Annotated in this window: 45 protein-coding genes and 1 tRNA gene (2 of these 46 cut by a window edge); 20 read left to right on the top strand and 26 right to left on the bottom strand. The window is 62.6% G+C overall.

Annotated features, from left to right (window positions below; all coding sequences use genetic code 11):
- Positions 1 to 1,268, bottom strand: partial view of an NAD(P)H-dependent oxidoreductase gene (locus KUG85_RS08110; RefSeq protein WP_223004813.1) — the 5' portion only. The gene continues 52 nt to the left of window position 1, outside the view; only the first 1,268 of its 1,320 coding nucleotides appear in the window; it begins with the start codon at positions 1,266 to 1,268; the stop codon falls past the left edge of the window.
- A gap of 52 nt (positions 1,269 to 1,320) precedes the next feature.
- Complete coding sequence (locus tag KUG85_RS08105) at positions 1,321 to 1,800, bottom strand: Lrp/AsnC family transcriptional regulator (RefSeq protein WP_065816429.1); 480 nt, start codon at positions 1,798 to 1,800, stop codon at positions 1,321 to 1,323.
- A 142-nt stretch (positions 1,801 to 1,942) separates the two neighbouring features.
- Here KUG85_RS08105 and KUG85_RS08100 point away from each other — a divergent pair, with 142 nt between their 5' ends.
- The 6 genes from KUG85_RS08100 (at position 1,943) to KUG85_RS08075 (ending at position 9,288) form a co-directional block, all read left to right on the top strand.
- Positions 1,943 to 5,362 carry an indolepyruvate ferredoxin oxidoreductase family protein gene (locus KUG85_RS08100; protein WP_223004812.1) on the top strand — a complete coding sequence of 1,140 codons (3,420 nt, stop codon included), beginning with the start codon at positions 1,943 to 1,945 and terminating at the stop codon, positions 5,360 to 5,362.
- Between the two features lie 403 nt (positions 5,363 to 5,765).
- On the top strand, positions 5,766 to 6,785 hold the full coding sequence (locus KUG85_RS08095; RefSeq protein ID WP_223004811.1) for an ABC transporter substrate-binding protein: 1,020 nt from the start codon (positions 5,766 to 5,768) through the stop codon (positions 6,783 to 6,785).
- 87 nt (positions 6,786 to 6,872) lie between these two features.
- Positions 6,873 to 7,643: an ABC transporter ATP-binding protein gene (locus KUG85_RS08090; RefSeq protein WP_223004810.1), complete on the top strand. Its 771-nt coding sequence runs from the start codon at positions 6,873 to 6,875 to the stop codon at positions 7,641 to 7,643.
- On the top strand, positions 7,633 to 8,478 hold the full coding sequence (locus KUG85_RS08085; RefSeq protein ID WP_223004809.1) for an ABC transporter permease: 846 nt from the start codon (positions 7,633 to 7,635) through the stop codon (positions 8,476 to 8,478). Before KUG85_RS08090 ends, KUG85_RS08085 begins: the two co-directional genes overlap by 11 nt.
- Before the next feature lie 154 nt (positions 8,479 to 8,632).
- Positions 8,633 to 8,708 (top strand) — tRNA-Phe (locus KUG85_RS08080).
- A 28-nt stretch (positions 8,709 to 8,736) separates the two neighbouring features.
- Complete coding sequence (locus tag KUG85_RS08075; protein WP_223004808.1) at positions 8,737 to 9,288, top strand: GNAT family N-acetyltransferase; 552 nt, start codon at positions 8,737 to 8,739, stop codon at positions 9,286 to 9,288.
- Between the two features lie 87 nt (positions 9,289 to 9,375).
- Here KUG85_RS08075 and KUG85_RS08070 read toward each other — a convergent pair whose 3' ends face one another.
- The 10 genes from KUG85_RS08070 to KUG85_RS08025 all read right to left on the bottom strand — a co-directional run bounded on the left by KUG85_RS08070 (position 9,376) and on the right by KUG85_RS08025 (position 18,650).
- The gene (locus KUG85_RS08070; protein ID WP_223004807.1) at positions 9,376 to 10,023 is read right to left on the bottom strand and encodes a flavin reductase family protein; all 648 of its coding nucleotides are present in this window, start codon (positions 10,021 to 10,023) and stop codon (positions 9,376 to 9,378) included.
- Positions 10,024 to 10,032: 9 nt separating this feature from the next.
- Entirely contained in the window at positions 10,033 to 10,980 is a 948-nt protein-coding gene (locus KUG85_RS08065; RefSeq protein WP_223004806.1) for a carbon-nitrogen hydrolase family protein, read from the bottom strand.
- Positions 10,977 to 11,873 carry an alpha/beta hydrolase gene (locus KUG85_RS08060; RefSeq protein WP_255606304.1) on the bottom strand — a complete coding sequence of 299 codons (897 nt, stop codon included), beginning with the start codon at positions 11,871 to 11,873 and terminating at the stop codon, positions 10,977 to 10,979. Before KUG85_RS08060 ends, KUG85_RS08065 begins: the two co-directional genes overlap by 4 nt.
- Positions 11,870 to 12,565, bottom strand: a complete 696-nt coding sequence (locus tag KUG85_RS08055; RefSeq protein ID WP_223004805.1) for an ABC transporter ATP-binding protein — start codon at positions 12,563 to 12,565, stop codon at positions 11,870 to 11,872. Before KUG85_RS08055 ends, KUG85_RS08060 begins: the two co-directional genes overlap by 4 nt.
- Entirely contained in the window at positions 12,559 to 13,335 is a 777-nt protein-coding gene (locus tag KUG85_RS08050) for an ABC transporter ATP-binding protein (protein WP_065816437.1), read from the bottom strand. The genes KUG85_RS08055 and KUG85_RS08050 overlap by 7 nt, the downstream gene beginning before the upstream one ends.
- Positions 13,328 to 14,305, bottom strand: coding sequence for a branched-chain amino acid ABC transporter permease (locus tag KUG85_RS08045; RefSeq protein ID WP_065816438.1), 978 nt, complete (start codon positions 14,303 to 14,305; stop codon positions 13,328 to 13,330). Before KUG85_RS08045 ends, KUG85_RS08050 begins: the two co-directional genes overlap by 8 nt.
- A 4-nt stretch (positions 14,306 to 14,309) precedes the next feature.
- Complete coding sequence (locus tag KUG85_RS08040; RefSeq protein ID WP_223005227.1) at positions 14,310 to 15,224, bottom strand: branched-chain amino acid ABC transporter permease; 915 nt, start codon at positions 15,222 to 15,224, stop codon at positions 14,310 to 14,312.
- A 123-nt stretch (positions 15,225 to 15,347) separates the two neighbouring features.
- Positions 15,348 to 16,532, bottom strand: coding sequence for an ABC transporter substrate-binding protein (locus KUG85_RS08035; RefSeq protein WP_322098560.1), 1,185 nt, complete (start codon positions 16,530 to 16,532; stop codon positions 15,348 to 15,350).
- Between the two features lie 35 nt (positions 16,533 to 16,567).
- A complete protein-coding gene (locus KUG85_RS08030; RefSeq protein ID WP_223004804.1) occupies positions 16,568 to 17,512 on the bottom strand; it encodes a fumarylacetoacetate hydrolase family protein in 945 nt (314 codons plus the stop codon).
- Positions 17,513 to 17,528: 16 nt separating this feature from the next.
- Positions 17,529 to 18,650: a cupin domain-containing protein gene (locus tag KUG85_RS08025; RefSeq protein WP_223004803.1), complete on the bottom strand. Its 1,122-nt coding sequence runs from the start codon at positions 18,648 to 18,650 to the stop codon at positions 17,529 to 17,531.
- Between the two features lie 153 nt (positions 18,651 to 18,803).
- On the opposite strand from KUG85_RS08025, the gene KUG85_RS08020 reads away from it, so the two are divergent.
- A complete protein-coding gene (locus KUG85_RS08020; protein WP_223004802.1) occupies positions 18,804 to 19,529 on the top strand; it encodes a GntR family transcriptional regulator in 726 nt (241 codons plus the stop codon).
- Between the two features lie 48 nt (positions 19,530 to 19,577).
- On the opposite strand, the gene eutH is transcribed toward KUG85_RS08020, so the two are convergent.
- The 3 genes from eutH to KUG85_RS08005 are packed head-to-tail and all read right to left on the bottom strand — an operon-like array spanning position 19,578 to position 24,236.
- The gene (gene eutH / locus KUG85_RS08015; protein ID WP_065816442.1) at positions 19,578 to 20,810 is read right to left on the bottom strand and encodes an ethanolamine utilization protein EutH; all 1,233 of its coding nucleotides are present in this window, start codon (positions 20,808 to 20,810) and stop codon (positions 19,578 to 19,580) included.
- A gap of 58 nt (positions 20,811 to 20,868) precedes the next feature.
- The gene (locus KUG85_RS08010; RefSeq protein ID WP_223004801.1) at positions 20,869 to 23,328 is read right to left on the bottom strand and encodes a GcvT family protein; all 2,460 of its coding nucleotides are present in this window, start codon (positions 23,326 to 23,328) and stop codon (positions 20,869 to 20,871) included.
- Positions 23,328 to 24,236 carry a phosphotransferase family protein gene (locus tag KUG85_RS08005; RefSeq protein ID WP_065816444.1) on the bottom strand — a complete coding sequence of 303 codons (909 nt, stop codon included), beginning with the start codon at positions 24,234 to 24,236 and terminating at the stop codon, positions 23,328 to 23,330. Before KUG85_RS08005 ends, KUG85_RS08010 begins: the two co-directional genes overlap by 1 nt.
- Positions 24,237 to 24,408: 172 nt before the next feature.
- Between KUG85_RS08005 and KUG85_RS08000 the strand changes: the two genes are divergently transcribed.
- Positions 24,409 to 25,170, top strand: coding sequence for a DeoR/GlpR family DNA-binding transcription regulator (locus tag KUG85_RS08000; RefSeq protein ID WP_223004800.1), 762 nt, complete (start codon positions 24,409 to 24,411; stop codon positions 25,168 to 25,170).
- 5 nt (positions 25,171 to 25,175) lie between these two features.
- Here the strand turns inward: KUG85_RS08000 and KUG85_RS07995 are convergent, their stop codons facing one another.
- Both KUG85_RS07995 and KUG85_RS07990 read right to left on the bottom strand, forming a co-directional pair.
- Positions 25,176 to 27,005: a cation:proton antiporter gene (locus KUG85_RS07995; RefSeq protein ID WP_223004799.1), complete on the bottom strand. Its 1,830-nt coding sequence runs from the start codon at positions 27,003 to 27,005 to the stop codon at positions 25,176 to 25,178.
- Positions 27,006 to 27,121: 116 nt separating this feature from the next.
- Positions 27,122 to 28,300, bottom strand: coding sequence for a transporter substrate-binding domain-containing protein (locus KUG85_RS07990; protein ID WP_223004798.1), 1,179 nt, complete (start codon positions 28,298 to 28,300; stop codon positions 27,122 to 27,124).
- Positions 28,301 to 28,565: 265 nt separating this feature from the next.
- Between KUG85_RS07990 and KUG85_RS07985 the strand changes: the two genes are divergently transcribed.
- The 6 genes from KUG85_RS07985 to KUG85_RS07960 all read left to right on the top strand — a co-directional run bounded on the left by KUG85_RS07985 (position 28,566) and on the right by KUG85_RS07960 (position 36,172).
- The gene (locus KUG85_RS07985) at positions 28,566 to 29,636 is read left to right on the top strand and encodes a siderophore-interacting protein (RefSeq protein ID WP_065816565.1); all 1,071 of its coding nucleotides are present in this window, start codon (positions 28,566 to 28,568) and stop codon (positions 29,634 to 29,636) included.
- A gap of 111 nt (positions 29,637 to 29,747) precedes the next feature.
- Positions 29,748 to 31,928: a TonB-dependent siderophore receptor gene (locus KUG85_RS07980; protein WP_255606303.1), complete on the top strand. Its 2,181-nt coding sequence runs from the start codon at positions 29,748 to 29,750 to the stop codon at positions 31,926 to 31,928.
- A 47-nt stretch (positions 31,929 to 31,975) separates the two neighbouring features.
- Positions 31,976 to 32,767 (top strand): ABC transporter ATP-binding protein, encoded by a 792-nt coding sequence (locus KUG85_RS07975; protein ID WP_255606302.1) that lies wholly within the window; start codon positions 31,976 to 31,978, stop codon positions 32,765 to 32,767.
- Complete coding sequence (locus KUG85_RS07970) at positions 32,764 to 33,663, top strand: ABC transporter substrate-binding protein (RefSeq protein WP_223004796.1); 900 nt, start codon at positions 32,764 to 32,766, stop codon at positions 33,661 to 33,663. Before KUG85_RS07975 ends, KUG85_RS07970 begins: the two co-directional genes overlap by 4 nt.
- Complete coding sequence (gene fhuB, locus KUG85_RS07965; protein ID WP_223004795.1) at positions 33,650 to 35,653, top strand: Fe(3+)-hydroxamate ABC transporter permease FhuB; 2,004 nt, start codon at positions 33,650 to 33,652, stop codon at positions 35,651 to 35,653. The genes KUG85_RS07970 and fhuB overlap by 14 nt, the downstream gene beginning before the upstream one ends.
- A 75-nt stretch (positions 35,654 to 35,728) precedes the next feature.
- A complete protein-coding gene (locus KUG85_RS07960) occupies positions 35,729 to 36,172 on the top strand; it encodes a MarR family winged helix-turn-helix transcriptional regulator (protein ID WP_065816449.1) in 444 nt (147 codons plus the stop codon).
- 29 nt (positions 36,173 to 36,201) lie between these two features.
- Here the strand turns inward: KUG85_RS07960 and KUG85_RS07955 are convergent, their stop codons facing one another.
- Positions 36,202 to 37,797, bottom strand: coding sequence for an FGGY-family carbohydrate kinase (locus KUG85_RS07955; RefSeq protein WP_223004794.1), 1,596 nt, complete (start codon positions 37,795 to 37,797; stop codon positions 36,202 to 36,204).
- Between the two features lie 258 nt (positions 37,798 to 38,055).
- Between KUG85_RS07955 and KUG85_RS07950 the strand changes: the two genes are divergently transcribed.
- The 3 genes from KUG85_RS07950 to KUG85_RS07940 all read left to right on the top strand — a co-directional run bounded on the left by KUG85_RS07950 (position 38,056) and on the right by KUG85_RS07940 (position 41,203).
- Entirely contained in the window at positions 38,056 to 39,018 is a 963-nt protein-coding gene (locus KUG85_RS07950; RefSeq protein WP_223004793.1) for a helix-turn-helix domain-containing protein, read from the top strand.
- A 162-nt stretch (positions 39,019 to 39,180) separates the two neighbouring features.
- Positions 39,181 to 40,698 carry an aldehyde dehydrogenase gene (gene adh, locus KUG85_RS07945; protein WP_223004792.1) on the top strand — a complete coding sequence of 506 codons (1,518 nt, stop codon included), beginning with the start codon at positions 39,181 to 39,183 and terminating at the stop codon, positions 40,696 to 40,698.
- A gap of 160 nt (positions 40,699 to 40,858) precedes the next feature.
- Positions 40,859 to 41,203, top strand: coding sequence for a DUF779 domain-containing protein (locus KUG85_RS07940; RefSeq protein ID WP_407673659.1), 345 nt, complete (start codon positions 40,859 to 40,861; stop codon positions 41,201 to 41,203).
- A gap of 3 nt (positions 41,204 to 41,206) precedes the next feature.
- Here the strand turns inward: KUG85_RS07940 and metH are convergent, their stop codons facing one another.
- From metH to KUG85_RS07900, 8 genes are all read right to left on the bottom strand, one after another.
- Entirely contained in the window at positions 41,207 to 44,989 is a 3,783-nt protein-coding gene (gene metH, locus KUG85_RS07935) for a methionine synthase (RefSeq protein ID WP_223004790.1), read from the bottom strand.
- A gap of 121 nt (positions 44,990 to 45,110) precedes the next feature.
- Complete coding sequence (locus KUG85_RS07930; RefSeq protein ID WP_223004789.1) at positions 45,111 to 48,155, bottom strand: aminotransferase class III-fold pyridoxal phosphate-dependent enzyme; 3,045 nt, start codon at positions 48,153 to 48,155, stop codon at positions 45,111 to 45,113.
- 83 nt (positions 48,156 to 48,238) lie between these two features.
- Positions 48,239 to 48,874, bottom strand: coding sequence for an isochorismatase family cysteine hydrolase (locus KUG85_RS07925; protein WP_223004788.1), 636 nt, complete (start codon positions 48,872 to 48,874; stop codon positions 48,239 to 48,241).
- Between the two features lie 2 nt (positions 48,875 to 48,876).
- Positions 48,877 to 49,659: an N-formylglutamate amidohydrolase gene (locus KUG85_RS07920; RefSeq protein WP_223004787.1), complete on the bottom strand. Its 783-nt coding sequence runs from the start codon at positions 49,657 to 49,659 to the stop codon at positions 48,877 to 48,879.
- Positions 49,656 to 50,549: a branched-chain amino acid ABC transporter permease gene (locus tag KUG85_RS07915; RefSeq protein WP_065816457.1), complete on the bottom strand. Its 894-nt coding sequence runs from the start codon at positions 50,547 to 50,549 to the stop codon at positions 49,656 to 49,658. Before KUG85_RS07915 ends, KUG85_RS07920 begins: the two co-directional genes overlap by 4 nt.
- Complete coding sequence (locus KUG85_RS07910; RefSeq protein WP_223004786.1) at positions 50,549 to 51,265, bottom strand: ABC transporter ATP-binding protein; 717 nt, start codon at positions 51,263 to 51,265, stop codon at positions 50,549 to 50,551. The genes KUG85_RS07915 and KUG85_RS07910 overlap by 1 nt, the downstream gene beginning before the upstream one ends.
- A gap of 9 nt (positions 51,266 to 51,274) precedes the next feature.
- Positions 51,275 to 52,429: an ABC transporter substrate-binding protein gene (locus KUG85_RS07905; RefSeq protein WP_223004785.1), complete on the bottom strand. Its 1,155-nt coding sequence runs from the start codon at positions 52,427 to 52,429 to the stop codon at positions 51,275 to 51,277.
- Positions 52,430 to 52,460: 31 nt separating this feature from the next.
- Entirely contained in the window at positions 52,461 to 54,242 is a 1,782-nt protein-coding gene (locus tag KUG85_RS07900) for a branched-chain amino acid ABC transporter ATP-binding protein/permease (RefSeq protein WP_223004784.1), read from the bottom strand.
- Positions 54,243 to 54,359: 117 nt separating this feature from the next.
- Here KUG85_RS07900 and KUG85_RS07895 point away from each other — a divergent pair, with 117 nt between their 5' ends.
- The 3 genes in view from KUG85_RS07895 to KUG85_RS07885 are tightly spaced (at most 26 nt apart) and all read left to right on the top strand, a layout consistent with a single transcriptional unit that may run on beyond the window.
- Positions 54,360 to 55,214, top strand: coding sequence for a MurR/RpiR family transcriptional regulator (locus KUG85_RS07895; protein ID WP_223004783.1), 855 nt, complete (start codon positions 54,360 to 54,362; stop codon positions 55,212 to 55,214).
- Positions 55,204 to 56,517, top strand: coding sequence for a glutamine synthetase family protein (locus KUG85_RS07890; protein WP_255606301.1), 1,314 nt, complete (start codon positions 55,204 to 55,206; stop codon positions 56,515 to 56,517). Before KUG85_RS07895 ends, KUG85_RS07890 begins: the two co-directional genes overlap by 11 nt.
- 26 nt (positions 56,518 to 56,543) lie before the next feature.
- Positions 56,544 to 57,671, top strand: partial view of an aspartate aminotransferase family protein gene (locus KUG85_RS07885; RefSeq protein WP_223004781.1) — the 5' portion only. The gene runs 189 nt beyond the window's last position; the window shows 1,128 of its 1,317 coding nt (coding positions 1–1,128); the start codon lies at positions 56,544 to 56,546; its stop codon lies beyond the right edge, outside the window.

Here is a 57,671-nt window from a genome sequence, read left to right as displayed (position 1 = left end):
CGCGAAGCTGCGTCGGGCGCAACATTCGCATAGGTCAAAAGCGCGCCCTTCTTCACCGGGGCCGTCACCGTGCCGCCCTCAAGCAGCCCGCATGGCACGGCCTTCGCCGTACGCGCCTCTTCCGCCGTCATGATCCACGAGCGGTAGGAATATTCGCCGATGGCGTCGAGCCGGTCGCCCGGGTTCAGATCCTTCTTCGCCACCGCACAGACTTCCGCAACCGGCCTGTCGAGCGGCACCATGTCGGCCTTCCCATAAAGCACGGCGCGCGCGCAGGTGAGCGGCACTTCCAGCGAGGTCAGGTGATAGGGCCGGAAAAAAGTGTAATACGGCCCCTCCCCGAGCTTCAGATCGTTCATGCGCTCGCGCAGGCGCGGATGATCCATCTCCGCCACCACGAACACGCCCGGCGCAACCCCCTTGCCGACCGTGAAGTCGACGCAGCCCTTTTTCGAGAGCACGCCGCCATCGGCAATCGGGCAGAGAACGCTTGAAAGCTCCTCGCGGCTCGCCGCCGGGCCATGCATGCCCGGCCTGTCCGGCACGAGGCCCGTGGCGTTGGCGATGGCCGCCATTTCCACCATCGTCTTGGAGCCGTCGACGAACTCGACCAGCATGCGCACATTCATGTTGCGCCGTTCCGCTTCCTCGGCGTAGTCGTCCGGCACCGCGTCGATGTTGAGCGGATTGTTCTTGCCCTTGCCGGCGGCAACGATGTCGTGCCCCATGGCCGAGACGAACTCGATCAGCTCCATGCAGGAAGACGGCTCGTCGCCTGCGCCGAGCGAATAGGTCACGCCCAGCCGCGCCGCCTCACGCTTCAGATAAGCGCCAATGGTCACGTCGGCCTCGACATTCATCATGACGAGATGCTTGCCTGCCTCCATGGCCGAAAGCCCGATCTCCGCGCCAACCGCCGGCTTGCCCGTGGCGTCGATCACCACGTCCACCAGATCGTTTTCGGAAACCAGCCGGGAATCGCCCGAAAGCGCCGTCTTTCCGGCGCGGATCGCGTCGCTGATCGCGCCTGCCGTTTCAGCCTCCACCGCGCTCTCGGCTGCACGTCCGGCAATCTCAACGGCCTTTGCCGCGCGTTCGGGCCGCGTGTCGGCAATGGCCGCCACCTCAATGCCCTTCATGCGCGCCACCTGCGTGACGATGTCCGTGCCCATCTCGCCGCAGCCGATCAGGCCGATGCGCACCGGCCGCCCCTCTTCCGCCCGCTGCTCAAGATCGCGCGCAAGACCGGTAAGCGCCACATTCGTCATTCGATGTCCTCCTCGTTTGGCGACCGAGATAGAAGCGGCCCGGAGCAGTATGTCAACCGCTCTTCACCTGCACCGGAACCGGACTGTTTTTCTTGATATCTTTCAGAACGAGGTTGGTGCGCACATTGGCGATGCCCGGCAGGCGAAACAGGAAGTCCTCCAGAAACCGGTTATAGGCCGCCAGGTCCCGGCACACGACGCGCAGATGATAATCCGCCTCTCCCGTCGTGGAGTAGCAGTCGAGCACTTCGGGCCGCCGCCGCGTCTCGGCGATGAACGTATCCACATGCCGGTGGTCATGCCGCGTCAGCGACACATGCACGATGGCCTGAAAACCGAGCCCCGCCTTCTCCACGTCCAGCAGAGCCGCATATTGCGTGATCAGCCCCGCTTCCTCCAGCGCCTTCACCCGCCGCCAGCAGGCCGAAGCCGACATGCCGGCGCGCTCCGCCAGCTCCTGGTTCGAGAGCCGGCAATTGGCCTGAAGCGCATCCAGAAGCCTCTTGTCCTGTTCGTTCAGCTTTTCGGGCATAGGTCCAAATCCTGAAAAATTCTCCGATACACCCGTATATATCGGAAAATCCTTCCAGAAACCAAATTCCAATCGCCAAATCTGGCACAAAATTCCACCCCTGCCGGTTTAGAATTCTTCCAGTCTGCACTGGAGGAATTGCATGACCGTCCAACCCAAGGCCGGCGAACTCGCGCGCTATGAGCTCGAGGACCGCTACACCCAGGAGAAGGGCCGCGTCTTCATGACCGGCACGCAGGCGCTCGTGCGCGCCGTGCTCGATCAGGCGCGCCGCGACCGCGCAAGCGGCCTCGACACGGCAGGTTTCATCTCCGGCTATCGCGGATCGCCGCTGGGCGCGCTCGACCTGGAGTTATGGAAGGCGAAGGACCGGCTCGACGCCGCCCGCATCGAATTCCTCCCCGCCGTCAACGAGGATCTCGCCGCCACCGCCGTGCTCGGCAGCCAGCAGGTAGAGACCAATCCGAAGCGCGAGGTCGAAGGCGTTTTCGGCCTCTGGTATGGCAAAGGCCCCGGCGTCGACCGCTCGGGCGATGCGCTGAAGCATGGCAACGCCTATGGCTCCTCGCCCCATGGCGGCGTGCTGGTGGTTGCCGGTGACGATCACGGCTGCGTCTCCTCCTCCATGCCGCACCAGTCGGACGTCGCCTTCATGGCGTGGTTCATGCCCACGCTCAATCCGGCCAGCGTGTCGGAATATCTGGCCTTCGCAGAATATGGCTACGCGCTTTCGCGTTTCTCGGGCATGTGGGTCGGATTCAAGGCCATCTCGGAAACGGTGGAATCGGCGGCCTCCATCGAAATCCCCGCCCCCCGCGTGTTTGCCACACCCGATTTCACCCCGCCTCCCGGCGGGCTCCACTATCGCTGGCCGGACCTGCCCGGCCCGCAGATCGAGGAGCGTATGGAGGCGAAGAAGCACGCCGTTCTGGCGTTTGCCGAAGCCAATCCCATCGACCGCCACATCTATGATGTGAAGGATGCCCGTTTCGGCATCGTCACCACCGGCAAGGCCCATCTCGACCTGATGGAGGCGCTGCGCCTTCTGGGCGTCGGCGAAGCCGAATGCCGGCAGCTCGGCATCGACATCTACAAGGTCGGCATGGTGTGGCCGCTCGCCCACCGCGCAGCACTCGACTTCGTGAAAGACAAGCAGGAAGTCCTCGTCATTGAGGAAAAGCGCGGCATCGTCGAAAGCCAGTTCAAGGAATATTTCTACGACTGGCCCGGCCACAAGCCGCACGCCATGGTGGGCAAACGCGACGAGGATGGCGAACGCCTCGTGCCGTGGACCGGCGAGCTTTCGCCACGCCTGCTTCTGCCCATCGTCGCCCGGCGGCTCGAAGGCATTTTCCCCGGAAACGGTTTCGTGGCTCGCGCTGAAGAAATCCTCGCAGCACCGGCCATTTCGCTTCAGGTGGAAGGCGCGACCCGCACCCCCTATTTCTGCTCCGGCTGCCCGCACAACACCTCGACCAAGGTGCCCGAGGGGTCCGAGGCGCTGGCCGGCATCGGCTGCCATTTCATGGCGAGCTGGATGGACCGCGAAACCACCTCGCTGATCCAGATGGGCGGAGAGGGCGTGAACTGGGCAGCCTCCTCGCTCTTTACCGGCAAGAACCACGTCTTCCAGAATCTCGGCGAAGGCACCTGGTATCACTCCGGCTCCATGGCCGTGCGGCAGGCGATTGCCGCAAAGGCCAACATCACCTTCAAGATCCTCTACAACGACGCCGTCGCCATGACCGGCGGCCAGCCGGTGGATGGTCCCGTCAGCGTTCAGGCGATTGCCCACGCCTCGCGCGCCGAGGGTGTGGAGCGCATCGCGCTCGTCTCCGATCACCCGGACAAGTTCCAGCCCGGCGAACTGCCGGCCGCCACCACCATCCATCACCGCCGCGAGATGGACGCCGTCCAGCGCGAGCTGCGCGAGGTGAAGGGTGTCTCGGTCCTCATCTATGAGCAGACCTGCGCCACCGAGAAGCGCCGCCGCCGCAAGCGCGGCCAGATGGAAGACCCGAAGAAATTCGTCGTCATCAACGACCTCGTCTGCGAGGGCTGCGGCGACTGTTCGGTGGAATCCAACTGCCTCTCCGTCGAGCCGCTCGAAACCGAGTTCGGCACCAAGCGCAAGATCAACCAGTCGTCCTGCAACAAGGACTTCTCCTGCGTAAATGGCTTCTGCCCGAGCTTCGTCACCATCGAAGGTGCAACCCGCAAAAAGCGCTCCGGCATGGAGATCGACCTGACACGGCTTGCCGCTGGCCTCCCCGATCCGGAGCCTGCTGCTCTCGACAAGCCCTTCGACCTGATGATCACCGGCGTCGGCGGCACCGGCGTCGTCACCGTTGGCGCGCTCATCACCATGGCCGCGCATCTGGAGGGCAAGGGCTCCAGCGTGCTCGACTTCACGGGCTTTGCCCAAAAGTTCGGGCCGGTGCTCTCCTATGTCCGGCTGGCGTCATCACCCGACGCCATTCATCAGGTGCGCATTGACCGGGGCGCCGCCGACGCCCTGATCGGCTGCGACATTGTCGTGTCGTCCTCCCCCAAGGCGTCGGCCAGCTACCGTCCCGGCATGCGCGCGGTGGTGAACCTTGCCGAGATGCCCACCGGCGACATCGTGCGCAAGCGCGATGCGAGCCTTCGCGTCGACCGGCGGCTTGCCGCCATCGAAGGCGTGACGGGCAAGGATGCGCTCGCTGCCATGGACGCCAACCGTCTTTCCGAAAAGCTCATGGGCGACACGGTGTTCGCCAATGTGATGATGCTTGGCTTCGCCTGGCAGAAGGGCCTCGTGCCCGTCTCGCTCAATGCGCTCACCCAGGCCATCGTGCTCAACGGCGTCGCCATTGAGAAGAACCACCGCGCCTTCCTCATAGGTCGTCTGGCGGCAGAAAAGCCTGACGCGCTGAAGGGCCTGCTCGACCCGAAACCGCAGACCGACGGAACGCTCGACGCGATCGTCACCCGCCGCGAGGCCTTCCTGACCGACTATCAGAACACGGCCTATGCCGCGCGCTACCGCCGTCTGGTGGATCGCGTGCGCACCGCCGAGGCTCCGCTGGGCAATGATGCCGTCAGCCGGGCCGTCGCCCGCTCCCTGTTCAAGCTGATGGCCTACAAGGATGAATACGAAGTCGCGCGGCTCCACACTGAAACGGGCTTTTCTGCCCGCATCGCAGACGAGTTCGAGGGCGACTATCGCATCGTGCACCATCTCGCCCCGCCCTTCCTTGCTTCCGGCAGTGACGCGCGCGGACGGCCGCTCAAGCGCGAGTTCGGCCCCTGGGTGCGCCTGCCGTTCCGCATGCTCGCCCGCATGAAACGCCTGCGCGGTACCGTCTTCGATCCGTTCGGCTACACCGCCGAGCGGCGCATGGAGCGCGAACTGATCGGATGGTACGAGGCGCATGTGGAGAAGGCGCTTTCAAAACTCGACGCCGGCAATGCGGCAGAACTTGCCGAGACGCTTGCATTGCCGATGCAGATCCGCGGCTACGGCCCGGTGAAAGAGGAAGCCGCAAAGCGCATCCGCGAAGAGGTGGATGCGCGTCTTTAGGCACAGCCCGATAGTCCCCCCTCCCTCCCCGCTCCTTCGTTGTCCTCGGGCCCGACCCGAGGATCCATGCCAAAACGCCAAGGTTAAATCGCAGCCTCTCAAAAAGAAGCGCTTCATTTTCCACGCCTTTGCCGTCGCCACAGCTACGGCATGGATCCTATGGTCAAGCCATAGGATCACCAGGGAGAGGACGGGCACCTTGCATGTCAACCAGAGGGAGTGCGGTGCAAACGCTCGTGAAACGCGCTTTGCGTCCGGCCCCTCACTCTGCGCCAACCCCTCGTAAGGCTCTGATATAAAACAATTTCACAAAATCTTTTGACCTTCTTGTCGCCCCATTTGCTTGCTCCGGTCCGCCGCCTGTGCAAATAGCATCAGTTGAAGATATTCTGAGAGGTCCCCGATGACTGCCATCACCCGCCGTACGCTTGGTGCACTCGCCCTTTCCGCCGCGTTTGCCGGCTTTGCCCTGCCGTCACAGGCGGCAGACAAGATCAATGTCGGCATTCTGTCGCTCACATCCCATTCGCCCAGCATCATTGCCGAGGCGAAAGGCTATTTCGAAGCGCAGGATCTTGATGTCGAATTCGTGTCTTTCCAGGCCGCGCAGCCCATGGCGGTCGCCATTGCCTCGGGCGATGTCGATTTCGGCATGACGGCCATTTCCGGTGGCCTGATCAGTCTTGCCGACAAGGGCGTGATCAAGATCATCGGCGGCGCGCTGCAGGAAACGCCCGAGATCGACGGCCAGAAAATCCTCGCCTCCAGGGCCGCATATGATGCCGGCATGAAGACGCCAGCCGATCTGAAGGGCCACACCTACGGCATCACCACCGCCGGCTCCTCCTTCCACTACATGGCGCACAAGATCGCCGACAAGGAAGGCTTTGACCGTTCCGAAATCCACGTGAAGCCGCTGCAGAAGGTGCCGGCCATCATCGCTTCGCTCAAAAGCGGCCAGATCGATGCATGGTCCATCGTGCCCAACATCGCCGGCGCGCTGACCAGGGGCGATGAAGTGGTCGAGATCGGCAAGATTTCCGACTATATCGACAATTATCAGGTCACCACGGTGTTCACCTCGACGAAGAATGCGACCGAAAAGAAGGATCTGGTCGAGCGCTTCCTCGCCGGCCTTTCCGAGGGCATCAGCGATTACAACGCCGCCCTCGTCGACAAGTCCATGAGCGAGGAAGACACCGCGGCAATCGTCGAGATGATCCACAAATACGTCTATTCCGACCAGCCGCTTGAGAAAGCCGATCCGCGCATCCGCGCCGGCGCCATGCGCATCAATGAAGGGGCAGCCCTCAGCGTCGCCAGCGTCGAGGATCAGCTTGAGTGGTTCAAGTCTGAAGGCCTCGTGCCCGATGGCGTGACGATGGAAAAGCTGGTCGACACCAGCTTCGTGGAAACCCGATAGGAGATCGCCGGACCTCCGCCCTCATCCTGAGCCTGTCGAAGGGCTGAGCCTGTCGAAGGGCTGAGGGCGGAACGGTACAAGCAACGGATGCAGCTTCAACTCCAGAACATCACCCATCACTACGGTGGCACAACCGTCCTGGACGACGTCTCGCTCACGGTGAATGATGGGGAGATTGTCTGCATCGTCGGCCCTTCGGGCTGCGGCAAGTCCACGCTGCTGCGCATCGCCGGCGGACTGGAAAAGCCCGATGAAGGTCGGGCGCTCCTTGCCGGACCCGAGCCGGAAGGGTCTCTCAACCCACTTACCTACATCTTTCAGGATTTTGCCCTGCTCCCCTGGCGCAGCGTGGAAGGCAATGTCAGCCTCGTTCTGGAAGATCACGGCATCGCAGCCGCCGAACGGCGGGCCATCATCGCCGATGTGCTCGCCCGCACCAATCTGTCCGACTTCGCAAAGGCGCTGCCCCGGCAGCTCTCCGGCGGCATGAAGCAGCGCGTGGCCATTGCCCGCGCGCTCGCCGTCAAGCCGGCCATCATGCTGATGGACGAACCGCTTTCCGCGCTCGACAGCCAGACACGCGAACTCCTGATGGACGATCTCGTGGCGTTATGGACCCGCGAGCGGTTTTCCGCCTGCTACGTCACGCACAACCTCAACGAGGCCGTGCGGCTTGGCCGCCGCATCATCGTGCTTTCCCGCCGTCCCGGCCGCATCCGCGACGTGGTTGAGATCGACATGCCGCTTGCCGAGCGTGCCGACCGGCTGGTGGAGCTCGAGACCCTGCAGCGCCGCGTCTGGGACATCATGCGCGAGGAAGCGCGCGAAGCCGACCGGGAGATCGCCAATGTCGCATGATGCCACGCGCGACGTACCCGTCGCCGGCGCCGGTGTTTCCGAAACAGGCGGCCAGCGCCCAGTGCCCTTCCGGGGCGGGGGCTTTGTCCACCGTCCGCTGGGCCCCGTCGCGCCGCTCGTTTTCCTCGCCATTCTCGCCGTATGGGAGCTGGGCTCGCGTTCGGGCTTTATCAGCGCAATTGCCCTGCCAGCCCCTTCCGAGGCGTTCGGTGCGCTGGTCGATCTCTTCCAGACGGGCATGCTGTGGAAACATCTGGGCGCCAGTCTCTACAGGCTCATTGTCGGCTGGACGCTGGGCAGCCTTCTGGGCATTGCGGTCGGCCTTTTCATCGGCCTCTTCTCCCTTGCCCGCGCCGGCCTTCTGCCGCTTGTTTCCGCCCTTTTTCCGGTGCCGAAGATCGCGCTTTTACCGCTCTTCATCATCTGGTTCGGCATTGGCGAAGGCTCGAAGGTGGCGACCATCCTGTTTGGCACGTTCTTCCCCACCGTGATCGCCACCTATGGCGGGGTGGATAATGTCGACCGCAATCTCATCCGCATGGGCCAGTCCTTCGGCCTTTCGTGGCTGTCCATCGTGCGCAAGATCATCGTGCCGGGCGCGATGCCGGCCATCCTGTCGGGCTTTCGCATCTCGGCTTCGATCGCCATCGTCCTGCTTGTGGCGGCAGAGATGATCGGCGCTGAATTCGGTGTCGGGGCCTATATCCTGATGGCCGGTGCGCTTTTTGCCCTTGACCAGCTTATCGCCGGTGTGGCGCTTCTCTCGGTCATCGGCCTCATCATTGCCTGGCTGATCGGCAAGCTTGAAAAGCGTCTTCTTTCATGGCGAACATGAGGGTTCACGGGGGTTTTGAAAAAAGTCCCTGCAAATCGACCGAAGGGCGCTTGTCAGCGGAAAATCTCGTGCTATAACCCACGCGCTTCCGGCGGAGAACCAACCCCGCCACCGCCAGCAGAAATCTCTGTCCCGGCAATGCGAAGCAGGGTTTGCCCAGGTAGCTCAGTTGGTAGAGCAGCGGACTGAAAATCCGCGTGTCGGTGGTTCGATTCCGCCCCTGGGCACCATTTTTCATCAACCTTGCGAAATCTTGCCTTGGACAGGTCCGACGACACCCGCGCAATCGAAATCCGCCCTCTGGAGCGCCCGGAAGTGGTGCTTCTCTGGCAGATCGACAGACGCGAACTCGTGGAAGAGACCTATTGTGTGAAAGATGGCGCGCTGCATCTGCAGCGGCAGTTTTACGATACACGCGACTGGCCGGAAGGTGAGCCGGAACAATACACGCCCATCCTGCTCGACTGTTTCGATCATGGCGGCGTCTTTCTCGGAGCTTTCTGCAGGGAAGAGCTGGTGGCGGCCGGTGTCGTCGATGCACGCCCGGTGGGAGATTACCCGGACCTGCGCCAGCTCGCATTTCTGCATGTAAGCCATGGCTGGCGAGGTCGTCGGCTGGCCGCCCGGCTCTACGCGGAATGCAGGAAAGCGTCGGAAGGCCCAGGAACCGCAGGGTTTTATATCTCATCCACCTCGACGCGACGAACGGTGGAATTCTATCTGCGCCAGGGTGCCGTGCTGGCGCCCAGACCGGACACCACGCTGGTCAGGATGGAGCCTGACGACATTCACCTGATTCACCGGTTCTGACCGGCCACTTATCTCCTCGCAAACACGCGCCCGATGGGCAGCACGCGACACCCCGGCAAGAGAAGAACGCAAACCAGGGGTCGGTCGTCAGCCGACCTGACGGCCTTCGCCGGCCAGCCAGTCGGCATAGGTCGGGCGATCGATCTGAAACGTATCGCTGGAGCGGGCATACCAGCCGCGGCCGTGCATACGGGCGATAAGGCCAAGCGCGGGCGTGTCGATGTGGCCACGTTCGGCATCGATCACGAAATCGTCGGCCACGCGGATTTCGACCACGCGGCCAACGACCAGCGCCTGATGCGGACCGGTGACGAGAACGCTGTGGCTGACGCATTCGAAAGAGACAGGAGCCTCGGCTATGTGAGGCGGCGCCACCTGCTCGGCGGGCAAAGCCGTCAGGCCGGCGCAGTCAAGCTCGCTGACATCTTCCGGCGCATCCATGGACGTGATGTTCATCGCTGCCGCGAGACGCTCGGGAACAAGGTTCACGACGAACTCTCCGCCGCCGACAATGTTGCGCGCCGTATCCTTGAAGCCGCGCTGGGGGTCTGCCATCACGCCGATGGCGACGGTGGGTGGTCTGTGCCCCATCAAATTAAAGAAGCTGTAGGGCGCGGCGTTGACCACGCCTTCGGAGGACACGCTCGTCACCCAGGCGATGGGGCGCGGCGTGACGGTCGCCGTCATCACCTTGTAGCCGATCTGCGGGTCGAGTTCGTCAAGCTTGAAGCGCATCGGGTGCCGTCATTCGCTCAGGGGTTCATCGCTTATGTTGGAGACGGCGCGCTTTGGACGGTCATCCACCCGGAGCTGGAATATATCGGGCCGGGCATAGTGGCCCGTCACGTCGAAATCGTATTTTCCGCGCGCCACGGCGGCCATGTCGATGTCGGCGTAAAGCACCGTCTCGCCCTCGAAATCCGGGCCGGCGAGGACGTTTCCGAGCGGATCGACAATGGCGCTTCCGCCACGCATCAGCACGGTGTCGGGATCATCGCCCAGCGCGCATTCGTGATCGTCGGGAAACGCGCCGCGCGTGATGTGCTGGCAGGCGCTCAAAACGAAGCAGCGGCCTTCCAGCGCGATATGCTGCATCGAGGGGAGCCAGGTGTCGCGGTCATCGGCGGTGGGGGCGCAATAGAGGCTGACGCCCTGGTTGTACATGTGCATGCGCAGCATGGGCATGTAGTTTTCCCAGCAGATGACCGCGCCGATGCGGCCAAGCGGGGTTTCGAAAACCGGCATGGTGGAGCCGTCGCCAAAGCCCCAGATCAGGCGCTCGCCGGCTGTCGGCATGAGCTTGCGATGCTTGCCGATAAGCCCCTTCTCACCATCGAAGAACAGAACCGTGCAATAGAGGGTGCCACCGTCGCGCTCGATACAGCCCATGACGGCGAACAGACCCGTCTCAGCCGTCGCCTCGGCGATCAGCGCCACTTCCTCACCGTCGAGATCGATGGCGCGTTCGTAATAATCCCTGAAAGCCTCGCGGCCCTCGGGCTTGCGGATGCCGATGGGCGCGCCGAAAGAAGCGCCTTTGGGATAACCGCCGAGGAAGGCTTCAGGAAAGACGATGAGTTTCGCCCCCTCACCCGCTGCCTCGCGGATGATGGCTGCTGCCTTCCCGGCAGATGCAAGCGCGTCGGCGGGGTTGGACGCCGTCTGTGCGACGGCTGCCTTGAACGATTTCATACGATTTCTCCCTGAGCATCTCGGACAATCGCGGCGCGGACGGCCTCGACCAGCACACCATCGGGCTCGCAAAGACTGAGCGCAATATCGAAATGATTGTGCGACGGCATGTCGATAACCTGCGCCGCATGGCCTGCTGCCTTCCAGGCCGCGGCATAGTCCAGCGTCTGACGGATGAACTCGCCTGTCTCGAGCCCACCGACCGAGGCAATCAGCCGCGCCCCGGATGTCGCGGGGATGTGCCGGATCGGGGAGTTTTCGGCAATGGAGGCGGTGTCGAACCGCATCCAGCCATTCACCTGCGTGTGCTGCAGGGGTTCTAGCTCGTGCAGCCCGCTCAGGGCGAGAACCGTGCCGATCGTGTCCGGCGGCAGGTCGAAAGCCTCAAGCCAGCCATCGGCAAGCACCATGCCCGCCAGATGCCCGCCGGCAGACGAGCCGCCGACATGGATCCGCTCCACATCGAGACCGCGCTCAGCGCCATTGTTCCTGAGCCAGGCGACGGCGCTGCGCACCTGACGCACCATCTCGCCGATACCGGCTTCGGGTGCGAGCGTATAGTCCATCACCGCGACGGATATGCCGTGTGCCGTCAGGCCGCCCGCTGCAAAGGCATTGTCCTCCTTCGAGCCACCGCGCCAGTAGCCACCGTGAATCCACAGAAAGACGGGGCTGCCTTCACCCGCCAGGTAAAGATCGAGCATTGCGCCGCTCTGCGGATCGTAGACGATATCGCGCTTTGCAGCGCGGCTTTGCCGGACCTGCTCGCTCTCGGCAACGTAGCGGGCGTGCTCGGCCTCATAGGAGGCGACGCTTTCGCGCGCATTGTATTCACGCTCCAGCGTCGGCTGGTCCATGCCCCTGAAAAGCGGTGCTGCGGCATCCATGCTCATACCCCCAGATAGCGATGGGCAAGGTCTTCATTGGCTGCCAGCTCCTGCGGCGAGCCCTGCCAGACCACCCTGCCCTTCTCGACGATGTGGTGCCGGTCGACGAGCGGGGCCATTTCTTTCAGGTTCTTGTCGACCACGAGGATCGACTGGCCGAGCCCCTTCAACCGGCGCAGCGTCGCCCAGATGTCGGCGCGGATGACGGGCGCGAGCCCCTCCGTCGCCTCATCCAGGATGAGAAGCGCGGGATTGGTCAGAAGTGCGCGACCCACGGCCAGCATCTGCTGCTCACCGCCCGAAAGTGTCGCGGCAAACTGGCCGCGCCGCTCCTTCAGGCGCGGAAAGAGATCGTAGATGCGTTCGAGGCTCCAGCCGTCCGCACCGCCCGGCCGGGAGGTGGCGACCAGATTTTCCTCCACCGTAAGCGAGGGGAAGACCCGCCGCCCCTCCGGCACCAGCCCGATGCCCAGCCGGGCAATGGCATTGGGCTGCAGGGCGGTGATGCTTTCGCCTTCAAGCTGGATGTCGCCGCCGCGCGCACGCACCATGCCGAGAATGGTGTGAATGGTGGTGGTCTTTCCCATGCCGTTGCGGCCGATCAGCGAGGTGACCGAACCCCGCGGGACTTCGAAGCCCATACCGAACAGCACCTGGCTGACGCCGTATCCCGCTTCGAGACCAGTGACTTTCAGCATGTTTCGTCTCCCAGGTAGGCGCTGCGCACTTCCGCATCCTGCCGCACCTCGTCCACCGTGCCGGTGAAGATGATCCGGCCATAGACCAGAACGCTGACGCGGTCGGCGAGGGTGAACACGGCATCCATGTCATGCTCGACCAGAAGCATGGGGTATTCGCCCTTCAGCTCCTGAAGCAGGTCGACCATGCGGGCGGATTCTTCTGCGCCCATGCCTGCCATGGGTTCGTCCAGCACCAGCACATGCGGCTTTCGCGCAAGCGCCACGGCGAGTTCGAGCTGGCGGCGCTCACCATGAGCGAGATTGGCGACCTGCCGGTTTTCGCGGCCCGCCAGCCCCGCCTTGCCGATCCAGTGCACCGCTTCTTCACGAAGCGCGGCATCGTTGCGCGGATTGGCGAAAAGGTTGAACGACCCGCCTTCCATGCAGTCGAGCGAGAGGATGACGTGTTCGAGCACACTGAATTCGAGGCAGAGCTGTGTTGTCTGGAACGAACGCCCGAGCCCAAGCCTTGCGCGTTTGAAGGCGCTGAGGCCGGTCAGGTCGCGTCCCTTGAAGTGCACACGGCCAGAATCTGACCGCAACTCGCCGCAGATCTGCGCGATGAGCGTGGATTTGCCGGCGCCATTCGGCCCGATCAGCGCGTGGATTTCGCCGCTGCGCACATCGAGTGTGACATCGTCGGTGACTTTGAGTGCGCCGAACGCCTTGTGCAGGTGGTCGAGCGAGAGGACTGCCTCGCCGGGTTTGTGTGCGGGTGCATCAGTCATGACGGCCTCCCTTCAGGAAGCGGCCAAGCATGCCCTGCTGGCCGAACAATGCGATCAGCACCAGAATCGGACCCATGACGATCATCCAGTGCTCGGTCCAGATGGTGAGTATCTGCTCAAGCCCGATGAAAGCGGCTGCACCCGCGATGGGGCCGAGAAGCGTGCCCAGCCCGCCCAGCGTGACGATGGCCATGAACTCGCCCGACTTCGCCCAGGTGGCCATGTCGGGTGTGACGAACTCGGCATAATTGGCCCACAGCACGCCAGCGAGCCCGGTGCCGACGGCCGAGATGACAAAGGCGGCCAGCCGGAAGGGCAGTGGGTTGACGCCGAGATTGACGGCGCGGCGCTCGCTCTGGCGCAGCCCCTGAAACACCATGCCGAAGCGCGAGTTGACGATGAAGCGGCAGAAGAGGACCCAAAGAACGAGCAGGCCGAGGGCGAGATAGTAAAACGCGAAGGGGTCATCCAGATCGATGCCGGGCATGGTGTTGCGCATATCCATCATGAGCCCGTCATCCCCGCCGTAATATTGCAGCGAAACGAGAATGAAATAGACCATCTGGGCAAAGGCGAGCGTGATCATGATGAACTGCACGCCGCGTGTCTTGAGCGCCAGATAGCCGATCACGAGACCGAGCAGCGCACAGGCAAGTAGCGCCAGCGGCCAAAGGACAAGCGCCGAATTCGTGCCCTCCCAGCCAAAGATCGTGTCACCCATATTCGTGTGGTATGCGAGGACCGCCACTACGTAGCCGCCGACGCTGAAGAACATGGCATGGCCGAAGCTCACCAGCGCGCCATAGCCGATGATCAAATCGAGACTGACCACGGCCAGCGCATAGATGACGATACGTGTGAGAAGCGGCAGGCCGCCATGCCAGCCCGTCTGCGCCACCACGAAGGGCGCGACGATGAGCAAGACAAGCATGACAATGCCGGTCAGCGTGAAACGGTCGAATTTGGACATCGGCTCAGCTCCGGGCGGGGAAGAGGCCATAGGGCCGAACGAGAAGGACAAGCGCCATCAGCACATAGATGCTCGCCGAGACCAGGCCGGCCGCCAGCGTGTCGGCCACCGAATAGGGCAGTAGCGCGGTAAAGATCTGCGGCACGTAGGCCCGGCCGAGACTGTCGACCATGCCCACCAGCATGGCGCCGACGAAAGCGCCACGGATGGAACCGACCCCGCCAATGACGATGACCACGAATGTGGTGATGAGGATACGCTCACCCATGGCAATCTCGACGGCAAGCAGCGGCGCGGCCATGACGCCGGCAAGCCCGCACAGGATCGCGCCAAGGCCGAAGACGCTCATATAGAGACGGCGCATGTTGACGCCCAGCGCGTCGACCATCTGCCGGTCATCGGCGCCGGCGCGCATGAGCATGCCGAAGCGTGTGTGGTTGACCAGAAGCCAGAGCCCAAACGCCACTGCGAGACCGACCGCGATCAGCGCGAGCCGCATGAGCGGATAGGCAAGTCCCGGGAAGAGCGTCACCGAACCTTCAAGGAAGGGCGGAATGCTCATGAAGATCGGGGAACGACCGACAATCAGCGTCACCGCTTCATTGGTGAAGAGGATGAGGCCGAGCGTCGCCAGAACCTGGTAGAGATGGTCGCGATTGTAGAGCCATCGCACCACGGCGCTTTCGACCAGCAGTCCGTAGAGTCCCGCGCCCGCCATGGCCGCCAGGAGCCCCATGAGAAACGAGCCCGTGGAGGCAACAGTGAGCGCACCGCAATAGGCGCCGATCATGTAGAACGTGCCATGGGTGAGATTGATCACACCCATAATGCCGAAAACGAGGGTCAGGCCCGAGGCCAGCAGGAAGAGGAACGCGCCATATTGCAGGCCGTTCAACAACTGTTCAATGAAGAGGATCATGGCGTTCCAGTGCTCGCCGGTCTGGGTTCGGTGGGCTGCCCGCTCCGAACGGGCCGGTGCGGATGGAGTGCCCGGCAACGCATCGCCGCCGGGCAGTTCCGTTCAGGAAAACGGCTTTGGCCATTAATCCATCTTGCAGTCTTTGGCGTAGGCGTCCTGATGGTTCTCGGCGATGCGCTCCACCACGTTCTGGACGATCTCGCCATCCGCATTCTTTTCGAACCGTGTCAGATAATAGTTCTGGATCGGATGCTGGTTCGGGCCGAATGTGTATTTGTCGCGGATCGGCTCGAAATCGGCCCTGGCGAGTGCGGCGCGGAATGCGTCTGCATCGTCGATGTTTCCGCCCACGGCATCGAGCGCCGAGGCGATCAGGTTTGCCGTATCGTAAGCCTGTTCGGCATACATGGTCGGCGTGCGGCCATAGGCTTCCTCGAAGCGTTTGACAAAATCGCGCGAGGCATCGTTGTCGAACTCCGTCGTCCAGAGGGCCGAGGCATAGACGCCATCGGCGGCATCGCCCGTCGCCTTAACCATCTGCGCGTCGAGTGAGAAGGCCGGCACCAGCATGGGCACGCTGTCCTTCAGACCGGCATTGTCATACTGCTTGGCGAAGTTGATGCCGGCACCGCCCGGATGGAACTGGTAGATGGCATCGGGCGCGGCCGAGCGAATGCGCGCCAGCTCGACAGAAAAGTCGGTCTGGTTGAGCTTGGTGTAGATCTCCTCCACCACCTCGCCCTCATAGGTGCGCTTGAAGCCGTTCAGCGCGTCGCGGCCCGCCTGATAGTTGGGCGCAAGGATCACGACCTTCTTGTAGCCGAGCTTGTTGGCCGCAAGACCCGCCGCCTCGTGGAACGCATCGTTCTGATAAGAGGCGACGAAGTAGTTGGGGTTGCACTTCTCGCCGGCAAAGACGGACGGTCCCGGATTGACGCTGACATAGAAGCCGCCGGACTTCATGACGGTCGGCTGCACGGCGGCAAGCACGTTGGAGAAGTTCACGCCCGTGAACAGCTTGACGCCCGACTGCACCAGACGGTCTGCCGACTGCTTGGCATTGGCCGGCTTCAGGCCATCGTCCTCGACCTCGAGCACCACCGGCGTATCGCCCAGCTTGCCATCTTCGCCGATGGCCAGCATGAAGGCATCGCGGATGTCCTCGCCAATATAGCCGGCCGGTGTCGAAAGCGTGGTGATGAAGCCGATGCGCAGCTCCTCCGCAGAGGCCTGCGCGGCCATGACCGTTGCCAGCGCGGTGGCCAGAAGACCGGTCCGCCTTGCCTTGCCATTAAGTCCCATTGTCATGTTCTCCTCCCTTGAATTGCGCGTACGAAGCCGGATCATCCGGCCTTGCGCTGACGTGAGAAATCATTGCCGACGGCCACAACCGGATGGCGGATCGTGCCGATGCCCTCGACACAGGCTTCCACCACATCTCCAGGCCATAGCCATTCCTGCGGATCGCGGCCCGCACCGACGCCTTCGGGCGTGCCGGTGGCTATGATGTCGCCGGGATCGAGCGTGATGGCGGCCGAGATGTCGGAGATGAGCGTCGGTATCTTGAACAGCATGTGCTTCGTGTTCGATCCCTGCTTGCGCTCGCCATTGACGGTGAGCCAGAGGTCGAGATCGTGCGGGTCTCCGATTTCGTCGGCAGTGACGATGCAGGGACCGAATGGCGCAAAGCTGTCCTGTCCCTTGGAATAGATCCACTGACCGGCGCGGCGGTTGTCGCGCGCACTGACATCGATCATCACGCTGTATCCGAACACATAGGAAAGCGCATCTTCCTCGCTCACCTTGGTGGCCTTGCGCCCGATGATCGCGGCAAGCTCCACCTCCCAGTCGAGCTGCTGTGTGATCGAGGCATTGTGCTCGATTGGATCGTCCGGCCCGACAACCGCCATGGGCGGCTTGCTGAAAATGACCGGCTCCTTGGGCAGGTCCTTTGACGTGTCGAGCGTGCGGCTCGATTCCTCCACATGCTCCACATAGTTGAGGCCGATGCCGAAGATGTTCTTGCGGGGCCGCGGGATGGGTGCAAGCAATCGCACATTGGCGAGCGGAACGGTCGTGCGCACCGGCCATGCACCGCGCGCCTCGTCCAGAAGCCGTTTCAGCGCCGCCAGCCCATCCGGACCGAGATCGATCAGCTCCAGCATGGAGGCGGGGAAGTCCTCGCCAAAGGCAATGCCGAGCGCTTCCACGTCGACAACGCTCTCGCCCTCGATGACGCCAAGACGCGCGGGCGCCTCGACCGTGGCCCTGTAGGTAACCAGTCGCATTCAGATATGTCCTTGATCAGTCTTGTGGTTGGTGACCGCCATTGTCGGCCAGCGCTTCTTCCCGGTAGAGACCGAGCGAACGCATCACCGGAAGGTCGTTGAAACAGAACAGGCAGGCATCGTCGCTGTCGGACAGATTGGCGTGTTCGTGCCATGCCCAGGATGGCACGCAGAAAATGTCGCGTTCCTGCCAGTCGAGCCGCTTGCCGCCGATGATCGAGTAGCCCTTGCCCTTCGCCACCTGATAGAGATAGCTGCCTGTGTGACGGTGCGCCTTCGTCTTTTCGCCGGGGCGCAGCATCTGCATGCTGGCGCCGATGGTCTGCATGACGGGGCCCGACGTGACCGGGTTGATGTATTCCATCATCACGCCGTCATAGGGCGAGCCGTCGGTCGCGTCGGCATAGCGCTTCAGCGCTTCATAAGTGCGCTCCCACTCATATTTGTAGAGCGGAGAATAACCCTTGTCCCAGGCGCCACCGCCCGGCGTCAGACCCGGATTGCCCCAGGTCTTCGTCATGTCATCGACAGCAAAACCGACCGCCTGCCGCAGGTCCGGGTGGACTTCATAGAAATTCGCTTCGAGCGTGTTGACCAACGGGATATCAAGCCCGTCCTGCCAGATGCAGGGGCTGCCGCTTTCCTCAACGCCGTGTTCGTGCCAGGTGCCGTTTGGCGTCAGCACGAAGTCGTTGGCGTTGAGCGTCATCTTGTGGCCATCGACGATGGTGTAGGCGCCCGAACCCTCCATGATGAAGCGCAGCGCAGAGGCCGAGTGCCGGTGCGCGGACGCAGCCTCGCCCGGATGCATGACCTGGAGACCCGAATAGAGCCAGCCGACAGCGGCGGCGAATTCGCGACGACCCGGATTGTTGAGATAGATCACACGGCGACCGGCTTTTTCCGGCGTTACCAGCTCGACCGAACGCAAGACGTGCTCGCGCAGATCGCGATAGCGCCAGATCATCGGCACGGACGAGGACTGCGGCTCCCAGGGCTCGATCTTGTTGGCGACGGTCCAGAGCGCCCCCGCCTCCAGCGCCTCCAGCTCGTCGTAATAGGCCAGAAGCTCCGGCGTATCCTCCACATTGGCGCGGCCCGCCACGTCCTCGCGGTAGTTTTCCCTGCCTGACGACATCTCAACCTCCACTCTTCAATGACGGAAAGATAACAGCCGGATTTTCGCTGTAAATAGATATTTTCGAAAATCTGGTTTTTTTCGTTTGTTGCGCAAGACGCTGTGCTATGCTGTTCTCCTGAAAAACCGAAGCAGCAATGCCGGGGAGAAGACGTGTCGGGAAAGAAGAACCCGCGTGAAACCACGCTGACGGAAGAGGCCTATCAGAAGCTACGCTGGGACATTGTCAGCGGCACGCTGGAGGCCGGCAGCCCGCTGCGGCTTGAGAACCTCAAGCAGCGTTACGGGCTGGGCTATTCTCCCCTGCGCGAGGCGCTGAACCGCCTGCACAGCGAGCGTCTCGTCATGTCGGTCGCGCTGCGCGGCTTTACCGTCGCGCCGCTTTCGCTGACCGAGATGTGGGATGCGGTCGACACAAGGATCCACATCGAGGCTGAGGCGCTGCGTCGCGCCATCGAGTTCGGCGATGACGATTGGGAAACGGAGGTGATCTCGGCTTTTCACGGGCTTTCCCTTAAAGCCAAGAAACTGGAGCAGATGGACGCGCCACCCATGGATGAGATGAAGGCGCTCGAAGACCGGCATCACCGGTTTCACCGCGCACTCATCAGCGCCTGCCGGTCAAACTGGCTTCTCGATTTTTCGGACAAGCTCTATGTGGAAACCGAGCGTTATCGCTTCCCGGTTCTCGGCGGGCCCCGCGCCCGCCCCTCTCGCGATCTCACGCTGGAGCATCAGGAGATCATGGACGCGACCATCGCGCGCGATGCCGAAAAGGCAATCGCTCTCCTGAGCCGGCACTATCGGCGCACCGGGGAAACGCTTTCCGCCCGATACCAGCCGGACGCGAAGCCGATGCCGGCCGGCGCAAGCGCTTAATGTCAGGATGTGCGGCCACTGCCGGCCGCACACGTTTTCGAGCCACTGCTATTCTGCGGGCACCGGGCGCGCTTCCGCCGCCGTCCCGGCTTCACGCAGGGCCAGCTCTTCCGCCTTCGGCACCGACAGCCATACCGCCAGCATGAAACCTGCCGCGCCGCCGAGCAGCTTGCCGAGCATCAGCGGCAGGATCATCGTCGGCTGGAAATTGGCCGAAAATGCCAGATGATCGCCGAAGGTGAATGCCGCGCATACAGCAAATGCGATGGCCAGAACCTTGTCGCGCGGCTGCATCTGGCCGACCAGGCGGTACATGGCGAGAATGTTGGCGCTTGCCGCCAGAAGCCCCGCCGCACCTTCCGGCGAAACGCCGATGCGTGCGCCAATCACCTGCATGGGACCCGCCAGATATTTGGTCAGAAGATAGACCATCGGAAACGCACCGGCGAGCATGATGCCGATATAGCCGGCGATCTCCAGAGCGCGGAACTGGTCCTGTTCATCGGCAATGATGGGATCAAAACCCCAGGAGCCGAACACGGTGGAGAAAAAGCCGGTGAAATACTCCACGATCGAAGCCACAAGAACCAGCGTGATGCCGGCATACATGATGCGACCGAACCAGAGGAAACCGGTGATCATGGCGTCGGGCGCGAAGCGCAGGCCAAGGGCGATGGCGACGCAGAAGACAATCAGCGGCAGAAGATTGCGCAGAATGTCGACAACGGTCAGCGCAATCTGATAGCTCGCCTCCGAGCTCGTGGAGACATCGGGCCTGATGTCGAGCCCCGTCATGGCGATCAGCGTACACGCGATGAAAACGCCGACCGGCACGCTTAAGATGCCCGACATGATGCCGAGCGCCATATATTTGTGGTCGGATTTTGCCAGCATCGCCAGACCGACCGGAATGGAGAAGATGATCGTCGCGCCCGACATGTAACCGACGACGGTCGCCATCATCCAGGCATCGCGCGACTGTGCCAGCGCGTCGGCAAGCTGATAACCGCCCATATCGACGGCGATCACCGTCGTTGCCGCGATGGATGGATCGGCCCCGATCATCGCAAAGAGCGGCCCGGCGACCGCCCGGATAAACTCCGAAAGATAGGGGATCGCGGCCATGATGCCGGCCACGGGTATGAAAATCGGGCCGATGGAATGAAGCCCCTCGATGAACTCCTTGCCGAGCCCCGTTTCCGGGTTGCGGATCGAGGCGATTGCGCCGGCGACCGCGCATGCCATGATGATGTAGATGACGTAGGTACCGATTGAAGCCATTTGCCTTCCCTCCCAGTGTGCGAAATGCGCCCCGGCATCTTGTGCGCCGGTTTTTCGATCAGCCCTTCACGCGTTCCCCCGGCGGATCGTAGAGCGGCGCCATATGAAGCGTGGCGGCGAAGCGTTCGTTCGCCACGATGAGTTCGTACTTTCCCGATGCCAGAAACACGTCGTCGACACCGTCTTCCGAGCGCACATAGCCGTAGCCGATGGGCTTCCCGACCGTGTAGCCATAGCCACCGCTGGTCAGATAGCCGACCGGCTCGCCATCGCGCAGGATGGTCTCCCGGCCAAGCAGCACCACGTCCGGGTCCTCGGTCGTGAAACAGGCCAGTTGCTTTGTCAGCGGATTGGCGGCCGCCGCCTCACAGACCTCACGACCGATAAAAGGTGTGTCGCGGCGCAGTTTCACCGCCCAGCCGAGCCCCGCTTCGAACGGGTTGTCATTCGGTGTGACGTCGGAACCCCAGGCGCGATAGCCCTTTTCAAGACGGAGCGACTCGATGGCCCGATAGCCGACCGGGCGAATGTCATGGGCGCGGCCCTTCTCCATCAGCACGTCGAAAACGTCGCCGGTCCCTTCGATGGGCACATGCAGTTCCCAGCCCAGCTCTCCCACATAGGTCACGCGCATGGCACGCACCCTGTGCCCGGCGATCTCGATCTCCTGCACGCGGCCAAAGCGGAAGGCGTCATTGCTCACATCTGCATCCGTCACCGACGAAAGCACGTCCCGCGCGCGGGGTCCCATCAGCGAAAGCGTACCATACGCCTCGGTCACATCTACAAGCCGGGCATCCGCACCCGCCGGCAGATGCTGCCTGATCCAGCCAAAATCATGGGTGCGCGAACCGGTACCGGTGACGATGTAGAAGCGGTCATCGGCAAGGCGCGCCACGGTGAGGTCGCATTCGATGCCACCGCGCGAGTTGAGGATCTGCGTATAGGTCAGGCGTCCGGCTGGCTTGGCCACGTAATTGGAGCAGATCCGCTCAAGCGCATCCGCCGCATCCGGGCCCGTCATCTCGTATTTGGCAAAGGAGGACTGGTCGAACACACCAACCTTTTCGCGCACATGGGCATGCTCCTCACCCACCGGCCCGAACCAGTTCTGACGACCCATGGAATAGTCGTCGCGAGGCTCCATGCCTTCGGGCGCAAACCAGTTGGGCCGCTCCCATCCGAGCTTCGAGCCGAACACGGCGCGGTGCTTTTTCAGACGTTCGTAAAGGGGCGAAACGATGCGCGGCCGGCCGCTTTCATACTCCTCGTGCGGGAAAGCCACGGTGTAGTGTTTGCCATAGGCTTCGAGCGTGCGCTCCTCCACCCATTTGCGGTCTTCATGAAGCGTCGAGAAGCGGCGAATGTCGACCACCCAGAGGTCGAGCGGCGCTTCGCCGCGCACGGCCCATTCGGCAAGCACCCAGCCCGCGCCGCCGCCAGCGGCGATGCCGAAAGCGTTGAAGCCTGCGCCGACAAACATGTTGGCGCATTCGGGTGCCTGTCCGAGAATGAAGTTGCCGTCGGGCGTGAAGCTCTCCGGCCCGTTGATCATCTGCCGAACGCCCGCTTCGCCAAGGGCGGGCACGCGCTCGATGGCCTGCGTCATGTGCTGTTCGAAATGATCGAAATCATCGTCGAAGAGCTGGAACTCGAACTCATTGGGCACGTCGCCGCCCGGCAGCCCGGTCACCCAGCTTTGCGGGTTCGGCTCATAGCCGCCCATCACCAGACCGCCCACTTCTTCCTTGAAATAGATGCGCCGATCGGGGTCGCGCACGGTCGGCGTGTCGGAGGTCAATCCGTCAATCTTCTCGGTCACGATATACTGGTGCTTCACCGGATGCAGCGGCACCGAGACGCCGGCCATTGCGCCGATCTGGCGCGCCCACTGGCCGCCGCAGTTCACCACCGTCTCGCAGACGATACGCCCGCGATTGGTCTCAACCGCCGTGATGCGGTCGCCATCCATTTCGAAACCGGTCACGCGCACGCCCTCGAAGAGACGCGCACCATGCATGCGCGCGCCCTTGGCGAGCGACTGGGTGATGTCGGAGGGGCTGGCCTGACCGTCGGTCGGCAGCCATGACGCACCCAGAAGATCGGACGTGTCCATCAGCGGCCACATCCGCTTCACCTCTTCGGGACCGACCAGTTCCATGTCCATGCCGAAACTGCGTGCTGTTGTGGCAAGCCGGCGAAATTCGGTCCAGCGGTCCTCATTCGTCGCCAGCCGCAGACAGCCCGTCATCTTCCAGCCGGTCTCAAGACCGGTTTCTTCATGCAGTCGCTTGTAGAGATCGACCGAGTATTTCAGCACTTTCGTGATTGAGGCCGAAGACCGCAATTGCCCGACCAGCCCGGCCGCATGCCAGGTGGAGCCGGATGTCAGCTTGCCCTGTTCCAGGAGAACGACATCCGCCTTGTGATCACGGGCGAGGTGATAGGCTGTCGAGCAGCCGATGATACCGCCACCGATGACAACGATCTGGGCATGGGAAGGAAGAGGCTGGGTCATCAGGAGAGGCGTCCGTATTGAGAATAGAAAGTGTCCAGTGCAGCCTCCAGCCGCGACAGGTTCTCATGCGTATAGGCGACGTAGTCCGTGCCGGGCGCATCGAGATAGAGTTCGGAGACCATGCTCCACATGGCCTCCCGCAGAAGCGACGCGCATTGCATTGCCGCCATTGAGCGGCGCAGCGGTGTCTCCGGCGTGCGGTCGAAATAATAGCCAAGCAGCGCCTCGCTCTCCTCGTCGGAGAAGCTGGCATTGGAGGAAAGGCCCGCGAGGTCGAACATGGGCGTCGAGAACCCGGCATATTCGAAATCGATCAGCCAGAGCCTTTCGCCATCATCGAGGAGATTGGCCGGCAAGAGATCGTTGTGGCCGAACACAATGGGCAGCGGCTCCTGCACCGCTTCCAGTTCGTCGGCAAGCGCCAGATAGGCGGGCAATTGCTCCACCATCCGGCTCTTGCCGTTCTCCAGCGTGCGCGCATAATCGCGGATCACATGGAAAGGCCAGAACATGAAGCCGGGCCCCGAAACGTGGTGCGGCATCTTGCGATGAAAAGCGCGCACGATGAGCGCCACCCGCTCGATATTGGCGCGCACATCGGCCTCGGCGTAGGTCTTGGCATTGAGGTGCCGGCAGACCATGACGCCGGGCTCCGCATGCTCGACTGCAGGCGCGAGAGCCGCTTCTTCGGCAGCACGCGCCGTCATCAATTCACGGTCGCGGAGAACGTGGTGAAAGGGGTAATCCTTGCCGAAACGGACAACATGCCCGCCCCTGTTGTCGGTGACGAGCCAGCTTTCGTTGCTGATCCCGCCGACCATCGGCTTAATGTCGATAGCCCCGCTCCAGATCGGCAAGGCAGCGATCTGTTCAGAGCGCGCGGTGGTGATATTCCGAGCGTCCACCATATCTCCTCCCGCAGCCTTTGGCCGCCTGTTTTGCGGAAAGAATTGATGTCAGCCAATGGGAAGTCAACACAAAAATGTGGTTATTTGACCGATTTTCTCATTTTCTGGAATCATTTTCAGGATAAATCGGTCAAAATACGTTAGAAACGGTCATCTCACACAGAGAGAAAACATGAGCTATTCACCGCGCCATGGTCAGATCCTCGACCTTCTCACGAAGGAAGGCACGATGGGTGTGAACGACCTCGCCCAGCATCTGGACGTTTCGGTCGAAACGGTGCGGCGCGATGTGAAAGCGCTCGCCGGACGCGGTGAAATCGTGCGCATGCACGGCGCGATCGCCCTGCCCTCCGTCGTCAACGAAGCACCGTTTGAGCGCCGGATGCGGGAAAACCGCGAGGCGAAGGAAACCATTGCCCGGCTTGCCGCCGCGACGATCCGCGACGGGGAATCAGTGATGCTCGACACAGGCACCACGACAAGCCTTCTGGCGCGCGCACTGCTCGACCACCGGCAACTCACCGTCGTGACCAATTCATCCGACATCGCCCGCACGCTGGCGACCGTCAACGGCAACAAGGTCTACATGGCCGGCGGGGAGCTGCGGAGCGACAGCGGCTCGGCGCTGGGCTTTTCAGCCATCGAGTTCATCAGCCGCTTCAGCGTCGATCACGCCATCATTTCCGCCGGTGCCGTGAACGCGGTTACCGGCATTATGGACTATGATCTGGAGGAAGCGCAGTTCGGCAATGCCGTGCTTGCCCGCGGCCGGCGCCGCGTCGTTGTCACCGACGCTTCCAAGTTCGGGCAGAAGGGGCTCGTCCGGGTGTGCGCCCTCACCGAGGTCGATGAGTTGATTGTCGACCGCCCGCCACCGGCCGACCTTGCCGATGTGCTTCGCCAGGCCGAGATCAGGGTGACAAGCGACACATGACGCGCTCAGGCCTTTTCCTGTGAAGCGGTTTCATTGCTGGCAGCGGCCCGCCGGTCCCTTGCGGGCGTGAAGCTGACCACGCGATCATCGACCGACGGCGTGCCCGTGGCGCCGGCGGCAAAAACGATCTTGCCGGAGGGTTTTACCCACAGAAGCACAATCGTCTCCTCGGCCCGGCTTTTCAGATAGGCATCGTAGTCGAACTCGTCGGAAAGCTTCGTCGCCTGAAAGGTCCAGCCCTGCCAGTGCCGTTCGCGCAGGGCGCGGAAGTCCACGCCGTCTTCGGTAAGCGGACGTCCGCCGAGGGTGAAGTTGAGCGACATGCGCTTCGACTGATCCGCCCCGCGTCCGAGCTGATAGACGTGCGAGCGCCCAAGCTCCGGTGCGAAATCGGTGCAGACGAGCGAGTTGTATGCGTCATTGTCGGTGACGGCGATCAGCGTCGAAAACCGCTTCGGGTCAATGCTGTGATGCGCTTCTTCCGAGAGTATGTCGCCGTAGAACACTGGTATTTCGGAAAGACGCGCTTCCGCGATATGGTTCCAGTTCGGGTCTGCGATCATGACCGGCACATCCATATCGCGCAGCTTGCGCGCCAGATCGATGGCCCATCTCGGCCCGCCGGCTATCAGGAGGCCGGGCTTGTCAGCGCTTTTCAGGTTTAGAAGCGAAGCCAGCGGACCGAGTGTGAAACCGTGCAGCACGATCGTTGTGACAACCACGGCGAAGGTGAAGGCCACCATACGGTTTGCATCGGCGATCCCGGCATCTGCCAGGGCGCCGCCAAACAGGCCCGACACGGCGACGGCCACCACACCGCGCGGCGCGATCCAGCTTGAAAGTGTGCGCTCAGCAAGGGTTGCGCCGGATCCGGCCGTGGCGGTCATGATCGCCAGCGGGCGCACGACAAAAAGAACGGATCCGACAAAAAGAACCGCGCGCCAGTCGAGGCTTCGAAAATCGTCGACGGTGAGCGACGCCGTGAGCAGGATGAATATCCCGGAGACCAGGAAAACCGTGATCGTTTCCTTGAAACGCCGCATCTCGGCGAGGCTCGCAATGCGGGTGTTTGCCAGGACGATGCCCATGACCGTGACCGTCAGGAGCCCCGCCTCCTCGAGCACGAGATTGGTCAGTGCATAGGCCAGGAGCACCGTGGCAAGCAGGATCGGCGCCTTGAGGAATTCCGGCACAACACCGCGCACAAACGCCCAGTGGATGGCCCGCGCCGCCAGATAACCGCCGGCAACCGCAACGACGAAAGCTGCGGCCACCACATAGGCGAGGCTGCCGCCCTGATGCTGCCCGATCAGCACGAGAATGACCTCGAACGCGACAACGGCAAAGAGCGCCCCGATCGGATCGTTGACGATGGCCTCCCATTTGAGCAGCGAGGCCGGGCGCGCGGCGAGCTGCGCCTGACGCAGAAGCGGTGTGATGACGGTAGGGCCAGTCACCACCAGAATGGCGCCGAGCACAACGGCTGTCGGCCACGAAAGCCCGCCAATATAGTGTGCCGAAAGCGCGGTCATCACCCAGACCATCGGGCCACCGATGATGATAATGCGGCGCACCGCCGTCGAAGTCTCACTGATCTCCTTGAAATTGAGCGTGAGCCCGCCCTCGAACAGGATAATCGCGACCGCAAGCGAGACGAGCGGCCGGTAGATGGCGCCGAAATCCTCGGTCGGGTTTACGAACCCGGTGGCCGGACCGGCGAGAACGCCGGCGAGCAGCAGAAGCACAATGGCCGGAAGACGCAGCCGCCAGGCGAGCCACTGCGCGCCCATGCCCATCACGCCGATCAGCGCGATCTTCAATCCAATGTCATGCATGGAGCAAATCCGTTTATCCGTGAGAGATTGGGGCAGCCGGGCGGCCAGTGAGCATCATGGCAACAATAGTCAATCTTCCGGCTCCGGTCGCGGATCAATTGCGGATGCGGGAATAGTCAAAGCGCGTTGCCGAAATACTCAAGCCGCAGCTCTTCTATGGCACCGCTTTCCTGGAGATTGAGTATCTCAAGCGTGACCGGTGTCGTCAGATCGCTCTCGAGAGGGAAGGCGAAGCCGTATTTATCGGGATGGAACAGGCTGCCCACGACTTCCATCTCCTGCTGGGGATGGACATGCACATAGTGCTCAAGAGTTGGCGCATCTGCCACGATCGCCTCGATCCGGCCCGCTTCAAGGGCCGCAACCGCTTCCTCCAGTCCCGGGTAGGAGTGCGTTCCGATACCGATCTCGTTCAGATAGTCCTCCGACGCGCTTCCGGTGAAAACGCCCGATGTTTTGCCGGGTAGATCAGCCAGGGAGGTGACGCCCTGCTCGATTGACACCGCCGTCATGACGCTTGTCACGGAGGAGGTGATATAGGCAACAACCGCGACACCGAAAACCATCCAGATTGCCGACCAGATGCGCCCTTGCCAGCCGAACAGATTTTTCCGCGAGGCCTTTCCGGATGTCGCCACCGACATGACCTGGTAGAAGCTCTCTGCCAGCCCCTCGCGCCAGCGCCGGGGAAAATCCCTGTCAAACCTGCGGTCGAACAGGGTGATGAGAATGGTCGCCAGGACGATGACGAACGCAAGCCATGCATAGGCACGCAGATGCCCCGCATTTCTTAACCCCGTTATGACGCTCTGAATGCCGGCAGACCCCGTTTCCGGCACCATGATGCGCAGACCGGCATCGTACCAGGGCTGCGTATAGGACAAGATTCCCGCACGCTTGCGCGTGATTGTCAGGTTGGTAACGGCGGCATCGACCTGGCCCGTACGTGTGGCCTCGACCAGATCCTTCAGGTTTGTGAATGCCACATAGCGGGTGGCGAGCCCCAGCTTTCCGGCGATGATCTCCCAGAGATCGATGGCCATGCCGTCATATTTCCCCGACTCCTCGCTAACGAAAGGCGGGCTGACATAGACACCCACATCGACACTTCTTCTCCCTTCGTCTGCACCGGCATCCGCCTGTGCCTGCGCCTTCTGCCCCGCCCCAAGCATCAATGACAGGCAGAGAAGGGTGAGAAACCCAAGCGAGCGCCATGTGCGGGCGGTGGAGACAGACGAAATCCGGAACCTGTTCTCCACGTCGATGTCGGGATGATGGGAATTCAGGAAAGACATGAGATGACGGCTTCTCTGGTTCAAATCAGCAGATGACCACCGGACATGACCTCGCACATCTAGACCCGTGCAGGTGGTGACGACTGTCCGGTCTATGGTGCAGATCATATGTCCGGCTGCAACCCCGTCACGACAGACTTTTGTCTGCTCCCTGTGGAACGACGCCAAATTTTCCGTTCGCCACGGTCAGGATGCACCCAGCCGTTGCAATGTCATTTAATATGACTATAAAACTCCAATTAATTTTCAAAAGCAGGATGTGTTCATGACCACGCATGGTTCGTTCCGCGCACAGTTACGCCTCCCATTCAATCCGGAAAAGCAGTTGCTGGAGGCCTTCGCGGCAGGCGATGCAGGGGCGGTGGTGGAGGAAACCACGACGGGATGGCAGTTGCAGCATTCCCTCGGGCGCATCGCCCTAAAGCCGCAGTCTTCCAACATGGACATCCTGCTTGACGCCGAAGACCGAACGTCCCTCGCCTATCTTCAGCTCGGAATCACCCACCGCCTGCAATCCCTCGACAAAGATCTCGATCTTGACTGGCAGAGCGACAACACACCCGGCATGCTGCTTCCCTATTTTCGGGAAATGCGCGTCGTCTCCGCGGAAAACCTGACACCTTTCATGAAACGGGTCCGGCTTGCGGGGGAAAACCTTGCCCGTTTCGCACGTGGCGGCCTTCATATGCGGCTTCTGTTTCCTCCCGCCGGCACCGCCAGCCCTTCATGGCCCTGCATCGGAAAGAACGGTGAAGCGATCTGGCCCGACGACGAGAACAGGCCAGTCGCCCGCGTCTACACGATCAGGGCAATCGACGTGGACCGGGGGCATGTCGATGTCGATATGGTCCTCCATGAAGGCGATGCCTATCCGGGCGCTGGTTGGGCCGCGCAGGCGAAACCGGGCGACATTGTCGGCATGACGGGCCCCGGAGGCGGTGAGGCGCCCGAGGCGCACAGGCTGGTGCTCCTGGGCGACGAGACCGCCCTGCCGGCAATTGCCCGCATTCTGGAGGGGTTGTCCAGCCAGACGAAAGCAATCGTTCGCGTGGAGGTCGCCAATCATTCCGAAACCCAGCCCCTGGCGACACGCGCGGAACTCGATCTCGAATGGCTGGTGCGCGATGACCGGGCAGCCGGCAGCACGACGCTTCTGGAAGAAGCGGCAAAGGCGTTGCCCATCAAAGGTGACGACCCTGACCTCTTTGTCTGGGCCGGATGCGAGTTCTCCGCCTTCAAGGCCATACGCGGCCATCTGCGCAAATCGCTACGGCTGCCGAACGCGCAGCATCTGGTTGTGTCCTACTGGCGGTGCGGTGTGGCTGGTGTGCATTGAGCCGCAACCGAAAGCAGAGGGAAACCGTCCGGAGGAACGGTTTTAAGTTGACTCGTATTATCATGTAAAAATATATAGCACCGCTATTTAAAATCGCGGATGAGATCAGATATGCGCAGGTCCAGTTCCTCTTTACCCACCAGCCGTCTGGCGGCAGCACTGCTTTTGTCAACGGCGCCCATATTCACTGCACATGCACAGGACAGTGCGGAGAAAAGCACCACTTTGGAGCGTCTTGTGGTCGAGAGTGACAGCATCTCCGCTTCACCCGTGGGGCCAGATGACGGGTTCGTGGCAGAGAACAGCGCCACAGCCACCAAAACGAACACGCCGATTGACCGCGTGCCGCAGTCGATCTCGGTTGTCACCCGCGACCAGATGGACATGCAGGGTGCCGACAGCGTCGGCGCGGCGGTGCGTTATACGCCCGGCATCCGCAGCGAAGCCTATGGTGCCGACACGCGCTATGACTGGTTCTTCATGCGCGGGTTCTCGGCCCAGGCCCGCGGTCTCTATCTGGACGGCCTGCAGCTGCGCTCGCAGGCTTTCGCCAATTTCCGCGTTGAGCCCTACGGCCTCGAGCGCCAGGAAGTGTTGCTCGGACCGAGCTCCGCGCTGTTCGGGGCGGGAAGCCCTGGCGGGCTCATCAATCTGATTTCCAAGCGCCCGCAGGAAAACACGTTCTATCGCGCGTCGGTCGCGGGCGGCTGGCCAAAAAAAGGAGAGGTTGCCCTCGACCTCAACGCCGCCCTGCCCGGCCACGACGGCGTTTATGCCCGCTTCACTGCGCTCGGCCGCCTTGGCGAAACGCAGGTCGATCATGTCGACGACAACCGGCTCTATCTCGCCCCTTCCATAACCTTCAAACCGCAGGCGGGAACCGAACTCACCATCATGGGCAAGTTCCAGATGGACCGCACCGGCACGGTGACGAGCTTTCTGCCTTACGATGCGACCGTGCGCCCGGCTTCCTTCGGGCGCATTCCGACCGACTTCTTCAGCGCCGACACGAATTTCGACCGTTACGACCGCAATCAGATGATGCTCGGCTACGAGTTCGAGCACGAATTCGAGAACGGCCTGAAATTCTCGCAGGATTCGCGCTATTCCTACATTTCAACCGAATACGAAACGCTCTATGGCGTGGGCCTCGTGAGCAGCTACCTGCCGGGTTACCCCGACAATCTGCTCGCCCGCCAGGCACTTGCCACGGATGACAGCATCGGTGCCTTCCAGACCGACAACCGCATCGAAAAAACACTCGACACGGGCCCGGTAAGTCACCAGCTTCTGGCCGGCCTGGACTATCGCTACGAGGTCTTCGACAACCGCGCCGGTTATGGCGACGATCCGAGCGGAAATTTTTACATTATCGACATTCTCAATCCCGTTTACGGGATCAACGTCCAAAGACCCGCCTACTCGACGGATTCGACCACGCGCTCGCACCGCATCGGCCTCTACGTGCAGGACCAGATTGCGCTGACCGACCGCCTCGATGTGACGGCGGGCCTGCGGCACGACTGGGTGTCGAGCCGGTTTGACAACCATCTGACGGGATCGCGCACCGACCGCGACGACACGGCGCTCACCGGCCGCATCGGTGCAAGCTATGAGGTGCTGCCGGGTCTGCGCCCCTATGCGAGCTATGCGACCTCGTTCGACCCGCTGTCCGGCACCGACATCAACGGCAATCCGTTCGACCCGGAAACCGCTGAGCAATATGAGGTCGGCGTTAAATATCAGGACCCACTCGACCGGTTCCGGCTGACCGCTGCCTGGTTCGACCTGACGCGCGAAAACGTTCTGACCAACGACCCGGCCAATCCGAACTTCAAGGTGCAGACCGGCGAGGTGCGCTCGCGCGGCATCGAACTGCAGGCGCAGGCAAACCTCGCCGAACGCTGGGACATCGTGGCCTCCTACACGAATTACGATCTGGAGATCACCCGTTCCAACAATGGCGATCAGGGCATGGTGCCGATCGGTGTCCCGCAGCAGATGGCCTCGCTGTGGGTCAACCATCGTTTCGGCGGGCAACTTGAGGGCCTGCGCGTCGGTGCGGGCGTGCGCTATGTGGGCAAATCCTACGCCAACGCCGCCAACACGCTGACCGTGCCTGATTATGTGGTTGCGGATGCGAGCATCGGCTACCGGTTCGACAAGACCGAGCTGTCGCTCAATGTGAGCAACCTCTTCGATAAGCACTATGTCGCCGCCTGCGCCGGCCAGAACGCCTGTTACTACGGCGACCGGCGCAATGTGAAAGCCAAACTGACCTTTGAATGGTGACCGGCGCGCCTGGGCGCGCTTTTCACCCAAACGCTGATGGAATGCCAATGAATGCACACAGTCTGACGGGATTTGAGGTTGAAAATCTGGAATTCCGGCCAAACGGCCGGGCCATTCTCAGCGACCTCAACGCTTCTTTCAATTGCGGGCGCATCTACGGCATCATCGGCCCCAACGGCGCGGGCAAGAGCACGCTGATGAAACTGCTCGCCCGCCACCTTCGGCCGACCTCGGGCAAGGTCCGTTTTGCCGGAGACGATGTAAATGGCTGGAACGGCCGCGCCTTTGCGCGCAAAGTTGCCTATCTGCCGCAGAGCCTGCCGACGGCCGAACACCAGACCGTGCGCGAACTCGTCGCGCTCGGTCGCTATCCCTGGCACGGTCCCTTTCGCAAGCTCTCAACCGAAGACCGGAACGCGGTCGATACCGCGCTCGATGAAACCGGCAGCCGCGAGCACGAAAACCGGCTGGTGGGTACACTTTCGGGCGGTGAGCGCCAGCGCGCGTGGATCGCAATGGTGCTGGCGCAGGCGCGCCACTTCCTGCTGCTCGACGAACCGACCTCCGCGCTCGATCTGGCGCATCAGGCACGCATTCTCGCCCTTCTGCGCGACATCGTTGACAGGCGCGGCATTGGCGTCGCTCTGATCGTTCATGATCTGAACATAGCCGCCCAGTTCTGCGACCGCATCCTGGCGCTGCGCGATGGCAGGCTGATCGCCAGTGACGCGCCCTCGCAGATCATGACACCGAAGATTCTGTCGGATCTCTACGATATCCCCATGGAGGTGTTCGCGCATCCGGCCGATGGCCGCCCGGTGGGATATATCGCGTCATGAGGCGTATCGTTCTCGCGCTTGCCCTGGCGCTCTCCGCGACAATGGGTGCCGGAGCCGGGGAAACCGGCAAGCCACGCCTCATCGCGCTCGACTGGGGTCTTGCCACCACGCTGCTCGGCATTGGGGTCGAGGTCAGCGGTGTGCCGGAGAAACCGGCCTTCCTCGACTGGGTTCAGGAGCCGGCGCCCGCCCCTTCCTCTCCAGATCTCGGCCTGCGCCTTGCACCCGACATGGAGCGGCTCGAAGAGGCAGACCCCGATTTCATTCTCATATCACCTCAGTTCGCCAGTATCGAAAAGCGCCTGGAAAGCATCGCTCCCGTGCGCTCTTTTGCAATCTTCACGCTGGAAAAGACGCCGCTGGCCAATGCACGCAGCGTTACACGCGCGCTTGGCGATCTCGCAGAAAATCCCGAAGGGGCGGAGGCCCTTATCGCCGACACCGACAGCGCAATTGCCGCCCTGCAGGAGAAAGCCGAGGCGCAAAGCAAGACCTGCGGGTTTCTCGTCGTCAATTTCGTTCGCGGCGGGACCGTTCGCGTCTTCGGTGAAGGGAGCCTTTACGGCGGGGTTCTGGAAGAAGCCGGCCTCGCCAATGGCTGGACCGGAGCGACAAATTTCTGGGGGTTCGCCACCGTTCCGGTCTCCGAGCTTCTCCACCACCCAGACGATGAACTCATCATCGTTTCACCCGTTCCCGTCGAGGTTCGCCAGATGCTCGAGGCGGGAGACGGCGTCCTTTCGACGGGGTTATTTGGAAAGATTCCCGCGCTCCGCAAGGGCCGATACACGATGATGCGGCCGGTGTGGTCGTTTGGCGGGCTGACCGAGGCACGCACCTTCGCGCGGGAACTTTCCGCAACAGACCTGCCGGACTGCAGCAATGACAATTCGTAAGAGCCGCCCCCTTCCCCTTTTGCTGGCGCTGGCGAGCCTGGTGCTGCTTTGCCTCTTCATCGCCGGGAACACGGCCGCAATCCGCGGTGAAGAATCGCTCACCGCGCTCATTTTCGGGCAGACGGAGAACCTCTCGGTTTCCATCGAATACTGGTATGCCTATCTGCCCCGGCTTTCCGTGGCCCTGCTTGCCGGTGCGGGGCTTGGCATCGCCGGTGCGGTGTTCCAGCAGATCCTCCAGAATCCGCTCGCCTCTCCTGCAACGCTCGGTGTGTCATCGGGTGCGCAGCTTGCACTGGCCTTGGCCCTTCTACTCGCCCCCGAACTGCACGCCGACCACCCTTTCCTTGTCGCGCTGGCCGGCTCCTTTCTGGCCTGGGGGCTCGTCAGCCTTCTCGTGGGCCGTCGTATGGACGATCCCGTCAGCCTCGTCCTGACAGGCATGGTCGTGAGTTTCACGGCGGGGGCCGTGACCACGTGCCTTTTGCTGCTCAAGAACCAGTATCTCACCAGCCTCTTCCTCTGGGGCTCGGGCGATCTGACCCAGTATGACTGGCAGGGCGTGCATTTTCTCCTGCCCAGGCTGGTGCTGGGCGCTGCCGCTCTCCTTCTTCTCAGCCGCCCTCTGGCACTGATGGGGCTCGGGCGGGAGAGCGCGCGTTCTTCCGGCCTTTCCACCGGTCTTTTCAGCTTTCTCGCTCTCGGGATTGCGATCTTTCTCGCATCGGCGGTGACGGCGACGGTCGGCCTGATCGCCTTTGTCGGTCTTGCAAGCCCGCATCTGGCAACGATGCTGGGCATGCGCAGGATCGGCCCGCGTCTGCTCACGGCAGGCTTCGTCGGTGCACTCCTTCTCGGCCTTGTTGATCAGGGCATGCAGTTCGGCCTGAGCGGCCTTGGCCGCTTTCTGCCCGCGGGCGCCCTGACCGGGATTCTCGGAGCGCCGCTGCTGCTCTACTTCCTGAAGCGCCTGCCGCCGGCCAGCGCATCCTCGGCCGGGGAAGTCCTGCCCGTTTCCGCCGGCCTTTCGGGTCGCGGCGAGCGCTACTTCCTTTTCCTTCTCATGACGATCCTCGCGCTGGCGATCCTGATTGCGCTCGGCCTGCCCTCGATAAGTTTCGAAACCATCATGGACTGGCGTGCCGCGCGCGTGTTCGCGGCAGCCCTTTCCGGCGCTGCGCTCGGCCTTGCCGGCTGTCTGGTTCAGCGCCTGCTTTCGAACCCGATGGCAAGCCCGGAGATCATCGGTGTTTCCACCGGTGCCGTCATGGGCGTGATCGTGGTCATGATCGCGCTCCCTGCCGCCACGGCCGGCATGCAGATGACCGGCGCCCTTTTCGGAGCGCTGGCAATCCTCCTCACAATCCTCGCCTATGCACGCAGGCACGATCTCGAGCCGCGCCGGCTCATTCTCGCCGGTATTGCCATCACCGCCTTTGCCGACGCACTTGTGCTGACGTTTCTGGCAACGGGCGACCCGCGCGGCAATTCTGTGCTGGCCTTCATGTCGGGGTCGACCTATCGCGTCGGCATGGGTGATCTGGCCCTGCCCGCCATCATGGCGATGGCAGGCGCTGGCATCGCGCTTTCAACGCTGCGCTGGCTTGATATTCTGACGCTTGGTGGCGCTGCGGGCCGTTCGCTCGGTCTGCCGCTGGGTTCTGCGCGTTTTTTCATCATCCTCGCAACCGCACTCCTGACAGCATCCGCCTGCCTGTTTCTGGGCCCGATCAGTTTCGTCGGACTGACGGCACCACACATTGCCCGCCTTTGCGGATTGCGCCGAACAAGGGTGCAACTGCCCGGAGCCGCCCTGACAGGCGCCATTCTGGTCGTCATGGCCGACTGGACCGGCCGCCAGATCTTCAGACCGTATGAACTCCCGGCGGGCTTGCTTTCGGTTCTCCTGGGAGCGCTGATCCTTGGCGTAATTCTGTGGCAACACGGAAAACGCGCGCAACCACACACCCGCGCCCAATCGGCTGCCTGAACGATCCTTGAAGAGATTTCCACCGACGGCAAGATCGCGTAGAGATTGACCTTTACGGATAAGGATGCGAGCCCGTTGGATCAACGTGACGTCAAATCGCTCGAAAGGCAGACCGCACTTGCGCTCGAGCGTCTCGCCATAAAACTCGGGCAATATCGCCCGGCCGAGGCGCGCGCCCACCGGCTGAGCAACCAGCAGGTCATCATCATGGCCGCGATTTTCGACAGGCCGGGATGCAATGTAAAAGCGATCACCGAAGAGACCGGCATGTTTCAATCAACGATCAGCCGCAGTCTGGAAGGGTTGATCGCGGGCGGACTCGTCCTGCGTGAACGCTCAAATCTCGATTCCCGCATGACGGAGCTCCACCTGAGCGAGACAGGAGGCGACATACTGAAGGCGGTGCGCGGCGAATGGCGCAGCCGCGTTTCCGCGTTCCTATCGGGCCTCCAGCCCGCCGACAGACGCGCCGCGGCAGCGGGCATTGAACTGCTCTCGAAGGAGCTGGACCTTCAGTAAGGAGCCCGCCAAACCGCGGGTCGCCGGTTTCATGCCTCGCCCGCAGCAATCGCGTCCAGCGCCCTGCGCTGCCGGTGCATCTCCAGAAAGACGCGATAATCCCGGTCGAGACGCTCCCGCGCGGCGGGGTCCGGTTTCCGCGCCCTGCCTTTCCGGGCCATGGCCACGCAGGCATCCCCCAGACTGTCGTAAAGCCCGGCAGCCGTGGCCGCCGCCATCCCGGTTCCCAGAAGCATCGCGTCTTCGGCTCCCGGCTCCACCACCGTGCAGCCGGCAGCGTCCGCGTAGAGCTCCATCAGGAGCGGGTTCTTCGTGTGCCCGCCCGTGACATGAAGCGTGTCGATCGCATAGCCCCGCTCGTTGAGCGCATCGAGGATGTGGCGGATACCGAAGGCGATGGCAATGGCGGTGCGCCAGTAGAGACGGCAAAGACTGTCGAAAGAGGCATCAAGCGTCAGGCCCGATATGACGCCAACCGCGTGGGGATCGGCCAGTGGCGAGCGATTGCCGTGAAAGTCCGGCAGGACATGCAGCCGGGCGGCGAGCTCGTATCCCTCGACGGCACGCATCTCCATGATGCGATCACAGATGCGCCTATGGGCTTGCGCGTTGGGTTCGCCGCCGGCGGCATGCCAGCGAATGATGTGATCAAGCAGCGCGCCTGAAACGGACTGGCCGCCCTCGCCAAGCCAGCAGCCGGGCAGCGCCGCGCCGAGATATGGCCCCCAGACGCCCGGCACCGGGCGCGCCTCGCGCGAAAAGGCCATGACGCAGCTCGATGTGCCGGCAATCAGCGCCATGTGCCGGTCGATGCTTTCGAGCTCGCCTGCAAAACCGCCCAGCACGCCCAGCGCCCCGCCATGGGCGTCGATCAGCCCGGCACCGACGCGGCACTCTTCCGTCAGGCCGAGGGCGTCGGCTGCCTCTGCGGTGAGCGGACCGAGGTCGGTGCCGATGGGGCTTGCGCGCTCGGGCAATTGCCCGCGCCCGGGCATGTCCGGAATGCCGACGGTTTCAAAGAAATCGCCCTGCCAGCCCGGTTCCTCATGGGCGAGGTAGGTCCATTTGCAGGTCAGTGTGCATTGCGAGCGCGCGAGGGAACCCGATGCCTTCCATGTGAGGAAATCGGCCAGATCGAAAAAATGGCCAGCCGCGTTCCAGCATGCTGGCAGATTGCGCTTCAGCCACATCAGCTTGGGCGTCTGCATCTCCGGCGACATGACGCCGCCGATATAATCAAGCACGCGATGGCCGGTTTCCGTGCACTCATCCGCTTCTGCCAGCGCACGATGATCGAGCCAGACCACCGTATCCCAGCGGGGTTCTCCATCCGGCGACACACTCACCTGTCCGCCATCGCGGCCACGCACCACCAGGGAGCATGTGGCATCGAAACTGATACCGGCAACGCTTTGCGGCGTGATGCCCGCGCGTTCCACCGCAGCGCGCACCGAGGAGCATACCGCATTCCAGATTTGTTCCGAATCCTGCTCGGCAAAATCAGCCGCCGGCTGGTTCATCCGGATCGGATGCTCCGCCCGCCCTAACAGTTTGCCTTTACGGTCAAGAACACCAGCGCGGGCACTGCCCGTGCCCACGTCCACCGCCACCACAAAATCACGCATCAATTCTCTCTGGACCTCCCCACCCGGACAAGGAGGTCCGGCAGTTGCCGCATCCTGTCAAAAAATGCCTCAGGTTCCAAGCACTCTCCGCACTGGAAACACCGCCAGGGGTAACCGGAAAAGCCGATAACAAGACCTGGCGTCATCAAAGGTCGTATTGACAGATCCGCTCCGGCAAAGAAACTTCGTAAAAGATCACCAACAGGCCCGGCAAGGGAAACGGCGTGGAGGACGCCAGCGGGGCATGGGAGGAAAACCATGGATGGACGTGGCCTGTCGTATCATGCTGACAGGGTTCTGGCGGCGGTGGACTCCGATGGCGCAGCCAAGTCGGCGCTTGTCGCTTCGTGGCAGCGTTCGTGCCGGCTGCACCGGCTCGACCCGGCCGAGCGGCGGGGGCCCGAGCGCATTTCCGATGCGGAACTGACCGCCGCCCGCGCGCGGCTGGAACCGCTTCTCCGCTCCGCGCAAACCCCGCTCGACCAGCTTTTTCTTGCCGTCGGCAGTTCCGGCTGCTGTGTGGTTCTCGCCGACCGGCAGGGCATCCTCATGGAGCGGCGCGGTACGCCGGGCGATGACGAAACCTTCCGCCAGTGGGGGCTTTGGACCGGCACGGTCTGGAGCGAGCAGAGCGAAGGCACCAACGGCATCGGCACCTGCCTTGTGGAGCGCCGCACGCTGACGATCCACCGCGACCAGCACTTCCACTCCCGCAACACGCTTCTCTCCTGCACCACCGCACCCGTCTACGATCATGAGGGCCATCTGGCGGGTGCGCTCGACGTTTCCTCCTGCCGGGCCGACCTGACCGAGGGTTTCGTCAGCCTCATCGCCACCGCGGCCGGCGACGCCGCCCGCCGCATCGAGGCGGAAGCGTTTCGCCTCGCCTATCCTCAGGCGCGCATCATGCTCCTGCCAGCGGCAGACCCCGCCGCTCTAATCGCGGTCGACAGCGACGATCTGGTGATCGGCGCAACCCGCACGGCCCGCGCGCTTCTGGGCCTCCCACCTGGCCCACTTGCCAATCCGCTGCCCGCGTGCGACGTGCTGGGCGGCCCGCAAGTCACGTCGCCCGGCCTTGCCGGGGCCGAGCGCGGCGCCCTCCAGCGCGCGCTTGTCAGCGCCGGCGGCAATGTTTCCGAGGCCGCCCGCCAGCTCGGCATTTCCCGCGCCACGATGCACCGCAAGATGGCCAGGCTCGGCGTCGGCCGCACCCATTGAAGCTTTCCGGGGAGACTTTCCGGGACGTTTTTTACGCCCAACCTGTCGCAGTTCTGAGACAGGTGGCGCATGCCCCCGCTCTTCCCCCTCTGCCGCACCGGAAAACCTGCGCCTAACCTTCCCTTCATGCCGCATGACGCGGTTTGAATTCGGGAGGATTTCATGAACAAGGTTGAATTCGCGCGTAGTGCCAAAGTGCCTTTCGCCAAACGCTACGACAATTTCATCGGCGGCACATGGGTCGCGCCGAAATCCGGGCGCTATTTCGAAAACACCTCGCCGGTCACCGGCCAGCCGCTGGGCGAAATCGCCCGCTCCGACGCAGCCGACGTGGAGCTGGCGCTCGACGCCGCCCACAAGGCCAAGGACGCCTGGGGCCGCACCAGCCCGGCCGAACGCGCCCTGATGCTCAACCGCATCGCCGACCGGATGGAAGAAAACCTCGAGCTTCTGGCGCGCGCGGAAACCTGGGACAATGGCAAGCCGATCCGCGAAACGACCGCAGCCGACCTACCGCTCGCCATCGATCATTTCCGCTACTTTGCCGGCGTCCTTCGTAGCCAGGAAGGCTCCATCTCGCAGATCGACGATGACACGGTCGCCTATCATTTCCATGAGCCGCTGGGCGTGGTCGGCCAGATCATCCCGTGGAACTTCCCGCTTCTCATGGCCTGCTGGAAGCTCGCGCCCGCGCTCGCCGCCGGCAATTGCGTGGTGCTGAAGCCCGCCGAGCAGACCCCGGCCTCGATCATGCTGTGGGCGGACCTCATCGGCGACATCCTGCCGGAAGGCGTTCTGAACATCGTCAACGGTTTCGGCCTTGAAGCCGGCAAACCGCTCGCATCCTCCAACCGCATCGCCAAGATCGCCTTCACCGGCGAAACGACGACCGGCCGGCTCATCATGCAGTATGCCAGCCAGAACCTGATCCCGGTCACGCTGGAGCTCGGCGGCAAGTCGCCCAACATCTTCTTCAAGGATGTCACCGCCGAGAACGACGACTTCTTCGACAAGGCCATTGAGGGCTTCGTCATGTTCGCGCTCAATCAGGGCGAGGTCTGCACCTGCCCGAGCCGCGCCCTCATCCATGAGGAGATCTATGACGCGTTCATGGAGCGCGCCCTGAAGCGCGTGGAGCAGATCGTTCAGGGCGACCCGCTCGACCCGGCCACCATGATCGGCGCGCAGGCATCCTCCGAGCAGCTTGAGAAGATCCTGAGCTATATCGACATCGGCAAACAGGAAGGCGCGGAAGTGCTGACCGGCGGCGAGCAGGCGCATCTGCCCGGCGATCTGGCCGGCGGCTATTACGTCAAGCCGACGGTCTTCAAGGGCCACAACAGGATGCGCGTCTTCCAGGAAGAAATTTTCGGCCCCGTCGTTTCGGTCACAACCTTCAAGGACGATGCCGAGGCCATGGAAATCGCCAATGACACGCTCTACGGCCTTGGCGCCGGCATCTGGAGCCGCGATGCCAACCGGCTCTATCGCTTCGGCCGCGGCATTCAGGCAGGCCGCGTGTGGACCAATTGCTACCACGCCTATCCGGCCCATGCGGCCTTCGGCGGCTACAAGCAGTCCGGTATCGGCCGCGAGACACACAAGATGATGCTCGATCACTACCAGCAGACCAAGAACATGCTGGTGAGCTACAGCCCCAAAAAACTGGGCTTCTTCTGAGTTCGGGCAATACGACGGTGTCTGACCGGTTCCCCGCCGATCAGGCGTTGCGAGATGCTTCTTCCCGTTTCGGGAAGAAGCTGCCCCGGCAGGCGGGAGGCTTTAGCCGCCAGCTTTCGGCCCCCCGCCTGCCATTCTCCGAGAGGGTTTGCGCATGTCCATAAACGACAAGGTTTCAGCAACGCCCGAAGCACGCGAGCTTCTTGCCGAGATCGTCGCCGATCACGGCCCCGTCCTCTTTCATCAGTCGGGCGGCTGCTGCGACGGCTCTTCGCCCATGTGCTACCCGCGCGGTGATTTCATCGTCGGCGATCAGGACGTGCTGCTTGGCCATATCGGCGAGACGCCGGTTTTCATCAGCGCATCGCAGTTCGAGGCGTGGAAACACACCGACCTGATCATCGACGTGGTGCCCGGGCGCGGCGGCATGTTTTCGCTCGACAACGGGCGCGAAAGACGCTTTCTCACCCGCTCGCGCGTCTGCGCCGCACCCGTTCGCGAATAGGCGCTATTCGGCGGCTTCCGAGTAGGAGGCCGGCAGATAGTTGAGCACCGGCCCGAGCCAGCGCTCCACCTCCGCCACGTCCATGCCCTTGCGCGCCGCATAGTCTTCCACCTGGTCGCGCTCGACCTTGGCAACGCCGAAATAATAGCTTTCGGGATGCGAAAGGTAGAGGCCCGAAACCGAGGAGCCCGGCCACATGGCCATGCTTTCGGTCAGTTCCACACCCGAATTTTTCTCCGCATCCAGAAGCCTGAACAGCGTCACCTTCTCGGTGTGGTCGGGCTGTGCCGGGTAGCCCGGAGCCGGACGGATACCGAGATAGGGTTCGGCGATCAGCTCTTCGGGCGAATAGCTTTCATCGCCCGCATAGCCCCAGAACTCCTTGCGCACCTTCTCATGCATGCGCTCGGCAAAGGCTTCCGCAAACCGGTCGGCCAGCGCCTTCACGAGGATCGAGTTGTAGTCGTCATTTGCCCGCTCGAAGCGCTCGGCAATCGCCACTTCCTCGATGCCCGCCGTTACCACGAACCCGCCGATCCAGTCCGGCTTGCCGCTGTCCACCGGCGCAACGAAGTCCGACAGGGCGACATTCGGCTTGCCGCCACGCTTGGTAAGCTGCTGGCGCAGGGTGAAGAAGGTCTCAAGCTCTTCTTCGCGGTTTTCATCCGTGAAGAGCCGCACATCGTCGCCAACCGCATTGGCCGGCCAGAAGCCCACCACCGCGCGCGGTGCGAACCACTTCTCGTCTATAATCTTCTTCAGCATGGCCTGCGCATCGGCAAAGAGCTGCCGCGCGGCCTCGCCCTGCTTCTCGTCCTCGAGAATCTTCGGGTAACGCCCCTTCAGTTCCCAGGTCTGGAAGAACGGCGTCCAGTCGATATAGCGCGCCAGTTCCTCAAGATCCCAGCTCTCGAACACTTTCGTGCCGGTGAAGGCGGGCTGCGGCGGTGTGTAATCCGCCCAGTCGATCCGGTGCGGGTTGGCGCGCGCCCTGGCGATCGGCAGACGCTGCTTCTCACGCTCGGAGCGCTCATGCGCTTCCGTGACCTTGCGATATTCCTCGCGCAGATTTGCAACAAAACCGTCACGCGCTTCCGGCGAAAGCAGGTTCGAGACCACGCCCACCGCACGGCTCGCATCGTTCACGTGAACCGCCTGTCCGCGATCGTAGCTCGGATGGATCTTCACCGCCGTGTGAACACGGCTGGTCGTCGCGCCACCGATCAGAAGCGGAATGTCGAACCCTTCGCGCTCCATTTCGGCCGCCACATGCACCATCTCGTCAAGCGAGGGGGTGATGAGGCCGGAAAGCCCGATAATGTCGACCTTCTCTTCGCGCGCGGTCTCAAGGATCTTCGCCGCCGGCACCATCACGCCAAGATCGATGATCTCGTAATTGTTGCAGGCCAGAACCACGCCGACAATGTTCTTGCCGATGTCGTGCACATCGCCTTTCACCGTGGCCATCAGGATCTTGCCGGCGCTCTCGCGCTCGCCGCCACCATTGGCACGTTTTTCTTCCTCCATATAGGGAAGAAGAACCGCCACGGCCTGCTTCATCACACGCGCCGATTTCACCACCTGCGGCAGGAACATCTTGCCCGAGCCGAACAGGTCGCCGACGACATTCATGCCAGCCATCAGCGGGCCCTCGATTACGTGGAGCGGACGCTCTGCCTTCTGCCGTGCTTCCTCGGTGTCGGCGTCGATATATTCGGTGATGCCGTTGACGAGCGCGTGCTCCAGCCGCTTTTCGACCGGCAGTTCGCGCCAGGAGAGATCCTTCTCCTTGGCCTCGCGCCCGCCAGTGCCGCGATAGCGTTCGGCGATCTCCAGCATGTGCTCCGTCGCCGTGCCGCCGGCCTTGGGTGCGCGGTTGAGCACCACATCCTCGCAGGCCTCACGCAGCTCCGGATCAATGGCGTCGTAGACGGCCAGCTGACCGGCATTGACGATGCCCATGTCCATGCCCGCCTGAATGGCGTGATAGAGGAACACCGCGTGCATTGCCTCGCGCACGGGCTCATTGCCACGGAACGAGAAGGAAAGGTTCGACACACCGCCCGAGATATGGACATGTGGCAGGGTGCGAATGATCTCGCGCGTCGCCTCGATGAAGTCGACGCCGTAATTGTCGTGCTCCTCGATACCGGTCGCGATCGCAAACACATTCGGATCGAAGATGATGTCTTCGGGAGCGACACCGGCCTTCTCGGTCAGAAGCTTGTAGGCGCGGGTACAGATTTCCACCTTGCGCGCCTCGGTGTCGGCCTGACCGGTTTCGTCAAAGGCCATCACGACCATCGCCGCACCATACATGCGGCACAGATTGGCCTGATGCAGGAACGCCTCCTCGCCTTCCTTGAGCGAGATGGAGTTGACCACGGCCTTGCCCTGAACGCATTTGAGGCCCGCTTCGATCACCTCCCATTTGGAGGAATCGATCATCACCGGCACCCGCGCGATATCGGGTTCCGCTGCCACCAGATTGAGGAACTCGATCATCGCCTTCTTGGAGTCGATCAGGCCCTCATCCATGTTGATGTCGATGATCTGCGCACCGCCTTCCACCTGGTTGCGCGCGACATCCAGAGCGGTCGCGTAATCACCCGCGGTGATGAGCTTGCGGAACTTCGCCGAGCCCGTGACATTGGTGCGCTCGCCCACATTGACGAAGGGAATGTCGTCGGTGAGCGTGAAGGGCTCCAGGCCCGAAAGACGCATCTGGGGCGCACGCTCGGGAATTTCGCGCGGCGGATGGTTCGCCACCGCATCGCGGATCGCGGCAATGTGCTCCGGCGTCGAGCCGCAGCAGCCGCCGACCACGTTGATCAGCCCCTCGCGCGCAAACTCCTCGACCTGCTCGGCCATCATCTCCGGGCTTTCGTCATACTGGCCGAAGGCGTTGGGAAGACCGGCGTTCGGATAGGCGCAGATCAGCGTGTCGGCCACGCCCGAAAGCTCCGCCAGGTGCGGGCGCATGGCCGCAGCGCCCAGCGCGCAGTTCAGACCGATGGTGACCGGCTTGGCGTGCCGCACCGAATGCCAGAACGCCGTCGGCGTCTGGCCGGAAAGCGTGCGGCCGGAAAGATCGGTGATCGTGCCGGAGATCATCACCGGCAGGCGCACTCCCCGCTCAGCGAAGATTTCCTCGCATGCGAAGATCGCCGCCTTGGCGTTCAGCGTGTCAAAGATGGTTTCGATCAGCACGATATCCGTGCCGCCGTCGAGCAGCCCGCGCAACTGCTCCCCATAAGCAATGCGCAGATCGTCGAAGGTCACGGCGCGGTAGCCGGGATTGTTCACATCCGGCGAAATGGAGGCGGTGCGGTTGGTCGGCCCGAGTGCGCCTGCCACGAAACGGCGCACACCATCCTTTTCTTCGGCGCGCTTGGCCGCACGGCGGGCAAGTCGCGCACCGTCGCGGTTCAGCTCATAGACCATGTCTTCCATGCCGTAATCGGCCTGGGCGATGGTCGTGGAGGAGAATGTGTTCGTCTCAAGAATGTCCGCACCCGCCATCGCATAGCGGAAATGCTCTTCCTCGATCGCCTTTGGCTGCGTCAGGTTGAGCAGGTCGTTGTTGCCCTGCTGGTGGCAGGCGCAGCCGGTGAAGCGGTCGCCTCGGAAATGATCCTCGTCGAAGCCGAGCCCCTGAATCTGCGTGCCCATCGCGCCGTCGAGGATGAGGATACGCTCGCGCGCTGCCTTGTGCAGCGCGGCGAAGATTTCCGATCCATCCGGCTTTTCGCCAACGGGGCCAAACAGTTCATCGATAGACGACATATGCGACGCTTTTCATCCTTGATACGACAATGGACCTGCATCACATAAAGATATCTTTATGTCAACATGCACGCGGCGTCATATCACGGTTCAGCGTTGCACCGGCGCGGGCCGAACATCCCTATTCGGTCCGCGCCACCGCCTCGAAACTCTCTTCCAGAACGCCGAGCAGGTGGTCCGCATTGGCTATGGAGAAGATCATCGAAGGGCGCATCTTCAGCACATTGTCATAGGGGCCTTCCGTGCCCATCAGCACACCGCGCGCCCGCGCTTCGTTGCAGATCGCGCGCGCCGTCGCCGTGGCAGGCACCTTGCTCTCGCGGTCTTCCACCAGCTCGATGCCGAGGAACAGGCCCATGCCGCGCACATCGCCGATCACGGGATAGCGATGCTGAAGCTCGATGAAGCCGGCCTTGAGATAGGCGCCGATGTCCGCCGCGTTCTCCCGCAGGCCATCGCGCTCGATCGTGTCGATCACCGCGAGACCCACCGCGCAGGAAACAGGGTTTCCGCCGAATGTGTTGAAATACTCCATCCCGTTGTGGAAGGATTCCGCGATCTCCCGACGCACCACCAAAGCGCCCATGGGATGACCATTGCCGATAGGCTTGCCCACCGTGGCGATGTCCGGCACCACGCCCTGCGTCTCGAATGCCCACCAGTGGCTGCCGATGCGGCCAAAGCCCACCTGCACCTCGTCGGCGATGCAGAGGCCGCCTGCCGCGCGCACCATGCGGTAGACCTCGTCGAGATAGCCTTCCGGCATGAACACCTGCCCGGCCACGCTCGGGATGGACTCGGCGATGAAGAAGCCCGGAGCCTCGCCCTTCGCCGCCATCGTGTCGATCTGCTCGGCAACACTTGCCGCAAACCGCTTCGCCAACTCCTCCTGCGGCCAGTCGGCCGGCGCGCGATAGGCGTCCGGCAGGTCGGCCACATGCACATGCAGCCTGGGGCCATGCCCGCCCTTGCGGCGGAACTTGTAAGGGCTGAGATCGATCAGCTCCTGCGTCGTGCCGTGATAGGACCAGTCGAGAACGATGGCGTTCTCCCGGCCCGTATGCGCCCGCATCATGCGCAGCGCCAGACTGTTTGCCTCCGAGCCCGAATTCACGAAGGCCGCAATGCCGAGTTCCTTCGGCATGGTCGCTGTCAGCCGCTCCGCATAGGCGACGATGTTGTCGTGCAGGTAGCGCGTGTTGGTGTTGAGCGTCGCCGCCTGTGTGGCGAGTGCCTCCACCACCGCCGGGTGGCAATGGCCCAGATGGCAGACATTGTTGAAACAGTCGAGATAGGCGCGACCCCGGTCGTCGATCAGCCACACGCCCTCGCCCTTCACGAACTTGATCGGCTCTTCATAGGAAATCGACAGGTTCGGTAGCAGCAGCGACTGGCGCTTCTTCACGATCTCGGCTTTGGAAAGCCGCCCCGCATCGACCGCCACAAGACCGGCAAAGTCGCTGGCGTCGGGGAAAAGCTCCCCCCACGTTTCCAGATAGCGCGTCTCGCCAACGCCCAGAATGTCGTCGGCGCTCATCGTCGTGTCGCAGGCGATCTGCAGATGCAGATGCGGCATCCAGCCGCCATTTTCCTTCGGCCCGCCCATATGGGCCAGAAAGGCGCCGGCCTCGACCCGGTCGCCCACCTTCAGCCGGTCTGCAACCTCATGGGCAAGATGCCCCCACAGCGACAGGAAGGCCGGGCCATCTTCCGGCTTATGCTCCAGCACCATGACCGCGCCATAGCCAAGCCGCGCGGCCTCGACGCCCACTTCCTTCACCGTGCCGGCAAGCGGCGCATAAAGCGCGGCTCCCGCCGGCAGGAAAAGATCAAGCCCCAGATGACGCGTGCGGCGCTCGCCGGCGATCAGGCGGGATTCGAAAATCTCGCTCGTATAGACGCCGCGCTCCTCGCCCCAAGGGCCAATGCCCAGAATGCGCGTCGCGTCGCCCACCGCGTCTTCCCAGAGCGCCTGCGCCTCGTCCGGCCGCTCTTCAGCCGAGGCGATGGCAATTGGGTCGCTCCGGTCGCCAAGCGGCACATGGGCTGTCGGATAGCTCGCAGCCGGCCGCGAAAGCACCGGCGCGAAATTGCGGCGATTCTCCGCCAGCCAGCTTTTCACCCTGCGCGAACCCGCCATGGCCTCGAAACCGCAGGCATTGCGCAGGATGGCGGTGGCGAAACGCGGGTCCATGGCACCAAGCCGGCGCAGCAGCTCCCAGGCAGGCTTCTCGCTGACAGCAAGATAGGGATTGTCGGCCACTTCCGACTGGCGGCTGGCTGAGATCGTCACCGAGGTGACAAGCCGCATGGCAACGAGATCGAACAGGAGGTCGACCTCTTCTTCACGCAACGGATATTGCGCATGAAAACCCGCCGCCAGCGCACCGATGGCCCCCAGCGGATCGTCGCAGTCGAGCGCGCCATAGGCCCCGGCAATGGCCACCTCGCAGATCAGCGCGCTGTAAAGCGCATCGCCGAAATCGATCAGGCCGCAGATCTTCTCGGGATCCGCCGGATCGACCAGCACGTTCCAGTCATTGGCGTCATTGTGGATCACCCCGCCGCGCAGGCGCGAAAGCCGAGGCAGCACATCGGCCTCAAACCGCGCGATGAAACGCTCCGCAAGCGCCCGGTCATCCGCATCGCGGATATGGTCCAGCCGCGCGCGGCTGTTGCCGGCAAGGCGCAGATCCCAATCAAGCGCCCGCACGGCGCCGGGATGCATGAAGCCGGAAAGCGCGTTGTTGAACCGGCCAAGCAATTCGCCGAGGCTTTCCATGGCCGCTTCGCTGCGCGGCACTTCGGCAAGCGGCGTGCCCTCGATCCAGCTGACAAGCCGCAGCCGGTGCGTCGCACCGTTTGCGCCTTCGACAGACCCCAGCGCATCGCCCTTCAGCGTCGGAAGAAGCTGCGGCACCGGCAGGTCAGGCGCAGCGGATTGAATGTGCTTTAGAAGCGCTGTCTGGAAATCGCTCTCCTCGACCGGCTCCGCCGCATTGACGATCTTGAAGATGAACGCGCCTTCCGGCGTCTTCACCTTGAAATTCTGATCCCGTTCGCTTGCCAAAGCCGAGAACGCGCCGTCGATGCCATAGACATCTTTGAGGAGCCCTGCCGCCTCTTCCACAGAAAAGCGCGGAACCGTGTCGAGAATTGCGGTCATGCTGAACCCTCCCGCGTGCCGTTTCCGGCCTTTCATTCATGAAGCGATCTAGACCACTTCCGGGGTCGTTGGGAACTCCTGATCTAGGATAGCTCCGCGATCAGCTCTTCCGTCGTCACCTGCCGGCAATAGCCCTTGATGGTGCGCAGCGAGTTGTCGTGTCGCTCCTGGCTGTAGGTGAGGCAGGCATCCGTTACCTGCGTCACCAGATAGCCCAGATCGCAGGCATCGCGAATGGCGCTCTCCACGCACTGATCGGTGATCAGCCCGCAGATGATGAGCTGCTTCACACCCAGATTGCGCAGAATGTAGTCGATATGGGTCGACACAAAGACGGAGGAGGAAGACTTCGGCAGCACGATCTCGTCTTCGCCCGGCGCGATCTCGTCGATCACCTTGCCGTCCCACGAGCCCTTGGGCACATTGAAGCCCGTGATCTTGTAATCGAGGCTGCGGTCGCGACCGTCGAGCGTCAGGCTTTCGATTGTGGTGTACATCACCTCCACGCCGGCCTTGCGGCAGGCCGCCTGCAGCTTCTGCATGCGCGGGATCACCTCACCTTCAAGCCGGTCGAAATACCAGCCATATTTCTCGTTCAGCGTCTTCTCGTTGAGATCGACAAACTCTGCGCCCTTCTTCTTGGCGCTGAAGTTCTGCACATCCACATAGAGGATTGCCGCCTGTGCCGGCTCGATGGGAACGTTGCGCGTGAGTTCCATGTTTATAACTCCGTTGCGAAGCGATGCACGACGGCGGTCAAGAGCTTTGCCCATCCTGCCTGCCCGGCGGCATCTGAAATGAGATCGTTGCGAATTTCAATGAGGCTGTGCGGCAGGCCGCTTTCTTCCCCGTGACGCGGCACGAACCAGTCCGACTCATCATCGATCTGGTAGGGCTCGTTCATGCCAATGGTCAGGTCCGGCGCATTCTCCAGCACGAGTTGTCGCAGGCGCTCGGAGGTCGCTGTGTCCTTGCGATAAAGGAAGCTGATTTCCCAGGGGCGCGGAACACCGTCCTGTAGCTGCGGGTTGAAACTGTGGATCGACAGGATCGCCCGGCAGTGCGGCGCTTCGCGCATCATCGTCACCGCCGCATTGAACGGCTCGAATATCTCCTGCGTGCGGTGGGCGCGCGCATCGTCGCTCAGGGAGCGGTTGCCCGGCACGATCACGCCATCGCTTACCTCCGGCATCGCGTCGGGTGCTTCCGGCGGTCGGTTGCAGTCGATCACCAGCCGGCTGTAGCTCTGAAACACCGCCGGCGCACCCAGCTGTTCGGCCATCAGCCGCGTGACGGCGGCGGCCCCGATGTCCCAGCCGATATGCGCCTCGCGCGCATCGTCCGGAAGACCGAGACCGTTCAGGGCTGCCGGCACAGTCTTGCCCGCATGCTCGCAGACCAGAAGCACCGGAAAGCTGCTTTCCTGATTGATAATGGTGACCGGATCCGGGTCGAGCGGCGACAGAAGCCGACCGCTTTCCCCGACAGATGTGTGAAGGCTCATACTTTCTCCGCCTTGAGGGCTGGCGACGGGATCAGGCCGTTCGGGCGGAAGATCAGCACGAGAACGACCAGGCAAAGGGCGATGGGATCGCGGAATTCCTGCATGCCGGACGGCAGGTAGGCGGCCAGATAGATTTCGATGAAACCGAGCAGGAAGCCGCCGGCCACGGCGCCACGCAGCGAACCGAGCCCGCCAAGAATGGCCGCGATGAAGGCTTTGAGAACCGGCGTGAAGCCCATCAGCGGATCGACAGAGGCACGCTGGCTCACCCAGAGAACCGCGGCAACGCCGGCCAGAAAACCCGACAGCGCGAATGCACCGGCAATCACGGTGTTGGCGCGGATGCCCATGAGGCGCGCGACGGAGAAGTCTTCCGCCGCCGCCCGCATGGCGATGCCGATGCGGTGGTGCTTCATGAAACGGTCGAGGAAGATCAGCATCACGATGGTGGTGACGATGGCCACAATCTTGTTGACCCCGATCACAAGCCCGCCGAAACGCACGCTTTCCGACAGGATTTCCGGCACAAGAACGGCCTGCGAGCGGGCGGAAATGAAGTTCTGGAACAGAACCTGCAGGATCATCGACACCGCAAAACTCGTCACTAGCATGGTCGCGCCGGAGGCGTTTCTGACCGGTCTGAAGGCAATGCGTTCCATGGCGATTGCGGCCAGAACCGCAGCCGCAATGGCAAGCAGTATGGAGAAGGCGAACGGAACGCCGGCAAGGCCGCAGGCCATCAGAATGTAGCCGGCAATCGTCATCAGCTCGCCATGGGCGAAGTTGATCAACCCCATGGTCGAAAAAACCATGGCAAGGCCTAGCGCCAGCAGCGCATAGGTGCCGCCCAGTGCAAACGCATTGACGGTTTGCTGTAGAAACAGATCCATTAATCGGCCCCCAGATAGGCAGCTTGCAGCGTGTCGGAATTGCGCAGTTCGCCGGCCGTGCCGGAAGCCGCGATGCGGCCGCTGGCCATCACGTATCCGCGATCCGCGATTTCGAGCGCCATCGAGACATTCTGTTCGACGACCATCAGCGTCACCCCCTGCTTGCGCAACACGGTGATCAGCTCGAAAACCTGCTCGACGATCTTCGGCGCAAGCCCCAGCGACGGTTCGTCAAGCAGTAGAAGACGCGGATTGCTCATCAACGCGCGGCCAACGGCCAGCATCTGCTGCTGGCCGCCCGAAAGCGTCCCAGCAAACTGCTCACGGCGCTCCCGCAGGATCGGAAACAGGTCGAAGACCCGCTCCCAGGCTGTCTTGATCTCGGCCTTGTCCCGCATCGAATATGCGCCCATGAGCAGGTTTTCCTGCACGCTGAGCGTGCCGAAGACGCGCCGCCCCTCGGGCGACAAGGTCATGCCAAGGGAAGCAAAGCGTTCCGGCGCACTGCCGGTCACGTCCTGCCCCTTGAAGGTGATCCTGCCTGCGCTGGCCGGTGCCAGACCGACCAGCGCATTGAGCGTCGAGGACTTGCCCGCACCATTGGCGCCCAGAAGCGCGATGATTTCGCCTTCACGCACCTCCAGATCGATACCGCGCACCGCCTGCACGGCACCGTATTGAACCTGAAGCGACTGGACTGTCAGTAGCGCAGACACGTCATGACCTCACTGAACGCGGGGTTCGGGAATGAGCGAGGCGTCAGGCGTCGGCTGGCCGATCAGCTCACGCCCGCCATCCTTCACGCGGATCAGGCTCACCTCGCGCAGCGGCATGCCATCCGTGCCCTTGTAGGTGATGGTGCTCGTCGCGCCCCGGACATTTTCCAGATTGGCGATGGCATCGCGCAGCGTCTGCGCATCGGTGGAACCGTCCGCCGCGATCACCGCCGCCTCGATGACCTTGATGAGGTCGTAGCCAACCGCGTTGAACACGGTTTCCGGTGCCTTGCCGTTCACCTCTTCGAACTTCTTGTTGAAGGCTTCGAGCGGGCTGCCCTCGGTCGGGTGACCTGCGGTGGTGAAGACAAGTCCTTCGGCCACAGCACCCAGCGAGAAGGTGGTCGGGCTGTCGATGCCGTCGGAACCGATGATCTGGCTTTCCACACCGGCTGCGCGCAGCGCCTTCAGCATGGAGGGGAAATCCGGCTCATAGGTCGAGGTCATGATCACGTCAGGCTGCGGGTCGAGTGCCGCAATGCGCGTGGCGATGGCAGAGAAATCCTGCTGGCCGATCGTGTGCGTGTCCTCGCCCAGCATCTTGCCGCCAAGCTTCTCGAACACTTCGGCGAAGTAGAGCGGCATGGTCGTGTACTGCGTGTCGGGCGAATAGATGATGTAGGCGCTGCGGTGGCCCTCGTCATAGGCCCATTTGGCCGAAACGGTGGCCTGCACATTGTCGCCGGGGAAGTTGGCGAACATGTAGTCGCCGCCGATCTGCGGCAAGGTGGGTGAGGAGGCGCAGGTGGAGATCGCCGGGATCTGCGCTTCTGTCACAACGCCGATTGCCGCCAGCGCCGGGTCTGCATCGCAGGGCAGCACGATCACGGAAACGCCCTCATCCACCAGTTCCTGGGTGGCGATGGAGGTCTGCGCCGCGTCGGAACGCACATCCTTTTCAAGAAGCTCGATCTTGATCTTGCCGTCGATGCCGCCAGCCTCGTTAATTTCGTCCACGGCGATGTGAATGCCGTCGATCACAGGCGTATCGAAGGGCGCGAGCGCACCGGTCTGTGCGGTTGCGACACCGACGCGCAGCGTTTCTGCCGCAGCCGGAAACGCCATCGCACTGGCGAGAAGCGTGGATATGAGCAATTTGTTCATGTCAGTTCCCTCTTTCTTGTTTGTTCGTTTGTCAGGCGGCCTTGCCCGGCCCGAGATATGCCTCGATGACCGCCGGGTTCTCCCGAATGGCGGCCGGGGCGCCATCCGCGATGAGCTTTCCTTCGTTGAGCACGACAATGCGGTCGCACAATTCGTTGATCAGCTTGAGATCGTGGTCGACAAGCACGACGCCCAGTCCCAGATCGGCCGATAGCACCTTCAGCCGTTCGATCAGATCGTCGGTCTCTTCGCGGTTCATGCCGGCAGCCGGTTCGTCGAGCAGCAGAAGCGTCGGTTCGCAGGCAAGTGCGCGCGCAATCTCCACCCGGCGCTGTTCGCCATAGGACAGCGTGCCCGCATCCTCGCCGGCGCGTTCCTCGATGCCGAGGCGCGCGAGTGCTGCACCGGCCCGCTCCTCCGCATTCTTCCCGCCATGGGTGGAAAGGGCCGCCGCCAGAACGTTCTGATAGACGGTCAGCGTCGGGAACAGACGGATGTTCTGGAATGTACGGGCGATGCCTGCGTCGGCAATCTTCTCCGATGCCACGCCGGTGAGCGATTTCGAGCCCAGCACCACATCGCCTTCGGTCGGCTTCAGCACGCCGGAAATGATGTTCAGAAGCGTTGTTTTTCCCGAACCGTTCGGACCGATGAGGCCCAAAATTTCACCCGGATTGACGGAGATGCTCACATCGTCCACCGCGCGCAGACCGCCAAACTGCATCGACACATGCTCGACCTTCAGCCGGTCGTCGCTCGTGCGCTTGCCAAGCGCGTCGGCCCTGCCGCGCTTCGGCTTGAACGGGAAGACGCGCTCCTCCCATTCCTTGAGCCCCATCACGCCTTCCGACATGCGGAACATGGCAAACAGGATGAGCAGGCCAATACCGATCTGCGTCGTGCCAAACACCGCCGGCAGCTCGAAACCGCCAATGGAAAGACCGCTTTCAAAGCGGCGCAGGATTTCGGTGATCACCGTGATCAGGATGGTGCCGGAGATGGCACCCGTCACGGTGGTCATGCCACCAACGATGAGCATCGCCAGCAGCAGGAACGTGTCGTGGAAATAGAATTTCTTGGGGCTGAACGCGCCCAGAAAATGCGCGATCAGCGCACCTGAAAGCGCCATGATCGCAGCACTCAGAACCCATGAAACAAGGCGTTCGCGCTGCACATTGATGCCGACGGCCTTGGCCGCGATGGCGTTCTCACGGCCCGCCCTCAAGCGCAGGCCGGAAAGCGAATCGCGATACCAGCGCGCCGCGATCAGCGCGATCACGCAGGCTACTGCGGCGATGATCAGCGTCGTGTCGCGTGGCACACCGAAAAAGGACTGCGCGCCGCGCGTCACGTCGCGCCAGCCGATGATCACGCCATGCACGATCACCAGAAGCCCCAGCGTCGCGATGGATGCCGCCGACCCTTCCAGCCTGCCGATGGCAATGCCGATCAGAAGCGCAATCGCCGCCGTGACCAGAACCGCGACGATGATGGCGGGGATGAGCGAGAGCTCGGTGGCCGCAAGCCAGTCCGGCAGCCCGCGCAGCGTCGCCATCTTGAGCCCCGCCGGCAGCGTCAGAAGGCCCGACACATAAGCGCCAATGCCCATGAAGGCCACATGGCCGAAGCTCAGGATACCGCTGTTGCCGCTGTAGACACCAATGCCCGTCACTGCGATGAGCGAGATGAAGAAGACAGTCAGCACGCGCTCGGCAGCGGCACCGAAAAGACCGGCAACGACAACCCCCGCCACCGCCAGAACGATTATGGCGAGAGCGGCTGCAATGAAATGCTGGCGCGATGACGTGAACATGAATTCCCCTTTTGCTCCCCTCCTCTAGCTTTGATATTATTTTTTCATAGTCAACCAGAAATTTTCATATTGACTTATGATTTTCAAAATCGTCTGTTTCGTTGGGAGGGGAATTCGATGCAAGTCAGACAAAGGCTGGAGAACCTGTCGAGCGAGCTCACGGCGACCGAAAGGAAGCTGTGCACCGCGCTGCTGCTCGACTATCCCTATGCGGGTCTCGACACGATCCAGGATCTCGCCAGCAAAACCGGCACCTCATCGCCCTCCATCTCGCGTTTCGTCACCAAGCTCGGCTTTCAGGGCTATCAGGATTTCCAGCGTCATCTGATCGACGAGATACGGCAGGCGAACCGCTCTCCGCTCGATCTCCATGTGGGCGACCGCCCCATTCAGGGAGACTTTCTCGAAGACTTCGTCTCCCGCGCCGTCAACCTTATCTCGGCATCGGCATCCGCAATCACCAGCGCGCAGTTCGAGCGCGTCTGCGATCTTCTTGGCGATGAAAAGCGCAACATCTATTTGATCGGTGGCCGCATAAGCGACGCCATCGCGCTCTATGTCTCGCGCCATCTGCGCCAGGTGCGCAGCGGCGTCTTCCATCTGCCGGCGGACCCCGAAATCTGGCCCGAATACATGCTGCGCATGCGCTCGAAGGACGTGCTGTTCATGGTGGATTATCGCCGCTATCAGCGCAATCTGGCCGAGCTTGCCCGGCGCGCCAAGGCGCAGAGCGGCGTCCAGATCGTTGTCCTGACCGACAAGTGGATGTCGCCCGCCGCAAACCACGCCAACGAGGTCTTCGCCACCCCCATCGAAAGCGGCACCGTCTGGGACAGCTATTCCGGCGCCATGGTGCTGATGGAGGCGATGCTGACCCGCATTGCCGAAACCAACTGGGACAAAACCCGCAAACGCATCGAAGCCTGGGACTCGCTCCGCTTCGATCATGGAGCACGCGACGATGATCAGTAATCCCTTGATGTTTGCCGCCACCTCGGATTTTTCCGGCGTGACGCGCGGCAAGGCCTTTCCATTGAAAGAGATGGAAAAGCGCTTCCGCCAGGGTGTCGGCTGGACGCCCACCAATGTGCAGATCACCTGTTTCGACACGATTGCCGAGAGCCCATTCGGCTCCTTTGGCGATCTGATCCTCGTGCCGGATGCCGACACCGCCGTCACGCTCGATCTTGAAGATGGCGGCCCCGTCGAGCGCTTCGTGCTTGGCGACATCCTCCATCTCGACGGCGATCCGTGGAGCTGCTGCACACGCTCCATTCTGAAAACCGCGCTGAAGCGGCTCGAAGATGTCTCGGGGCTACGCCTCGTCGCCGCCTTCGAGCACGAATTCCAGTCCCGCAATTCCTCGCAGGGTCCCGGTGAGGCCTTCGGCCTTGCGAGCTTCGGCAAGCACCGCGCGTTCGGCGAGACGGTCATGGCCGCGCTTGAAGTGGCCGGTGTGAAGCCGGATACCTTCCTGAAGGAATACGGCACCGACCAGTTCGAGGTCACCAACGGGCCCGATCTCGGCGTCACCGCCGCGGACACCGCCGTCAAGGTGCGTGCGGTCACAAAGCTTGTCGGCGAGCGCATGGGCGAGCCCGTTACCTTCGTGCCGATCCGCGACCCCGCCGGCGTCGGCAATGGCGTCCATGTGCATATGAGCTTCGTCGATGAAAACGGCAAACCCGCCACCTACGACCCCGACGCACCGTGGGGCATGGCTGAAAAAACCGGCTCCTTCATCGCCGGCATCCTGAAATATATGGACAGCATTGTCGCGCTGACCGCACCGTCCGCCATCTCCTACACACGCCTCACGCCGCACCGCTGGAGCGCGGCCTTCAACAATCTGGGCTATCACGACCGCGAGGCCGCCGTGCGCATCTGCCCGGTGACGAGCGCCAGTGCTGAAAGTGCCGCAAAACAGTATAATTTCGAGTATCGCGCAGCCGATGCCACCGCTTCCCCCTATCTGGTTCTCGCAGCGCTTGCCCACGCCGGTGCGCAGGGCATCGAAGAAGGTCTTGCCGCCCCGCAGGTGACGGAAGAAGACCTCTCCGAACTACCCACCGCAACACTCGCCGAGCGCGGCTTGGTACGCCTGCCGCAGTCGCTCGGTGAAGCGCTGGATCGCCTCGAACGAAACCCGCGCGTGGCTGAATGGATCGGCGCGGAAGCGCTCAACGTCTACCTCAAGCACAAGCGCGGCGAGCTTGCCCAGACCGCCGACCTCAGCGAGGCGGAACGCTGCGCGCGCTACGAAGCCGTCTACTGATCAACCGTCCAGGGGGGAGAACCAGCATGTCCGGTCTCTACGAACGCGAAAGCCGCAGCGTTTCCACACTGGCCCATCTGCGCTTCTTTCCGCAGGCGGTGACGGGCGGCAAGGGATCGATGCTGCGCGGCGATGATGGACGCAACCTTCTCGACTTCGCCGCCTCCTGGGGGGCGGCCAGCCTCGGCCACGGCCACCCCGCGCTTGCCGAGGCTGTGAACCGGGCGCTGACCGATCAGGCAGGGGCCAGCTACCTCTCCACCGCCAACGAGCCCAGCGTCCTCCTTGCCGAAAAACTGCTCTCGCTGGTGCCGGAGCGCGCCGCAGGCCGCGTCTGGTTCGGCCATTCCGGCTCGGACGCGAACGAAACCGTCGCCCGTGCCGTTGTTGCGGCAACCGGACGCCCGCGCATCATCTCCTTCAAGGGCGCCTATCATGGCGGCACGGTGGGCTCGGTGGCCATTTCCGGACACCCTGCACAGGGCGGCATCGAAAAGGCCTCCGGCCTCAGCCTTGTCCCCTATCCCGATTCCTATGCTGCTGGCAGCCCGGAAGCCGCATCGAAGGCAGCGCTCGCCCATATCGAAGAGCTCTTCGCCACCTCCGTCTCACCGCAGGACGTGGCGGCCTTCTTCATCGAGCCGATCCAGTCGGATGGCGGAATGCTCGTGCCACCACCGGGCTATTTCAAGGAAGTCGAAGCGCTCTGCCGCAGGTATGGCATTCTGCTTGTCTGTGACGAGGTGAAGGTGGGGCTTGCGCGCACCGGACGCCTTCACGCGTTCGAACACAGCGACATCGAGCCCGACATTGTGGTGTTCGGCAAGGGGCTTGGCGGCGGGCTGCCCATCTCGGCGGTCGTCGGGCCGGAAGCCATCATGAACCACGCCTCGACCTTTTCCTTCCAGACCCTGCATGGCAATCCGGTCTGTGCGTCGGCGGGCCTCGCCTTGCTTGAAACCATCGAGCGCGAAAATCTGGTCGAAAACGCCGCAAAAGTGGGCGACACGATGCTTTCCGCCCTGCGCGTCCTGCAGGCAAAACACCCCCTCATCGGCCATGTGCGCGGCCATGGGCTTGCCATCGGCGTCGAGCTTGTCAGCGACCGCGAAGCCCGCACGCCCGCCATCGAGCAGACGGCGCTCACTGTCTAC

It is taken from the genome of Nitratireductor rhodophyticola, assembly GCF_019891355.1.
Taxonomy (GTDB): domain Bacteria; phylum Pseudomonadota; class Alphaproteobacteria; order Rhizobiales; family Rhizobiaceae; genus Nitratireductor; species Nitratireductor rhodophyticola.
This window is presented reverse-complemented; position numbering and strand designations above follow the sequence as displayed.

Excerpts from the sequence above, each read along its gene's own strand:
- KUG85_RS08105 (WP_065816429.1), bottom strand. The coding sequence starts at position 1,800 with ATGCCCGAAAAGCTGAACGAACAGGACAAGAGGCTTCTGGATGCGCTT.
- KUG85_RS08100 (WP_223004812.1), top strand. The coding sequence starts at position 1,943 with ATGACCGTCCAACCCAAGGCCGGCGAACTCGCGCGCTATGAGCTCGAG.
- KUG85_RS08095 (WP_223004811.1), top strand. The coding sequence starts at position 5,766 with ATGACTGCCATCACCCGCCGTACGCTTGGTGCACTCGCCCTTTCCGCC.
- KUG85_RS08090 (WP_223004810.1), top strand. The coding sequence starts at position 6,873 with ATGCAGCTTCAACTCCAGAACATCACCCATCACTACGGTGGCACAACC.
- KUG85_RS08085 (WP_223004809.1), top strand. The coding sequence starts at position 7,633 with ATGTCGCATGATGCCACGCGCGACGTACCCGTCGCCGGCGCCGGTGTT.
- KUG85_RS08070 (WP_223004807.1), bottom strand. The coding sequence starts at position 10,023 with ATGCGCTTCAAGCTTGACGAACTCGACCCGCAGATCGGCTACAAGGTG.
- KUG85_RS08065 (WP_223004806.1), bottom strand. The coding sequence starts at position 10,980 with ATGAAATCGTTCAAGGCAGCCGTCGCACAGACGGCGTCCAACCCCGCC.
- KUG85_RS08060 (WP_255606304.1), bottom strand. The coding sequence starts at position 11,873 with ATGAGCATGGATGCCGCAGCACCGCTTTTCAGGGGCATGGACCAGCCG.
- KUG85_RS08055 (WP_223004805.1), bottom strand. The coding sequence starts at position 12,565 with ATGCTGAAAGTCACTGGTCTCGAAGCGGGATACGGCGTCAGCCAGGTG.
- KUG85_RS08050 (WP_065816437.1), bottom strand. The coding sequence starts at position 13,335 with ATGACTGATGCACCCGCACACAAACCCGGCGAGGCAGTCCTCTCGCTC.
- KUG85_RS08045 (WP_065816438.1), bottom strand. The coding sequence starts at position 14,305 with ATGTCCAAATTCGACCGTTTCACGCTGACCGGCATTGTCATGCTTGTC.
- KUG85_RS08040 (WP_223005227.1), bottom strand. The coding sequence starts at position 15,224 with ATGATCCTCTTCATTGAACAGTTGTTGAACGGCCTGCAATATGGCGCG.
- KUG85_RS08035 (WP_322098560.1), bottom strand. The coding sequence starts at position 16,532 with ATGACAATGGGACTTAATGGCAAGGCAAGGCGGACCGGTCTTCTGGCC.
- KUG85_RS08030 (WP_223004804.1), bottom strand. The coding sequence starts at position 17,512 with ATGCGACTGGTTACCTACAGGGCCACGGTCGAGGCGCCCGCGCGTCTT.
- KUG85_RS08025 (WP_223004803.1), bottom strand. The coding sequence starts at position 18,650 with ATGTCGTCAGGCAGGGAAAACTACCGCGAGGACGTGGCGGGCCGCGCC.
- eutH (WP_065816442.1), bottom strand. The coding sequence starts at position 20,810 with ATGGCTTCAATCGGTACCTACGTCATCTACATCATCATGGCATGCGCG.
- KUG85_RS08010 (WP_223004801.1), bottom strand. The coding sequence starts at position 23,328 with ATGACCCAGCCTCTTCCTTCCCATGCCCAGATCGTTGTCATCGGTGGC.
- KUG85_RS08005 (WP_065816444.1), bottom strand. The coding sequence starts at position 24,236 with ATGGTGGACGCTCGGAATATCACCACCGCGCGCTCTGAACAGATCGCT.
- KUG85_RS08000 (WP_223004800.1), top strand. The coding sequence starts at position 24,409 with ATGAGCTATTCACCGCGCCATGGTCAGATCCTCGACCTTCTCACGAAG.
- KUG85_RS07995 (WP_223004799.1), bottom strand. The coding sequence starts at position 27,005 with ATGCATGACATTGGATTGAAGATCGCGCTGATCGGCGTGATGGGCATG.
- KUG85_RS07990 (WP_223004798.1), bottom strand. The coding sequence starts at position 28,300 with ATGTCTTTCCTGAATTCCCATCATCCCGACATCGACGTGGAGAACAGG.
- KUG85_RS07985 (WP_065816565.1), top strand. The coding sequence starts at position 28,566 with ATGACCACGCATGGTTCGTTCCGCGCACAGTTACGCCTCCCATTCAAT.
- KUG85_RS07980 (WP_255606303.1), top strand. The coding sequence starts at position 29,748 with ATGCGCAGGTCCAGTTCCTCTTTACCCACCAGCCGTCTGGCGGCAGCA.
- KUG85_RS07975 (WP_255606302.1), top strand. The coding sequence starts at position 31,976 with ATGAATGCACACAGTCTGACGGGATTTGAGGTTGAAAATCTGGAATTC.
- KUG85_RS07970 (WP_223004796.1), top strand. The coding sequence starts at position 32,764 with ATGAGGCGTATCGTTCTCGCGCTTGCCCTGGCGCTCTCCGCGACAATG.
- fhuB (WP_223004795.1), top strand. The coding sequence starts at position 33,650 with ATGACAATTCGTAAGAGCCGCCCCCTTCCCCTTTTGCTGGCGCTGGCG.
- KUG85_RS07955 (WP_223004794.1), bottom strand. The coding sequence starts at position 37,797 with ATGCGTGATTTTGTGGTGGCGGTGGACGTGGGCACGGGCAGTGCCCGC.
- KUG85_RS07950 (WP_223004793.1), top strand. The coding sequence starts at position 38,056 with ATGGATGGACGTGGCCTGTCGTATCATGCTGACAGGGTTCTGGCGGCG.
- adh (WP_223004792.1), top strand. The coding sequence starts at position 39,181 with ATGAACAAGGTTGAATTCGCGCGTAGTGCCAAAGTGCCTTTCGCCAAA.
- metH (WP_223004790.1), bottom strand. The coding sequence starts at position 44,989 with ATGTCGTCTATCGATGAACTGTTTGGCCCCGTTGGCGAAAAGCCGGAT.
- KUG85_RS07930 (WP_223004789.1), bottom strand. The coding sequence starts at position 48,155 with ATGACCGCAATTCTCGACACGGTTCCGCGCTTTTCTGTGGAAGAGGCG.
- KUG85_RS07925 (WP_223004788.1), bottom strand. The coding sequence starts at position 48,874 with ATGGAACTCACGCGCAACGTTCCCATCGAGCCGGCACAGGCGGCAATC.
- KUG85_RS07920 (WP_223004787.1), bottom strand. The coding sequence starts at position 49,659 with ATGAGCCTTCACACATCTGTCGGGGAAAGCGGTCGGCTTCTGTCGCCG.
- KUG85_RS07915 (WP_065816457.1), bottom strand. The coding sequence starts at position 50,549 with ATGGATCTGTTTCTACAGCAAACCGTCAATGCGTTTGCACTGGGCGGC.
- KUG85_RS07905 (WP_223004785.1), bottom strand. The coding sequence starts at position 52,429 with ATGAACAAATTGCTCATATCCACGCTTCTCGCCAGTGCGATGGCGTTT.
- KUG85_RS07900 (WP_223004784.1), bottom strand. The coding sequence starts at position 54,242 with ATGTTCACGTCATCGCGCCAGCATTTCATTGCAGCCGCTCTCGCCATA.
- KUG85_RS07895 (WP_223004783.1), top strand. The coding sequence starts at position 54,360 with ATGCAAGTCAGACAAAGGCTGGAGAACCTGTCGAGCGAGCTCACGGCG.
- KUG85_RS07890 (WP_255606301.1), top strand. The coding sequence starts at position 55,204 with ATGATCAGTAATCCCTTGATGTTTGCCGCCACCTCGGATTTTTCCGGC.